Origin of the sequence: Sphaerospermopsis sp. LEGE 00249 (assembly GCF_014299995.1) — a bacterium.
Lineage (GTDB): Bacteria > Cyanobacteriota > Cyanobacteriia > Cyanobacteriales > Nostocaceae > Sphaerospermopsis > Sphaerospermopsis kisseleviana.
On record NZ_JACJUZ010000012.1, the window covers coordinates 1 to 57,671 of the forward strand.

A 57,671-nucleotide genomic window follows, 5' to 3' on the forward strand; every position below is an offset into this window, starting at 1 on the left:
GGACTGGGGACTGGGGACTGGGGACTGGGGACTAGGGACTAGGGACTGGGTAATCAATTTTATTTTTACCAATTACCAATTACCAATTACCAATTACCAATGTTAATGATTAATTAAATAGATGAAAATTTATGTATAATTTTGAGCCACCTTTAAATAAAATTATGCGTGTGGGTTTAGTTGGGACTGGGTATGCAGCAAAATTGAGGGCTGAGGCATTAAAGCAAGATCCTCGGACACAGTTAGTAGCGATCGCTGGCCATACTCTTGAAAAAACAGCAGCTTTGGCTCAGGAATATCAAACAGAAGTGATAAATTCTTGGCAAGAGTTAGTCAACAGGGAAGATTTAGATTTAGTTGTCATTTCCACGATTAATCAGGATCATGGTAAAATAACTCAAGCTGCCCTGACAAAAGGCAAACACGTAATTGTCGAGTATCCTCTGTCTCTCGATGTCAAGGAAGCAGAAGCACTGATCGCCTTAGCAAAAGCAAAAAATAAACTGCTGCACGTTGAACACATTGAACTTTTAGGCGGTTGGCATCAAGCTTTAAAACAACATTTAGAGCAGGTGGGTTCTTTGTTTTATGTTCGTCAAAGTACCGTTAAACCTGAAAACCCTGCACCCCGCAAGTGGACTTATAACCATGAACAATTTGGGTTTCCTTTAATGGGGGCGTTATCTCGCTTACATCGTCTAACTGACTTGTTTGGTGAGGTGTTCTCTGTTAACTGTCATCAGCGATATTGGGAAACAGAAACCAACTACTATCAAAGCTGTATCTGTGTAGCGCAGTTGTGCTTTAGTAATGGTTTGTTAGCGCAAGTGATTTATGGTAAAGGTGAAACCATCTGGCTGTCAGAACGCAAGTTTGAAATTCACGGTGAAAAAGGCGGTTTAATCCTCGATGGTAACACAGGAATTTTCGTACAGCCAGAAAAAACAACATTGATAGATATGGGTACTCGTCGGGGATTATTTGCTAAAGATACGACAATGGCATTAGACCATCTTTTTTATGGTAAGCCTTTGTATGTCACCCCAGAACAAAGTTTGTATACTTTAAAAGTGGCAGATGCTACTCGTAAAGCCGCCCAAACAGGTTTAACTATATTTCTAACAAAAGACTAGATAGATGAGAACTGAACAAATTGTTATTTTATCCCAAAGAGAAATAGAAAAAATGCGTCGGGCTGGACGTTTAGCTGCAAAACTGTTACAGCATCTAGAACCGATGGTTAAACCAGGGGTAAGTACCCAGCAACTCAATGATGAAGCAGAAAGATGGACACAAGCACAGGGAGCTAAAAGCGCACCTCTAGGTTATAAAGGTTTTCCTAAGTCAATTTGTACCAGTGTAAATGAAGTTATTTGTCATGGTATTCCCCATGCTAGACAAATTCTCAAAGAAGGGGACATTATTAATATTGATGTGACACCTATCGTTGATGGTTATCATGGCGATACATCTAAGACATTTATCGTTGGTAATACTAGACCCAAAGCGCAGAAATTGGTAGAAGTAACAGAAAAATGTCTTTATTTGGGTATTGCGGAAGTAAAACCAGGGGCGAAAATAGGTGATATTGGTGCGGCTATTCAAGAGTATGCTGAAGCTGAGGGTTTTTCTGTAGTGCGGGAGTTTGTGGGACATGGTATCAGTAATATTTTCCACACAGCACCGGATATTCCCCATTTTGGCACAAGGGGTAAAGGTAAACGGTTAAGACCGGGAATGGTGTTTACCATTGAACCGATGATCAATGAAGGTACTCAGGAAATGGAAATGTTAGCTGATGGTTGGACTGCGGTAACACGCGATCGCAAACTTTCGGCACAGTTTGAGCATACCATTGCTGTAACAGAAGATGGAGTAGAAATACTGACTCTACCAGAATAGGGAACAGGGAACAGAGTTAAAAATCTCGTAGTGTATGAATTTCACGAACAGTTTTGTATCTCATTCAACTGCATACCGTTATAATCATGGAAAAACCTCAGCATCAACCTGGAAAAACCTCCCGTCGTGGTTTTTTGGGCAAGGCATTAACAACAGCTGGTACAGTCATAGCTGCACCTGCAATACTCAACCAGACTAATGTAGCTAAAGAGACTACCCAAGCAAGCACAGGTGAAATGAATATCACACTCAAAATCAATGGAAAGGCAGAATCTTTAACCATTGAACCCCGTGTTACCCTCCTGGATGCTCTCCGGGAAAATATGGGATTGGTAGGTAGTAAAAAAGGCTGTGATCATGGACAGTGTGGAGCTTGTACAGTTCTTATAGATGGACAACGAGTTTATTCTTGTTTGTCTTTGGCAGTGATGCAGGAAGAAAAGGAAATAGTCACCATAGAAGGACTAGCAAAGGGTGATACTCTCCATCCCATGCAAACAGCTTTTATTGAAAATGACAGTTTTCAATGTGGTTACTGCACACCCGGACAAATTTGCGCCTCTGTGGCTCTTGTGGAAGAAGTAAAACGCGGTTGTGGAAGTGCTGTTACGGCTGATTTAAACAAACCACCGCAATTAGCAGAACTTTCAGAAGCGGAAATCAAAGAAAGATTAAGTGGTAATCTTTGTCGGTGTAGTGCTTATAACGGCATTGTCGCCGCAGTGCAACAGGTAACAGGACAAAAACCCCCCTCTCCCAACGCCTATATTATAATCAGTGAATCTCAGGAGGTGCAAGCATCATGAATAACTTTACCTATACTCGCGCTACCTCCCTAAAAGATGCTGTTCAACGAGCAACAAGTGATAAAAATTCCTTGTTTATTGGTGGGGGAACAAACGTAGTTGATCGACTTAAAGCCTTTCTAGATGAACCATCACAACTGATAGATATTTCTCGCTTGCAGATGCAAAGTATAGAAAGGATGACTAATGGTTGGCGGGTGGGAGCTTTGGTAACAAATACAGCATTAGCTGATCATCCAGAAATTCGCAGCAATTATCCTTTTTTATCCAGAGCAATTCTTTCTGGTGCATCACAACAAATCCGCAACGTGGCTACTGTGGGGGGTAATATTTTACAAAGAACTCGCTGTCCTTATTATTACGATACTGCTTTTGCTTGTAATAAACGTAAACCGGGAAGCGGTTGTCCAGCAGCAACGGGGATAAACCGGATGCACGCTATTCTCGGTGCAAGTGAAGAATGTGTAGCTGTGCATCCTTCAGATATGTGTGTAGCTTTGGCTGCTTTAGATGCGGTGGTGGAAGTTGAAGGACCCAAAGGTAAACGACAAATACCTTTTGTGAATTTTCACCGTTTACCAGAAAACACACCCCAAAAAGATAGTAATTTAGAAGCGGGGGAATTAATCACCGCCATTATTTTACCGCCTTTATCCTGGGCTAAATCAGGAGTTTATTTAAAACTGCGCGATCGCACTTCCTACTCTTTTGCTTTAATATCAGTGGCAGCAGCTTTAGAAGTTGCGGGTGACAAAATAAAAGATGTCCGTTTAGCAATGGGTGGAGTCGCACATAAACCTTGGCGTGCTAACGAAGCAGAAAAGTTTTTAATCGGTAAACCTGCGGATATTACCACATTTACCCAAGCTGCAAATATCGCCTTACAAGGAGCAAAACCTTTAGCTCACAACGGTTACAAAATAAACATGACAAAACGGGCAATTCGTCGCGCCCTCATGGTTTCGGCTCAAGGTGGAGGTATAGTATAGTTATGAATAAGGTTATAGGAACAGGCATTAACCGCAAAGATGGACTATCAAAGGTAACAGGTGCTGCAACCTACGCCGCAGAACATCAAATACCCAACTTAGTGCATGGTTATTTAGTCACTGCTAGTATTGCTAAAGGACGGATAAAAAATATTGATACCCAAGCAGCAGCAAAAGCAAAAGGTGTGATAGCGGTTTTTACCCATAAAAACGCCCCGCAAATTTCTCAACCTAGTAACAATTTTATCAACTCCAAAATTTACGAAGCTCGTCTACCTTTAGCAGATGAGCAAATTCATTACGCAGGACAGATCATAGGTTTGGTAGTAGCGGATACCTTTGAAAGAGCTAGAGACGCAGCCCATTTAGTCAAAGTTGAATATATCAAAGATACACCGAGTTTAGACCCGGAAAAAGTCTCCTTGAAAAATGCTCCTTCCATGTTTGGGGGAGAGATGAAATTGGAAAAAGGGAGCTTTGCTACTGGTAATTCTACAGACGCAATGACAGGTGCAGCAGCTAAAATTACAGCCACCTACAAAACTTCCACGGAACTGCACGCACCAATGGAACCTCATGCCATTATCGCCCAGTGGCAAAATTCCAGTTCACTGACTATTTATGAACCAACCCAGTGGGTAGGGGGTAGTCAACGCACCTATTCAGAACTGTTCGGACTAGCACCAGAGCAGGTAAGAATTATTACGCCTTTTTTGGGTGGTGGTTTTGGTTCTAAAGCTTTTCCCTGGCCGCATGGTATTGTTTGTGCAGCAGCAGCACGTAAATTACAACGTCCGCTAAAAGTGGTTCTTAGTCGAAGACAAATGACAGCAAATGCTGGACACCGTTCGCAAACCGAGCAAACAGTGAGTTTAGCTGCTAATGCTGATGGGAGTTTACAGAGCATTGAACATACAGCCAAATCCTATACTTCTGTGGTTGATGTTTTTACTGAACCTTGTACAAATATCACTCCTGTGATGTATGCTACTCCAAATTTGCGAACTCAGCAATTATTGGGAGTGTTAAATGTGGGGACACCGACTTTTATGCGTGCGCCCGGAGAAACCCCCGGTATGTATGCTTTAGAGTCGGCTATGGATGAGTTAGCTTGGGAATTGGGGATAGATCCAGTAGAATTACGGTTAAGGAATGAAACAAAGGAACATCAAAGTAAGAATTTACCTTTCTCTGCTAAACATTTTGCCCAATGTCTGCGGGTGGGTGCAGAAAAGTTTGGTTGGCAAAATAGACCTAAAAAGGTGCGATCGCTCAACCGTGATGGTAAATTGATAGGTTGGGGTATGGCTGCTGCAACTTTTCCGGGTTTACAAAGTACAGCAACGGTAAAAGTGCGGCTTTTAGCTGATGGTACTGCCCATGTTCTCACCAGTGGTAATGATATGGGTACTGGTGCATATACCATTGTGGCGGGTACGGCGGCTGAGTTTTTGGGGCTACCGGTGGAAAAAGTTAAGGTAGAATTAGGTGACTCGTTGTTTCCTAATGGTGGTATTGCTGGTGGTTCGCAAATGACGGCAAATTTGATACCGGCGGTGATGACTGCTTGTGAGGAAGTGCTGAAAACTGCCCAAGCTAAAAATGCTCAGGATGCGTTTGCAAGTTTGCGTCAGTCTCAACGGGCTGCTTTTGAAGCTACGGGTACTTCTGCTGGTAGTGAAGTGGCTAATAAATGGGCTTTTCAGTCTTGGGGCGCTCATTTTTGTGAGGTGAGTGTGGATGAGGAGATCGGGCGTTTACAGGTGACGCGCTGGGTGTCGGTGATGAATATCGGACAGGTGATGAATGCTAAAACTGCCGCTTCTCAGATCCGTGGGGGTGTGATTATGGGTATTGGTCATGCTTTGATGGAGGAGTGTTTGTTTGATCCGAATATCGGTTATCCGGTGGTTTATGATCTGGCTACTTATCATTATCCTACCCATGCAGATATTCCCAGAATTGATGTAACTTTTGTGGGTGAACCTGATTTGAATTTTAACCGGGCTGGGGTGCGTGGTGTGGGGGAAATTGGTATTACTGGTGTTTCTGCGGCTATTTGTAATGCTGTTTATCATGCTACGGGTAAGCGGTTACGGGAGTTACCAATTACACCGGATAAGTTGATTTAGTGCTGTTTGTGTGGGAAATATTTTTTCTCACGCAGAGGCGCAGAGTCGCAGAGGAGGAGGAAGGGAGTTTTTCATAAAGTTGTCGTTGAGTCTTGACAAGATTTTTATGGTGTTGTAGGATTATGTTATGAGTGGAAAAGAGTGCGCCCATATATAACGGGTTGGGAAAAACTCAAGTTTGATTTTTCAAGAGAATGAACCACGAAGAACACGAAGAACACGAAGGTAAGAGAGTTTGAGAGAGTTTTTCTGTGAGTCTGGGAATTTGGCGATCGCATCCTCTAGATCCTAAAATCCTGGACATCCTGATTCAAACTATAAGTTGCCCAGTAAGGCACAATGGGAGTATGCTTGTAGGGCGGGAACAACTACACCTTTTTATTTTGGTGCAAGTATTACCCCAGATTTGGTAAACTATAATGGTAACTACCGTTATGCCGATGCACCAGAAGGTTTAGATCCCCGACTTCTGTAGTAAATTTATGATTTGATGAGAAAATATTGGTAGAAGTCGGGGATCTGGAGATTCAGACAGAAAATGTTAAAATTACTGTATATTGCTTTAGGGTTCAGGTATGACAAACAAGACATTATTAACTATTCAACCTAACCTGTATGAAGAAGATTATTATTTGTGGATAGAAACCACTCTCAAACAAATACAAAATCAAGATATTGAAAATTTAGATTGGCAACATTTAGCAGAAGAGATAGAAGCATTGGGAATTGAACAAAGACGAAAAGTAGAAAGTTACCTGAAGCAGTTATTAATTCATCTTCTGCTGTATTGTTATTGGGAAAGTGAACGAGAATTTTGTCAGCGCGGTTGGAAAAATGAAATTGCTAATTTCCGAGATGAGTTAGAATTTTCTTGTCGTTCAAAAACACTATATAATTATTTTTTGGGTTGTTTAGATGCTGTTTATCTCAAAGCGAAAAGACAAGCAATTAATAAAACAGGTTTACCAAGTGCAACTTTTCCTGAACAATGTCCTTTTACTCCTGAAGAAATTTTAAATAGTGATTATTTTCCTGATGTGATTGTCTGAATCAGGATTTTCAGGATTTGAGGATTTTCAGGATGTGATTGATGAGTTATTTATGGGTGATGAAAGTCCCCCAGAAGCACCACCGATAATAATAACGTTTTGTTTGTGAGAATTATTCATTAGACCTCTCCAAAATAGAATTTAGTAATTTGTAATATGTTGTAGGGGCGAAGCATTTGGGTGATAATTTGACAGAAAAATCAGACATCTCTAGATATCCCAAATGCTTCGCCCTGCCCCCATAAATAAGTTCCATAATTTCTTTTCTGGAGAAGTCTATTGTATTTAATCTTCAGTAATTGGCACTAAACTGTTATACTAAATATTAAATTTATATTCATGATATTTGTTAACATCACAAGATTCTCCAACAATATGAAAGAGATAAATCCTATTATTACATCATTTGTAGACAATCAACATAATAAAGAAGAATTATTTCTGGCAACTGTTGTCAATGTTCAAGGTTCTACCTATCGTCAACCGGGTGCGCGAATGTTGATTACATCATCAGGTAAAATAGTGGGAACTATTAGCGGTGGTTGTTTAGAAAATGATGTCATTGAACATACCCGCTTAATGACGACAGATGAAAAAGCAAAGATCATTACTTATGATACCAATGCTGAGGAAGATATTATTTGGGGTTTTGGTTTAGGTTGTAATGGTGTGGTAGATATTTTAATTGAGCGTATTTATCACGATGATCCTTTGAATCCTTTGGGTTTTATTCATCAATGTTTATCCGATCAACAACCAGGTGTTATTGCTTCTGTTTTTAGTGTTTCTGGTAATATTAATGTTTCTTTGGGAGCGCGTTTAACACTTAATTCTGATGGTTTTGTAAATAGTAATATTTCTGAATTTGTGATCAATAATGCTTTAATCAAAGATGCAGAATTAGTATTAAAAAATCAATCCTCTAGTTTTCATAAATATCAACTTTCTTTAGGTGAGGTAAGTGTTTTTATTGAGTTGATTCAACCACCACCAAATTTAATGATTTTTGGTGCTGGCCGTGATGCGATTCCATTAGCAGAGTTTGCTAAAGCGTTAGGTTGGAAAGTGACAATTTTTGATTGTCGTGCTTTAGAATTAAGTAAAGAACGTTTTATTATGGCTGATGAAATTATTCTTACTCGTCGAGATATTTTACATCAACAATTATCTGTGAATGAAAATTCTCTGGCTGTGGTAATGACTCATAATTATTTTGATGATTTGGCAATTCTCAAACTTTTAATACCAGTTAATATTAAATATTTAGGTTGTTTGGGTTCAAAACAGAGAATTGCTAAATTACTGACAGATGTACAGGAAGCGATGGGAGAATTTAACACTGAAAAATTAGCTAAATTTTATGCTCCTGTAGGTTTAGATATTGGTGCAGATACACCAGAAACTATAGCTTTATCTATTATTGCGGAAATTCAAACTATACTTAAAAATCGCACTGGTGGTTTTTTGAAACATCGGACAAAACCAATAAATCAAAGAAATGAAATTAAGGAAATAGAGATTAATAATTAATTCAGATTTGAGAAAATATAGAAATTAGAAGTTATAAATAAATATGAGCAATTACCAATTACCAATTACCAATTACCAATTACCAAACGTTGGTATTATTATTTTAGCTGCTGGTGCATCAACTCGTATGGGTTCACCAAAACAATTGTTATCCTATCAAGGAGAAAGTTTAGTTAACAAAACTATAAAACAGGCGATCGCTTCTATTTGTCATCCTGTAATGTTAGTATTAGGAGCAAATTCAGAAAGTATACTTTCTCAACTGGAGCAAATTCAACAACCTAATCTTATAATAGTTGAAAATCCAGATTGGCAGTTAGGAATGAGTGCTTCTATTTGTTGGGGAATGACTGCACTTGTAGATAATTATCCTACCATAGAAGCAGTAGTAATTACTGTTTGTGATCAACCTTTTTTAAATGCGGAAATCATTAATAATTTAGTGGAATCATATCATTCTACAAATAAACAAATTATTGCTTGTGAATATGCAGATACATTAGGAGTACCTGTTTTATTTAGTAGAAAATACTTTTCAGAATTAACCAATTTAACGCAGGATATGGGCGCAAGAAAACTCATTAAAATCTATAAAAATGATGTTTTTAGTATTCGCTTTCCTTTAGGTGCAATTGATATTGATACACCACAAGATTATCAAAAACTTCTGGAAAATTGAATTGGGAAATGGTCAGCATTCAGCAGTCAGTAAGACATACTGAAATGCTTCACTCCGCTATCCTGGGTTCAGGATGACTCTGAACTTTCTTGGAAAAATTTCTTGAGGATAGTAATACTTTGTTCTCCATCAGTAGCAGTAGCTTTCATCAGATAATTAAATAATTTATCTGAAAATGGAACACGCAAATGGAAAGTACCATCAGAGTGGAGTTGAATTTTATGACCATCAATAGTCACAGTTGCACCTGGTTCTGTTGAACCATGAATAACTAATTCCGTATCTGCTACAAACCAAAAGTCTTTACCAGGACGACTGAAAATACGAATTTTACCAGAACGAGCTATACACAACCAATCATTATTATTGGTAACATAACCAATTTCAGTCATATAGTCACGATTGCTTGTGGGAATAGCTACATAACAATCACATATTACTTCCTCACATTCATACTGCTGGACCAGTTGAGGAAATTGATAACTGAGATCAATATCAGTCGCATCATAAAGTCGCACTGCCAAAATAGTACCGCCTATTTTTTGTGCTGCTTGTTTCTGAGTTTCCGCAACATACCAAGAAACATAAGCCCATTGGGGAGTGCGAGGTGTGAAAACAATGCTACTGTCTCCACTTATATCTGACCAACTAACAATTTCTGTGGTGTGAGTTTGCGCCTTTGAATCGGATAAGTAATCTTCAAGAATATTATCAGCACTAGCTATGTTTTCTGTATCTGCGTCTATTTCCCAGACTTGATGATTAATAGTTTCTGCGGCTAAATCAGCCTTGATTTCAGCTGGATTTTCAAAGGTATTAAATACTTCTTCTAACTCATTTGATAAATCAGATAGTGATTTTTTGATTTCATCTGTTATTGGACCTAAATCTGAACCTTCGGCTTCTGGTTTTAAGCCTAATAATTCTGATAGAGAAGTTAGAGAAGTTCTAGATTCTGGATCAGAATTTGTTGTCGAAACAGGCGACAATTCCCATAGGGAAGTGTGAGAATCAGCATCCTCTGAATTTGCGGTAACACCGAGTAATTCCCATAGGGAAGTGTGAGAATCAGCATCCTCTGAATTTGCGGTAATACCGAGTGCTTCTGTCAGAGAAACGCTGGCTTCTTTAGCAGATGATTCTGTGATATCATCTAATAATTCTGATAGGGAAATGGTGGAATTTTCCACAGGTGAATTTGCGGTAATACCGAGTGCTTCTGTCAGGGAAACGCTGGCTTCTTTAGCAGATGATTCTGTGATATCATCTAATAATTCTGATAGGGAAATAGTGGAATTTTCCACAGGTGAATTTGCGGTAATACCGAGTGCTTCTGTCAGGGAAACGCTGGCTTCTTTAGCAGATGATTCTGTGATATCATCTAATAATTCTGATAGGGAAATAGTGGAATTTTCCACAGGTGAATTTGCGGTAATACCGAGTGCTTCTGTCAGGGAAACGCTGGCTTCTTTAGCAGATGATTCTGTGATATCATCTAATAATTCTGATAGGGAAATAGTGGAATTTTCCACAGGTGAATTTGCGGTAACACCGAGTGCTTCTGTCAGGGAAACGCTGGCTTCTTTAGCAGATGATGCGGCTGGTTCTTCTAGTAATTCTAATAGAGAACTGCTTAACTCATCTGTTGAAAATTCTAAATTATTCAATGATACTGCTGGAATATTTGTAACTGCTCGATAGGGAGTATTCACAACAGCTACTGGTGCTTCTGTATCCCATACCACTTCGCCACAATCTAGAGCAATTGTTTTATCTGTAAAAGGGTTTGTTACCTTTGTTCTTGTGTTTGTGGATTTTGCCGTTACTATGTTTAAAGTACCAGTTAAGGTTTCTGATTCAGTGACAGTGGAATTGTTTTCTGAATTGGAGATGATTGAGTTTGTGTTTTGATGAGATTGTGATGTACCGTTAGTGAGCGTGTTGTGGTTAATAGGGGAAGTAGTGCTGTATTCGTCAGGTATTGTGAGTATGGTTTCGGTAATTGATGCACCACCATTTGATGTTTCTAATAAAGATATTTTTTTCTCTGCTGATTGTTGTTTTCTCTTTAACCACCAAGCAACAAAGCCTCCTAAACCAACAATGGGCAATAAAGAAAAGACAATCAAAAATTCTGCATTTCTATTTGCCAAAGGATTGACAAACTGCTGATTACCGGAATTATTTGTAGTAGGTAAAGATTCTGTTTGTAAAGAATTGACTACATTGGGATTTTCAAAGGATACAGTAGTATCTACAGTATCTACAGATTGAGCCACTGGTGTGGAATTGGTTGCAGTTTCTAAAGTAAAACTTTGTAATGCACTGGCAGCGATCGCAGATGCTTCTGCATCTCTAGCTGTTGCGATCGCTTTCTTTCCTACAGATGCGGTAGTAAAACCCAAAAAACTAGCTACTGTCGGGCTAGGATTTTGCTTGTAAACATAAACCAAAGGCTGGGAAAAGGGATATTGAGATTCATTCGCTGTAAATCCTTGGATTTTGAGAGTTCGCACATCTGGTAATTTTGATACCTGATTAGCTCTCGCATAACTAATACCATCAGTGCCTAATTCTTTGACAATCAGGGCAGTTTTATCCTCAGCTATTTGTGTAGCGTTAGCACCAGTCCCAAATTCAGCAGATTTAAAGACTGGATAATTGCGAAAAGAATTACGAATATCGCCATTTAGGGGGCGATCAATCAAGCGAATTTTACCAGGTGCGCCTCCAAGTTCTGACCAATCAGTAATTTCACCCCGAAAAATCTTGGCAAATTGTTCAATAGTCAAACCACCCTGGAAAGGATTGTTTGCACCAACAATAATGGCAATTTTTTCTCTGTATAAGCGAATTTGTTCTAAACCTTGAGCTTTTTCTGCTGGGGTTAGTCCACGAGCGATCGCTGCTATATCAATTTCACCATCTAGCAACGCTTTGAGTGCCGCATCAGTACCATTAACTCTAATTTCTACCTCTGTACCAGAAAACTGTTTCTCAAAACTATCTTTCAGGCTTTGGTTGATCATTACCAAACTCATTGAGCCATCAATCCGCACCCTGGTTCCATTTTCTACTGTTTGCGGTAATGGGAAAGTAGAAACATCAGTTGTTGATTCTGCTAGTACAGGCAATGATCCCAAAACATTTGCTGCCAGTGGGGTGGTAGCTAAGGCTAGTGATAAGGCAAGATGAAGGACTATACTATCGTTTTTCTCTTGTTTCCACATACACACTTTATCAAGGTAAAATAAATAATCAAGCAGTCCAGCTATCAAAATACTGTTTTTGTAGAGGAGACGGGCTAATTATACATCCTTATCCCCAGTAACTTCAGTTACCTAAAAAATTCTATACTGCTGTGTGACTGGGTTGATATAACAGTATTTTTTATTATTGTTGATTTTGGGAAATATTGCCCATCACAGCTTAAATCCAAAATCACTCAGGCTTTCATGGCAAGGGGTTTAGCATTGCTAAACCCCTACTATAGCTGTATACAGAGTAGTTAGGTTTTGCTGAATAAACATGAAAAGATTATAGGTAAAGGGTCTTAGCCTGCTGGAAGTTAAAAAAGTGCAAGCTTTTATGAGGTGGCAACTGAAAAACCTTGCACTTAATTCCTACTTAGGGTTTGCTGAAAAAGTCCCTTCGTTGAGGCAGGGAATAGGGAATAGGGAATAGTTTTAGCTATCTGTTATCCCCAGATTTTCTAATTTATGAGACCCAAAATGCACAGTTTTTAAGGTATACCCTTCAAAAATCTTGCACTTTCTTTCCTCCTGATCAGCCTCAAACCTTTGATTTACGAGTATTTTGGGTTTATTCAGCAAGCCCTACTTAAAGAAAAAATCGTTCCTATCCAACTCTTGAAACTGTTCCCTGTTCCGTGTCTCCACGACAAGACTTTTTCAGCAAACCCTAGTTAGGACATCTTAGGACATCTATTGTCAGCGCAGCAGGGTTTTACTCCAGCCTCTTGCCTTCGTTAACTTGCTACTATATGCTTTCCTAGATTTATTTTGTTTGCAGAAATTTGTCCATTTTCTTAGTTTCTTTTTTCTCCTCTGTTTTCTCAGAGGCAGATAATAAAGATGTGTCAATCAAAGGTAAGATAATTTTCACAGTTGTACCCTGGTGCAAACCCAAACTCTCAAGGGTAATTTTTCCCCCCATCAGTTCGATTAAGTTGCGGGAAATTGCTAATCCTAGTCCAGTACCTTCAAACTTGCGTGTAGTTGTTCCATCCACCATGACAAAGGGACGAAATAATTTATTTTGTTGGTCTGGATCAATACCTATACCTGTATCTTGAACCGCAACAATAACATGAGATTTACCACCTTGCTGCTGAATCTTGGTACTGATAATAATGCTACCTTTATCGGTGAATTTTGTCGCATTACCAATAATATTAATTAGCACTTGTTTGAGTTTAACCTCATCTGCCTTAACAGGAATGATTTCATTACCTATATCACATTTTAATTGCAGTCCCTTTTGTTGGATATTCACTGATTGTAAATTAATAAGTTCTAATAATAATTGACGCAATTCTAAAGGAGCAATTACTACCGATAGTTTGCCAGCTTCAATTTTAGAAATATCGAGTAAATCATTAATAATACCTAATAAATGAATAGCTGTATCATCGGCTCGCTTGAGAAATTCTAATTCTTCTTCTCGATCATCACATAAACCATCTCTCACTAAACGCACACAGTTAATAATAATATTCAATGGATTCCGCAATTCATGGGAAGTTGTGGCTAAAAACTGACTTTTAACAACATTAGCTGATTTGGCTTCTTTCCAAGCTATTTCTAATTCTTCTGCCCATGCTTTGAGTCGTTCTAACATTTGATCTAATGCTTGAGCAAGTTGATTAAATTCCTTGATTTTAAAGTTACGGGGTATGGGTTGTACGGCATGGTGACTATGAATATTTAAAGCGTAGTCTCTGAGTTCTTCCACAGGACCTGCTAAATAGGGTACTAAATAGAAAGATGCTAACAAACTCGCACCTATTAAACCAACTGTTAAGACAATAAGAATAAGTTTGATTTCATCTAAACCTAGCAGTGCATCTTGAACACTAACGACAGCTAAAATAATCCATTTTTGTTGTTGCTGTTGTGTAATGGGATTAGGAATTGCTGTATACCCTGCAACTGATTCATTACCGTCGCTAAAATTAAAATTTAGGGAATCATTATTTCCCTTAATGGCATTTTTAATTACACTTTGTATTTGTTGAGAATCTGAGTATTTTTTAATATTAGTTCCTATTGTTTCCGGTGATGGATGTGCCAAAATATTCCCATCTTCAGCAATGACTACCAAAGAACCGATTAAAGAACCTTGCTTATTTTCAATTTGTCGGTGCAATGTAGTTTTTATAATTAAGGCGTAAGCTAAATTTCCTCGTTGGTTATAAACTGGGGCTGATAAAAGCAATTGTAATTGATTTTCTGGCTCACGTTTGCCAGTTGTTCCTGGTTTTGGTGGGGCAATTAATGTAATTTGGATTTCATCATTTGTAAATGACAATGGCTGTTCAATAATGGTCTGATCACCACAGCTACTAGCAATAATTTGATTTTTGCGAGCGTTTTTTTGCAGATGTTTGAGTTGAATACAATCAATTTTATTCGGTAATTGCTGGGCTAATTTGGTGATGAATTTTTCAGCTTGAGTAGCTGAACCTGACTGAATTACTTTTGTCTGACTAGCACTGAGTAAATTTGTCTTTAATGTGGCGATCGCATCAGTTATTTTTTCACCTTTATTAATAGCACTGTCTGTTAAGTTTTGCCGTGCAGTGTTCAAAAGGCTGGAACGTGCCTTATTGAGTGCTGCCATTTCCCCAATTAATAAAACTGGGACAAATACCAGCAATATCCTGGTTACTAAAATTCTTCTAAAGGAGGATTGACGGTACTTAGCCATCGCTTGTCTCACTCCGTATCTGCAAACCACAAGAATAACAATATGTCATTAGATGGGATAAATGAGACATTTTTGAACGAAGATAGGAGGCATGGAACAGAAGGTAGAAGTCATGATCAGGCACACCAGGAAAAACAAATTGCCGTCTCTGATGCCATTTTATTTGGTGGGGGTACTCTTTGTGCCTACGATACAACACTTACTGTCTCGCATCCAACACTGCTGCAACAAAGAAAAACAGAAAATAAATCTCTCCAGCCCATTCATTTAGTGCTTTCAAGTTCTGGAAACCTGAATCCGGATATTAAATTCTTTCCACAACCAGTTCAACCCTGGTTACTGACAACTACCGCAGGGGCGAATTTTTAGCAAGGATTATAAGGACGATTAAGTAAGTTATACAAAATACATTTTATAGTTAGGAGAGGGAACAGGGAACTGGTGACTGGGGATTGGGGACTGGGGACTGGGGAAGAAAATTTTAGATTTTAGATTTTAGATTGGATTTAACAAAAACAATCCAAAATCCAAAATCCAAAATCCAAAATCCAAAATCCAAAATAAATAACTCCTGCTTCCTGCTGTAATCAAAATAGATATTCACAACCACACGATGGTAAAACCACTCAAATCTAACTATTCTGTAGTTTGGACCAATAAAATTGCCGAAGTTCCTCAAACAGCCTGGGATGCTTTGGCTATGCCACTAAAAACTCCGTTTTTAGAATGGGATTGGTTGAATAATATGGAAACCTCCCATAGTGCTACAGCTAACGCTGGTTGGTTGCCAAATCACCTGACTTTATGGCGAGATAGAACATTAATTGCTGCTGCTCCACTTTATCTTAAAGGGCATAGTCAAGGGGAATTTGTTTTTGATCATCAATGGGCTGATTTAGCTTATCGTATTGGTGTAGAGTATTACCCCAAAATGTTGGGAATGTCGCCATTTACCCCGGCTGAAGGCTATCGCTTTTTAATTTCTCCTGGTGAAAATGAAGCAGAAATTACGGCAATGATGGTACACGAAATTGATGCTTTTTGCATCCAAAATAATATTTCTGGCTGTCATTTTCTGTATGTTGATCCCCAATGGCGGCCTGTGTTGGAAAAACAAGGTTTCACGGCTTGGTTACACCATAGCTATATTTGGGAAAATGCTGATTTTCAAGGTTTTGATGATTATTTAAAAGTATTCAATGCTAACCAAAGGCGGAATATTAAAAGAGAACGCAAGGCGGTAGAAAAGGCTGGTTTACGACTGCAAGCTGTCACTGGTGAAGAAATTCCTAAGTCGCTGTTTCCGTTAATGTATGAATTTTATGCGGATACCTGTGATAAGTTTGGTTGGTGGGGTAGTAAGTATCTGACCAAGGGATTTTTTGAAAGTTTATATCATAATTATCGTCATCGGGTGGTATTTTTCGCTGCTTATAATGATGAAAACCAGCGTCAACCTGTGGGGATGTCATTTTGTTTATTTAAGGATGATAAACTATATGGTCGCTATTGGGGCAGTTTTCAAGAAATAGATTGCTTACATTTTGATGCTTGTTATTATGCACCGATTGAGTGGGCGATCGCTCACGGTATCCAAACTTTTGATCCCGGTGCAGGGGGAAGACATAAGAAACGGCGCGGTTTTCCAGCTAAACCTAATCACAGTCTACACCGATTTTATAATAATCGTTTAGGACAAATCTTACGTCCTTATATTCTAGAAGTGAATCAAATGGAAGAGGAGGAAATGAAGGCGATCAATGCAGAGTTACCTTTTAGTCAAAATAATCGTTAAAAAATCTGGTTAAAGAATTACACTGGAATTGTAATGTAAAAAACTCTGGAAATAATTTCTTTTTTTAGCATGACTATGGATTTAATACTTGATGATTTAACGGCAATTGATGATAAACTTTCCCAACGTCATATTGATCTTGATCCCAGTGGCTATTTCATTATTTACATTGACCGCAATGAACGGTTAATTTATGCCAAACATTTTACAAATATAATTGATGAACGTGGTTTGGCTGTAGATCCAGAAACTGGTAAGGTGATTCCGGCACGGGGTAAGGTAGAAAGAACTCACACAACCGTATTTAGCGGCCGCACTGCCAAAGAATTGTGTGTGAAAATTTTTGAAGAAACTCAACCCTGTCCTGTGACTTTCTTTGACCATGCTGCTTATTTGGGAAGGGAATTTGTTCGCGCTGAAGTTGCTTTAGTGACAGGTCAGGAATACGTGCAAGATTAAGGACAGTTATTAGTTATCAGTGATCAGTTATTCTGATCACTGATCAAAAAATTAAGCCCTCAGATGAACTAAACATCAAATTCTGCGTCAAGGAAAATATCAGTATTTGTAGAGGTAAAGTTATGTCATCACAACCGTTGCGGTATTTATTTTTCAGTGGTTTGAGTTTATCCTTATTGATCGGTAACTCCGTGGCTTTTGCTCAAACTGATAGTGTTGTTGTTCCCACTGTACCATCAGGCTCAACAACAACAGTACCATCAGGTTCATCCACCAATATACCCACTTCCACCCCCGTGGATACTAGCACCAGATTTAGCTGTCAATCTTACAATGGTAGATATACGGTAATGTATCAACCCCAAAGCCAACCCGGTCAATTTTTTGCTTGGGCAGCACCTCAAGCATTAGGAGGTGGTTGGAGTCCGCAAAATCGTTGTCAGGCGATCGCCCAACGCTTAGAATTATACCGTCCAGATGGACTGCAAGAACTGCAAATAGCCAGAGAAAATAACGAAAATATTATTTGTGTCACCACCGAAGCTAACCCCGGTTGTCGCATTGTTCTGACAGTACCACGAAATAAAGACCCCTACGCTATCCGCAGTAGTATCTTCAGCAACTTAACTACCGCAGACAACGGACAGCAAACTATAGCCGTTAACACCTACACTAATCGTCATCCAGGAGGAGTCAACGAACTGTACAATTTAGGACGTAGACTTTTAGGAGATAAAAATACTGTTAATTCTTCAAACAATGGCATTAATTTAAAACCTTTTTTAGCTCCTGAAGATGGTGGTACAGCTACACAATTACGAAATGGAGTATCAATTGGTAGTCCGTCTCAACCACAAAAACAGACCATCTTAAATCCTCGTTTATTCCGTTGATCAATATCATTATAGCATTTACCAAGCTAGTGAGGTACAGAGTTTTTGATCTTAGGGAATTGGGAATTGGGAATTGGGAATTGGGAACAGTAAATAAATTAGGGTGTACCTCATGAGACTGGGAAACGCTATATACATCTGTTGGTAATTCAATGTGCATTATTTGAAACCCGTTCTAGGGACAATTCATGAATTGTCCCTAAATTCATTTTCTCCAGAGGTTTATTAAGTGACACTTAAATATGCAAAAATCATAAAATTTTGCAAATTTAGACACCGAGAAACTTAAATTACTATACTTTAAAAGTATGCACTTTTTGAGCCTAAAAATGGTGATTATGACTTCAAATGTTACTGCTATTTTTTTTGATGGTGTGTATACAATAACGTTTAAAAAAATGGATTTTCGCTTCCTACCTTCCTTTGTAAAATAAACGTGAATATAATTTAGTTATATAAACAAAATATCTCAATTTATTATATATAGTCGTAGGCAGGATGATCACATCAATTTATGATACAAGTCTTAGTAAAATAGAGTTTTAGTCCTCAATTCTGCTATGGTAATCCTACCCCATTTTTGAGAAAATATGTAGTAAAAATCCTTGCTTTATAAGGATTTGAGGCTTTATTAACTCTCAATGTTCATATAGGATTGATTGCTATATATAACAATCATATTTGATTTGGCAGAATAAATCAGTATAGCTTGATTCTTTATTTTATTTTCCCTATTTGCCGTTAATAGTTCCTTAAAACCTGTAATTTTGTAACTTCTCACTATGATAATTGCTGTATAAATTGATAATTTGCAACTAATATAACAGTTTACAAGGATTTTTAATCAACATCAATAAATCCTTGTTTACATTATTGGCATCTATTATTTGGACTAGCTTAAAATTCAAAAAAACTATATAAAAAATGGATAAGAAAAATATGAAATTCTTGTAAAAGGTTCATTTTAGTTATTGTCCATAAAAAGTTTTTAGATTAAATGAAGGAACTAGAAACAGGAAAGCAATATTTGTCAAAAGCTCACAGTCAAAGGATTTAACCACAATGACAATGGGCTGGACAAATACTGCAATTTGAATTTGTTTCAATTTCACTTTACCATTTTATTAAGGTATAGACAATGTCAGATAAAATCTTTGGGGATGATGCCAATAATGTCCTATATGGTGGCGGTGGTAACGATACTATCTACGGACAAAGAGGCGATGATACTCTGTACGGACAAGAAGGTAATGACACTCTCATAGGTGGTACAGGTGCTGATATTCTCATCGGTGGAAATGGTAACGATACCTATGTTGTTGATAACTCAGGGGATCAAGTCATTGAAAATGCTAATGAAGGCACAGATACAGTCGTCTCATTTATCAGTTATACCCTGGGAAATAATTTAGAAAACCTTGCTTTAATAGGTAACGAAAATATCAACGCTACAGGTAACGAACTGAATAATGCATTCTTGGGTAATGATGCTAATAATGTCTTAGATGGTGGACTGGGTAACGATAGTCTGTACGGACAGGGAGGTAATGACACTCTCATAGGTGGTGAGGGTAATGACTACCTCGATGGTGGTATAGGTGTTGATAGTCTCATCGGTGGAAATGGTAACGATACTTATGTTGTTGATGGCTTAGGGGACGTAGTCATTGAAAATGCTAATGAAGGCATAGATGCAGTCATATCATCTATCAGTTATACCCTGGGAGATAATTTAGAAACCCTCATTTTAACAGGTCAGAACAATCTCAACGGAACAGGTAATAACCTAAATAATACACTCTTTGGGAATGATGTTAATAATGTCCTAGATGGTGGACTTGGTGATGATACTATCTATGGACAAGCAGGTAATGACACTCTCATAGGTGGTGAGGGTAATGACACTCTCATAGGTGGTACAGGTGCTGATAGTCTCATCGGTGGAGTTGGTAACGATATCTATGTTGTTGATGAATTAGGGGACGTAGTCATTGAAAATGCTAATGAAGGCATAGATACAGTCATATCATTTATCAGTTATCACCTGGGAGATCATTTAGAACGTCTGTCTTTGATAGGTGAGAACAATATCAACGGTGCAGGTAACGACCTGAATAATGCCATGTTGGGTAATGATGGTAATAATTTCCTAGATGGTGGCAGAGGTAACGATAATCTGTCTGGACAGGGAGGTAATGACACTCTCATAGGTGGTGAGGGTAATGACACTCTCACAGGTGGCGTTGGTATGGACGCTTTCCGTTTCACTAGTTTAGATGGAGGAATTGATACAATTACCGATTTTGAATCTGGAACAGATCAAATTCAAATAGATAGCAATGGTTTTACTGGTTTAGCAATTGGTCAATTAAGCGCCGAAGCTTTTACTTCTGGCGCAGGTGTGACTTCAGCTACTAGCAGCACCCATAGATTTATTTTCAACACTACCAATGGTGATTTATTCTTTGATGCCGATGGTGATGGTGCTGGAGCTAGTGTGAAGATCGCAACTCTGAGTAATTCTGCTAGTTTGAGTCACTCTGATATCTTTGTGAATATCAACGTTACAGGTAACGACCTGAATAATGTGCTGTTGGGTAATGATGATAATAATGTCTTAGATGGTGACAGTGGTAACGATAATCTGTCTGGACAAGGTGGTAATGACACTCTCATAGGTGGTGAGGGTAATGACACTCTCACAGGTGGCGTTGGTATGGACGCTTTCCGTTTCACTAGTTTAGATGGAGGAATTGATACAATTACCGATTTTGAATCTGCAACAGATAAAATTCAAATAGATAGTAGTGGTTTTACTGGTTTAGCAATCGGTCAATTAAGCGCAGAAGCTTTTACTTTTGGCGCAGGTGTGACTTCAGCTACTAGCAGCACCCATAGATTTATTTTCAACACTACCAATGGTGATTTATTCTTTGACGCTGATGGTGATGGTGCTGGAGCTAGTGTAAAGATCGCCACTCTGAGTAATTCTGCTAGTTTGAGTCACTCTGATATCTTTGTGATTTAGTAAAATCCCTAGTTATATCATGTCCGGTTCAATACTTAATATCTGTTGAGGTTGGTAATTGGTTAGGACTTACGCAAGATATGACTAAAAACCTTATTCTTGCGTAGGGGTAATTCATGAATTACCCCTACTTTCGTTTCCTTTTGCGTAAGTCCTGTTGGTTATTGGTAGTTGGAAACAACAATTAAAACAATTATTCACCAATCCGTTATATTCTAAGTAATTACCAGGACTTGATGCTATTCAGGGTATATTTTGATGATAGGTTAGGATCTTTCTCAAGATCACGGTTAAAAGTTCTGTTTTTGGATTATAGGTTTAATTAGGGTTGGCTGAGTAGATTTGTCTCGGCCAGCCCTAATTACTACAACTGTTCCTGAAACTGGGATTGACAATTTATTTTTTCCATAATCAGGTAAAATTTATAAGTTTTTTGACTTAAATGCCAGTTTGAGGTTGCAATTTCCCAAAATTGTGATAGCTTGGTACGATATCCTTAAATACTAATACCTCTATTAGTGAGCTATACAAAAGTGTATTAGTTTACTGTATTAGTCTACTGTAGGAGTATTTATTGGCTATATGTGCTATGAACCTATAGAAAAAGGACTGAAGTAGAAAAACCAGTGATAAAAAGAACATTGTTTTAAACCAGAGATCAACGGAACATAATCTAGTTTTAATGTAGTTGTAATAACAATTGAGACAGGTAGTAAATTTACTGGCAAGTGATATGAATCCAGTGCTGCAATTTGGCGATCGCATAATAACAGCCCCAGAAGTTCTACAACTACTGGGGAAACACCAATTAGTACCACCATTACTGAAAGAGGTAGTAATTGATCAAGCGATCGCAGAAATTGAATGTACACCACAGGAAGAAAAACAAGCCTGTGAACAGTTAGTGCAACAATATCAAGGAAAACAAGAACAGGGAATCAGTACCGAACAGTTGAATAGTATAGCTATTCGCCAACTGAAACTGGAAAAGTTCAAAGAAGCAAGTTGGGGACAAGATTTAGACTCCTACTTTTACCAGCGCAAACCCCAGTTAGATCGAGTCATATATTCCCTGATCACTACTTCTGATCTGGGAATAGCCCAAGAAATATACTTCCGCATCCAAGAAGGAGAACAATCTTTTGCTCAAGCAGCAAGAGAATATGCTCAAGGTCCAGAAGCCCAAACAGATGGTTTAGTAGGTCCTGTGGAATTACAATCTCTTCATCCGATGTTGGCGAGAGTCTTATCTGTAAGCCAACCACAGCAACTTTCACCACCTACTCAAATAGGAGAATGGATAGTAATTGTCAGGCTAGAAAAACTACTACCGGCTCAGTTGGATCGGCAAATTCGTCAAAGATTGCTGAATGAGCGGTTTCAGACTTGGCTGCAAGGGCAAGTAGCTCCACAAAACTGGCAAATTAAACTATCAGAAGATATGCAATGACAACAGGTAATAGGTGAAAGATTAAAACGTCCTTGATTATATCATTTGCATGATAAAGATACCTAATCATATAAGTCAGGGATGAGTAAAAAGCCAACTTACACATTTGGGAAGGCTTCCAGCACAAAAAAAATCCAAGGTGTAAAAATTCTAGAAAGAGTTTGTGCAGCTTTTTCTAATCCATGAATCCCGGATAAATAACAAACAGCAGATTATTAAATCGAATAAATATGAATTATAATAGCGAATCCTTTGATCAATTTCTCCAGAGTATTGCAGGATTTGATCAACTATCAGCCCAGGAAAGACGCAATTTACTATCACAACAACAAGCTCTACGCTATCGCATAGGACAAAAAATCATTGGTAAAGAAAAACTACCAGATAGAATAGCAATTCTGTACGAGGGAAAAGTGAGACTGTTGGGATATCACCCCCAAACCCAATTACCAATTACCCTGAAAATCCTAGAACCAGGAGCAATAATTGGGGAAATTAGTTTGATGCGGCAGATTGCTTGTGAAACAGCGATCGCATCCACAGAAGTGATTTGTTTAACCTTGAGTACAGCAGATTATTTAAGTCTATTACGCCAAAATCAGGGCTTTGCTAATGATCGTCAAAACTGTAGTGACATCTCAGAAGTATTTGATATTCTCAGCCCACTGTTAGCACAACAAGCTAATGCCAATTTAAATCTCAAAGACATCAGTCAAGAAATTTTATCAGAGGCAAAAATTCATTACCTACCACCAGGAAAATCCTCTTTTACACAACTAGAAAGTGATAAAATTTGGTTTGTTAGTGGTGGTACAGTAGCTAATTTTCCCCCTAATTCTCCGTTAGAATCTAGTCATACTAGAGGAATGATCGAAGTAACAGGGAGCAGTCCAGCACGGTTATTAGGTATCAATCCCCCAGATTTATCATTCCTCAATCCAGAACTAGTAGAGGCAGAACTAACATATAATCAACAACAAAACACAGATGAAATAGAAATTCCCTACGCCACAGTAGAAGAAGTTATCCCTTCCCAACGCCAAACACCATCAGAGAAAAAACACCACCAACAATACCCATTTTTTCGTGGACAGGGAGAAATAAATTCTACCTTGGCTTGTTTGCAAATGCTGGCCAAGCATTTACAAGTTCCCTTGCGTAAAGAAGTAGTACGTCGGATTTTAAATGACAACATTAAACGTCATGGTAATATATCCCTTCAACTTTGTGCTTATGTGGGAGAATTAATTGGACTGAGATCCCAATTAGTAGATATTCCCGCCACTGCAATTACACGCATTCCTACACCAGCACTAATTCAATATCAAGATAGCTATGCTGTGATCTATGCAGTAGATGAAAATACAGTAGTTTTAGCTGTGCCATCAAAAGGAATAATTAATTGCAAACCAAGCAAACTACTGGAAGAAATAGCAACTGATGAAACAACATTACAACCACAACTGCGGGTATTACTTCTCGGTGCTACCCAAGAAACACCGCAACAACGCTTTGGTTTAAGTTGGTTTTTACCTTATCTATCACGTCACCGTCGGGTATTAATAGAAGTCTTTATCGCTTCCTTTTTCGTCCAATTAGCTGCTTTAGCTAATCCTCTGGTGATTCAATTAATCATTGATAAAGTCATCGTTCAAAATAGTATTAATACCCTGAATATTTTAGGGGTGTTATTATTAGCAGTGGGTGTATTTGAAGCAATACTAACTACATTGCGGACATACTTATTTGTGGATACAACCAACCGCATTGACATGAGCTTAGGGTCACAAATTATTGACCATTTACTCAGATTACCTTTACGTTATTTTGAACGTAGACCTGTGGGTGAACTAGCAACTCGCATCAATGAATTAGAAAATATCCGTCAGTTTCTCACAGGGACAGCTTTAACAGTGGTATTAGATGCAGTATTCTCGGTGGTTTATATCATCGTGATGCTGTTTTATAGTTGGCAATTAACTTTAGTGGGTTTGGGAACAATTCCCCTATTTGTGGTGATTACATTAATTGCCGCCCCCACGGTGAGCCGACAATTACGTACCAAAGCAGAACGTAATGCAGCAACTCAATCTTATTTAGTGGAGGTAATGTCAGGTATTCAAACAGTAAAGGCGCAAAATATTGAATTGCGATCGCGTTTTTCCTGGCAAGAACGTTATGCTCGGTTTGTATCCGCAGGTTTTAAAACAGTCATCACTTCCACTTTAGCTAATTCTACCAGTCAATTTCTCAACAAAATCAGCAGCTTATTAGTTTTGTGGGTAGGAGCTTATTTAGTATTAAAAGGAGAATTAACATTAGGGGAATTAATCGCCTTTAGAATTATTTCCAGTTATGTGACTAGTCCTATTTTGCGGTTAGCACAACTTTGGCAAAACTTCCAAGAAACTGGTTTATCTTTAGAGCGATTAAGTGATATTGTGGACACACCCCAAGAAGCAGAAACAGACAAAGATAATATTCCCTTACCTGGGATCATGGGTGCTGTTAAATATGAAAATGTTTGCTTCCGCTTTGCTCCCAGTGGACCACTGCAACTAAACAATGTGAGTCTTGATTTTCCCTCTGGTACATTTGTCGGTATCGTCGGACAAAGTGGTTCAGGTAAAAGCACAATGATGAAATTACTGCTAAGACTTTATAACATCGAGTCTGGCAGAATTTTGATTGATGGTTATGACATCAGCAAAGTAGAACTTTATTCAGTACGCAGACAAATTGGGGTTGTACCGCAAGATCCGCTTTTGTTTGATGGTACTGTAGAAGAAAATATTGCATTGACTAATCCTGATGCAACTACAGAAGAAATTATCGAAGCGGCCAGGATAGCAGTTGCCCATGAATTTATCATGAATTTGCCCAATGGTTATAACACCAGAGTAGGGGAAAAAGGTTCTAACCTTTCAGGAGGACAAAGACAGAGGATAGCGATCGCTCGTTCCATTTTACAAAAACCTAAATTATTAGTTTTGGACGAAGCTACCAGCGCCTTAGATTATCCCACAGAAAGACAAATATGTCTGAATTTAGCTAGAGCTTTTCAAGGTAAAACAGTCTTCTTTATTACTCACCGTCTCAATACTGTTAGTAATGCAGATACAATCGTTGTTATGGATGGCGGTAGGGTGATAGAACAAGGTAATCATCAAGAATTAATGACTGCTAAAGGTCATTATTTCTACCTATATCAACAACAAGAAGTTAATTTGTAATTAGTTATTAGTTATTAGTTATCAGTTATCAGTGGGAATAGGGAATAGGGAATAGGGAATAGGGGAAGAAAATTTTAGATTTTAGGTTTTAGATTTGAGTTAAGAAAAACAATCCAAAATCCAAAATCCAAAATCCAAAATTAATAACTCCTGACGCTAAAATTCAAAATCTAAAATCCAAAATCTAAAATCCAAAATCTAAAATTGTTATGACTCAACATAATGGTAATCATATCAACGGTAACGGTAATGGCAACGGAAAAAAACAAAGTAGTGTACAGTTGCTGACATCTGCCAAAAAAGCAAGAACAGACTCTTTAAATTCTGTAGCTTATCAAGATAGTTTTGAACACTCTATAGTTTTACGTCAATCACCAGTTTGGTCACGTACCATAATGATCACTCTGATGGTTGTAGCTTGTTTTGGAGTGGGTTGGGCTTATTATGCCAAAATTGAACAAGTAGTTCCCGCGACCGGTCAGTTAAAACCAGAGGGAACAGTAAAAGAAGTACAAGCTCCTATTAGTGGTGTTGTCAAATCTGTTTATGTGAAAGATGGACAAGAAGTAAAGAAAGGAGACTTGCTCTTAACATTTGAATCCGTTGCCACCTTAGCTGAGTTAAATTCCTTAAACAAGATTCGTGCTGCTTTAATTAAAGAAAACGATATTTATCGTCGCTTGATGAGTGCAAGTAACGGTATCACCTCAGAATTGAATTTTTTAAGCAGTAACTTGCCACCAGAAACAGCTTTTCTCCTGAAAAGTCGAGCCTCATTAGTCGCTGACAATGATTTATTGCGTTCTCAATTAAGAAATTCTACACCAGGAATAAGTGGTGGAATTGATGAACAACAACGCCTCCTAGCTGCCAGAAAAGAATTAGAATCTCGGTCTAATGCAGCACAATTAGAAGTTGAAAAAATCAGAAAGCAACTATCGCAAACCAAAGTCAAGATCAAAGATACTCAAAATGGTTTAGCAATTCAACAACAAATTTTAGATAAAGTCAAAACCCTAGCAGAAGAAGGGGGAATTTCTCAATTACAATATCTGAATCAGCAACAACAAGTACAAACTCTGAAAGCAGAAATAGAACAATTGAGAGAAGAAGAAAAACGTCTAGAGTTTGATATTCAAAAATCACAGCAAGAAGTAACGAATACTGTAGCGGTGACTGATAAAAATGTTTTAGATCAGATAGCCAATAATAAAAAGCGAATTGCGGAAATTGACAGCCAATTCATGAGAATTATTTTGGAAAATGAGCAAAGATTGGCAGATGTTAATAGCAAGATATCCCAAACTCAGTTAAATGTTAAATATCAAGAACTTCGCGCTCCTGTAGCGGGGATAGTATTTGATCTACAAGCAAAAAATCCTGGTTTTGTCGCTAATTCCACTCAGACATTATTGCAGATTGTACCTAATGATAAATATGTAGCGGAGGTATTTATCACCAATCAAGATATTGGTTTTGTGCGGGAAGGAATGAATGTAGATGTGAGAGTTGATTCTTTTCCTTTTAGTGAGTTTGGAGATATTAAAGGTAAAGTGATTAATATCGGATCGGATGCTTTACCTCCTGATCAGACTTATCAATATTATAGATTTCCAGCGAAAGTTAGTTTAGATAGTCAGACGATAAATGCTCACGGTAGAAACATTCCTGTACAGTCGGGGATGTCTATTACTGCTAATATTAAGGTGCGTGAGGAACGGAGTGTGTTGAGTTTATTTACGGAGATGTTTACTAAGCAGGTTGAGAGTTTGAAAGAAGTTAGATAAATGGTGATGGGTGATGGGTGATGGGTGACTCCCTTGCTACCCATGCCACCCATACTTGCCATGCTTCATGTCTGTTAATAAAGAATTTGTAATTGAATTATGAAAATATGATTTAAATATCCTCAAAAAACGCCTCAGAACTTCCATATTAAAAAAACTCAAATAAAATATTTTTGAAATCATAATTATATGGCTAAAACAAGCATATTCAAATTGTATGAAAAATGCTACCGGAAATATGAAAAGCATTTTATTTTTACATCCCAACTTCCCCGGACAATTTCGCCACTTAGTTAAAACTTTAGGACAAGATCAGAATTATCAAGTGGTATTTGCCACAAATAATCAACAAGGACATATACCAGGTGTACAGAAAGTAATTTATCAGCCTTCCCGCACAGTAGCAAGTCAAACACATCATTATATTCGCAATTTAGAAAACGCAGTTCTTACCGGACAAGCAGTATATCGGATGGCAGAACGATTAAAAAATCAAGGTTTTATTCCAGATATCATTTATGGTCATTCTGGTTGGGGACTAACTTTATTTATAAAAGAAGTTTTTCCCCAAGCAGAATTATTATGTTTCTTTGAATGGTTTTATCATAGTCGCGGTTCAGATGCAGGTTTTGATCCTTGTGATCCATTAAGTGTAGATGATATATGTCGTATTAGGGTAAAAAATTCACCGATTTTACTGGATTTATACCATTGCGATCGCGGGCTTTCTCCTACTAACTGGCAGCGTCAACAATTTCCCCAAGAATATCATCATAAAATCACTGTTTTTCACGATGGCATTGATACTAATTACTTTATTCCTCAACCAGATACTAAATTATTTTTACCTAGCATCAATTTGGATCTTTCCCACGTCACAGAATTAGTTACCTATTCAGCAAGAGGTTTTGAACCTTATCGGGGTTTTCCTCAGTTTATGGAAGCAGTAGCATTAATTCAACAACAGCGCCCAAATTGTCATATTGTAGTTGATGGGGAAGATAAGGTATTTTATAGTAAACATCTTGCTGATGGGAAAACCTATAAACAGTTAATGTTAGAAAGTCTAGATTTAGATTTATCGAGATTACATTTTACTGGTAGACTACCTACCCATGAATATCTACAACTTTTACAAGCTTCCTCAGCCCATATTTACTTAACCCGTCCTTTTGTTTTATCCTGGTCAATGTTAGAAGCAATGTCTGTAGGATGTTTACTCATAGCTTCCAATACTGCCCCAGTTGTAGAGATCATTGAAGATGGTAAAAATGGACTTTTGGCAGATTTCTTTTCTCCTGTACAAATTGCTGAAAAGGTAAATCTAGCTTTGGATAATGCAGAAGATATGAAAGTTATTCGTGCAGCAGCAAGAAAAACAATAGTCAATAATTATAATTTAGCAGCATTATTACCAAAACAATTAGATTGGATATTTGGTAAGAGGTTGTTTGAAAAGTTTTAGATGGTGACTTTATACACTTGCAGATCCCCCCTAACCCCCCTTAATAAGGGGGGAACTAGAATCAAAGTCCCCCTTTTCAAGGGGGATTTAGGGGGATCTAAAATTTTTGATACATCATGAGGGACTTTTAAAACATCCTCTAATAGACATCTCCAGGAAAAAATTATGAAACCTATTTATGGGGGCAGGTCGAAGCATTTGGGATATCTAGATGTCTGATTTTTCCGTTAAATTATCGCCCAAATGCTTCGCCCCTACAACTTATGACAAATTAATACATTCTATTTTGGAGAGGTCTAATTGATATATAATTTATAGTAGGGAGGTATTTTTATATGATGACTCTACAAGAAGCGATATTTTAAAAAGATTATCAAGAAAAATCCACAATTAAAAAATAAGATTATTGATGTCTTAAAGCCATTAGCAGATGTCCCTTTACACCATCTTTAAAGTCTCATAAATTAGGAGGAGATTTAGCGGGTTTGTGGTCTTGTTCTGTGACTTATGATTGTAGAATTATTTTTAATTTATCTGAGGATGAGCAGTTGTTAGAAATGGTAATTTTATTAATTGATATTGTTAGCCACGATGAGGTTTATTAAATACTAATTAAATACTAATTAAATACTAATTAAATACTAATTAAATACTAATTAAATACTAATTAAATACTAATTTAAAATAAAATCTCAGTTTTTATCCTGAAAATCCTGAAATCCTGGACATCCTGATCATAAATGATACGTGAGAGTTGAATACGCCTCAAATCCCTATAAAATAAGGATTTTTATCTACGTATTTTCTCACCATTGGTGTGGAATTGCTATATAAAGTTTTGTAACACAATTCAGTAGGTAAACATGAGAGTGTTCCCATAATTAACAAAAATTAAGTATTTTAACTGATTGTACACCATGATACTAATAAGCAATAATAATTATGTGCTTTATGCTTTATGCTTGCATAAAGTAATATGACACTACTACCAATCAGTTATCGTGTTTTAGTGAAAATAATTAAGTCTTATTAACTAATAAGTTGACTCCTTTAAGTATCATGCAAACAATAAGAATCAAGGTGTGAATATACCATGGACACTTCAACAGCTTTAATAAATCCAATCTCAACAGGCTTGACACCTGTCGCAAATGATCCTTCTTCTACTTATGTTGGTCTCGGAACATTGGGTAATTATGATACTCTATCTACAGCCCGGAACATAGGAACATTAAGCGGTACACAAAGTTTCACAGACTGGGTAGGAAGTACGGACTTTCAGGATTTCTATAGTTTTAATATCGGTACTCAAAGTAACTTTAGTCTACTTCTCAACGGTTTAAGTGCAGATGCAGATGTTCAATTACTGAGTTCTACTGGTACAGTCATACAATCTTCAACTAATGGGGGTACAGCAGCAGACAGCATTACTCGTACTTTGAGTGCTGGTAATTACTTTGTTAGAGTCTATCGTTTCAGTGGCAACACCAACTATAACTTGTCCGTGAATGCTACTGCTGTTGTACCTGTTGATAATGCAGGAAACACCCTAGCTACAGCCCGGAACATAGGAACATTAAGCAGTACACAAAGTTTCACAGACTGGGTAGGAAGTACGGATAGTAACGATTTCTATAGTTTTAATATCGGTACTCAAAGTAACTTTAGTCTACTTCTCAACGGTTTAAGTGCAGATGCAGATGTTCAATTACTGAGTTCTACTGGTACAGTCATACAATCTTCAACTAATGGGGGTACAGCAGCAGACAGCATTACTCGTACTTTGAGTGCTGGTAATTACTTTGTTAGAGTCTATCCTTTCAGTGGCAACACCAACTATAACTTGTCCGTGAATGCTACTGCTGTTGCACCTGTTGTTGATAATGCAGGAAACACCCTAGCTACAGCCCGGAACATAGGAACATTAAGCAGTACACAAAGTTTCACAGACTGGGTAGGAAGTACGGATACTAACGATTTCTATCGTTTTGACCTCGGTACTCAAAGTAACTTCAGTCTACTTCTCAACGGTTTAAGTGCAGATGCAGATGTTCAATTACTGAGTTCTACTGGTACAGTCATACAATCTTCAACTAATGATGGTACAGTAGCAGACAGCATTACTCGTACTTTGAGTGCAGGAACTTACTATATCCGAGTCTATCCTTTCAGTGGCAACACCAACTATAACTTGTCCGTGAATGCTACTGCTGTTGCACCAACACCAACACCCACACCCACTGACTGGTACAGTGCAAATTTACGAGATACTCAAATTCAAAGTTTAACTCGTTCTTTAGCTGCTGACGGTAATTTAAGTCGTAACGACATGATTAGTATTTTCCGTGATGCTCAGGATGGCAGCGTCATTGATGCTAATGAACTAACAGATTTGCGAACCATCATTGCTAACTCCAGCCGTTTTACTATGGCTGATCATGTGAGAGTGCTTTCTGATAATATTGCAAATGGTAATCCAGCTAACCCTCGCTCCGGCTTTGGTAATCTCTTTGCCGGTAGTAGTGCTACCCAAATGGAAAATCTCATTGGTAAGTGGTTCTTAGGAAATGATAGACCTGACTTAACCAGTTCTAGCTATAGCTATAGATCTGTAAGTGGTTCTCTATTCCAAAATGGCATTGGTGCAGATGATATTGACCAAAATGCCCTGGGAGATTGTTACTATCTAGCTACCTTATCTTCCATTGCCCAAGAGCAACCTTCTTACATTCAAAATATGTTCATTGACAATGGTGATAACACTTTCACTGTTCGTTTCTTCAACAATGGTGTAGCTGATTATGTCACAGTAGATCGATTTTTACCAACTAATTCATCAGGTTTTGCCGTGTATGCTGGTTGGGGTGGAGGTGCTTCTACTTCCACTAACAATGAACTGTGGGTAGCCTTAGCTGAAAAAGCTTATGCCCAGTTAGCTGAATCTGGTTGGAGTCGTACTTACAGTGGTACTCAAAATAATTCCTACGCAGCTATAGAAGGTGGTTGGATGGATGTAGTAATTCGTCAAGTCACAGGGTTAAGTGCGACTTCCCAATCTGTCAATAATATGACTCAAAGTCAACTGATTAATTTGGTTAATTCTAATCAAATTTTAACAGCAGGTTTCGTTTATGGTGGTGGTTTTGGAGTTGTTGATAGGCATGCTTACACCATTACTGCCTATAATGCCACTAATGGAACTTTCTATTTACGCAACCCTTGGGGAAGCTCCCATGCTAATGTTACTTGGTCTCAATTGTTATCTTTGAGAGCCATTATTCAATGGTCTAATTAATGTCTCATAGACATCTCTCTCTAAGGTGCGTGATTTGATTTGAAACTTGTTCTAGGGACAATTCATGAATTGTCCCTACATTCATTTTCACCAAATGTCTAATGTGATGAAAATCACTGAGTACCGCTTTTACAGCAGTTGTCATGTCTTTAGACCACAGTAAGGGCGAAGCATTCGGATGATAGTCTTAGGTAAAAACCGATAATTAATTGTCCGAATGCTGATGCTTCCAGCACGCTTCGCGAACGCCCCTACATTGTTGACGCGAAACCTAAATCAAAATGTGGTTTATTTACCTGAAAATAGCTGTAAGTCCCCTAATCCGGGAACATCCTCCCTCAAATATCTTCTATAATCATGTTAATAATTGGAGTAGTAGGAGTAATATTAATGAAATCATTATTATTGCTGGTTAGTTTGCTAAGTTTTCATAGTCCGGTAAATTCTAGTTATTATTTACCTGCATATTTATCTTCTGTATCCTTGGCAAATTTATCTCAGACTTTTTATCATCAACCTTCACAGTTAAATTCAATCAGTTCAATCAATTCAAAAAAGGTGAATAAGAAAGTTATGATGAAGGCTTCTTTGTTATCTCAAGAAAATAAGTTATCACCTTTAGGTGTTCCTCCTGAACCTAACCGAGATATTGGTATTGCTACTGTTTTTCTAACTTTAGAAAATCGTCAACAAAAAAATCAAACCGTGATGATTGAAAAGATTGAAATTCGCAATATTGGTGATAGAAAATTACAACCTTTTGCATTTAAAAGCAGGAAAATCGAACTTAAACCACTAGAAAATGCCGTGGTTGATATTCGTTTAACTAATAAAACAGGTTACGTTGGCAATGATCAAGTTAAGGCAGTTATAACTTATAAAATTGACAATCAGGTTAATGTAATTGAGTCTAAACCTGTGGTAGTTCAAAAGTCTTAGGATTAGTGCGGATACTAAAGAAAGTAAATCTAGCTTTAGATAATTCCCAAGAGATGAAAGTTATTCATGCAAGAAAACTTCTCTTAATTCCTATGGTTTGAGAATTTAGGTTTTATAGAGGTAGAACCTCTGGGTTTCCATTCCCAGTAATAATTAATTATACTATATTGATAGTATCATAAATTATATTATGAAAATTACTGAGAAAATTTGCAAGATAAACTAACTTGTATATTATCTAATAGACATCTCCAGAAAAAAATTATAGAACCTATTTATGGGGGCAGGTCGAAGATTATGGGATTTTTAGATGTCTGATTTTTCCGTTAAATTATCGCCTAAATGCTTCGCTTCGCCCCTATAACTTATGACAAATTAATACATTTTATTTTGGAGAGGTCTAATTGATATATAATTTATAGTAGGGAGGTATTTTTATATGATGACTCTACAAGAAATTATCAACTCTATTGACAACTTACCAACAGAGGACCGAGAGTATTTATTTGAGTTTCTCCGTCAACAAAGAATTGAAAACCGTCGTTTAGAAATTTTAGCTAATGCAAAAGAAGTAACAGAAGCATTTAACAATGGTACTGCTAAAAGGGGAAGTGTAGATGATTTGATCGCTGACTTACTAGGAGATGATGATGGAAGTTGTCTGGAGTAGTGGATTCAAGCGATCTTTTAAAAAGATTATCAAGAAAAATCCACAATTAAAAAATAAGATTATTGATGTCTTACAGCTATTAGCAGATGATCCTTTCACACCATCTTTAAAGTCTCATAAATTAGAAGGAGATTTAGCGGGTTTTTGGTCTTGTTCTGTGACTTATGATTGTAGACTTATTTTTAATTTCTCTGAGGATGAGCAGTTGTTAGAAATGGTTATTTTATTAATTGATATTGGTAGCCACGATGAGGTTTATTAAATAGTAATTTAAGAGGTTGTTTGGAAAGTATTAGATGAAACCGATAATTTCCAAAAACCTAACCCCCCTTCCCCCCTTCCCTACAAGGGAATGGGGGTTTCAAAGCCTCTCCCCGCGTCGGGGAGAGGTTTGGAGAGGGGTTTATTTATACATTAAAAACTTTTCAAACAATTAAAAACTTTTCAAACATCCTCTAATACTAATTTAAAATAAAATCTCAGTTTTCATCCTGAAAATTCTTAAATCCTGTACTTCGACTTACTTCGACTGCGCCCTTCGACACCGCCCTTCGACACCGCCCTTCGACACCGCGCAGGACAGGCTCAGGACAGGCTCAGGACAGGCTCAGTACAAGTCGCTCAGTAACCAGACATCCTGATTCAGAAAAATATTTAGATCCCTAACTTATTGACTTATTCAAGAAGTCGGGGATCTAAATCACCTCATAATTATCTCTCAACTAACTTCCCATCACTGCATCTAATAACAAACCACCACCAAACCGCACCGGATCTGTACAAGGTAAACCGGTTTGATCTGTAACTTGGGCGATCGCATTTTTAGCAGCAACTTCATCTAAATCTCTAGTATTTAAAGCTATCCCCGCTACCGTAACTTTAGCAAACGCACCCGCACCACTAGCAACAATTTCATACATTTTAATTACTTCCGGTAAAGGAGGAATCGGAACATGAGGATTATTATGATTGTGAGTTTGTCCGGCTCGATGCACTAAAATTAAATGTGTAGGTTGAGAACCCCGAATTAAAGGTAAAGTTGCAGTTGAACCAGGATGTAATAAAGAACCTTGTCCTTCTATTTGCAGAATATCGTAATTTTTACCAAACCGCATCACCAACTGTTCCACCGCACCCGCAGCAAAGTCTACCCGCACTGCATCTAACGCTACTCCATCCCCTTCTAACATTAACCCAGTTTGACCAGTAGCTAAAAATTTCGACTTCCAACCTCGTAATTTTGCAGAACGATGTAATTCTAAACTGGTAGACATTTTACCAATGGCCATATCTGTTCCCACCGTCAACACCCGACGACAGGGAAGAGTCCGCGCTAACCCGGAAGCTATTTCTAAGTTAGCAGGTTCTTTTCGCACATCCCAAATTAAGCAACCTGGTTTTAAGAGAGCATTTAATTCTGGTATATTCCCTAAAGGTGTGTGTAGACCATTAACCAAAGACATTCCCCCTTTCAAAGCATCTTTGATATCCGGCCAATAATGATCAGGAATTATCCCACCTTTGGGAGCAATACCAATAACTAAAACTTCTGGTTGATATTGCAAAGCTGCACTCACTGAACCCACAACAGGAACATCACGTTTTATTCCTGTTAACTCTGATACAGATTTACCAACACATTCCCGATCTATCACTGCAACTATCGGTGATTCACCATAGCGTAAAATGGATAAACCGGTTTTTCCCTGAGTTCCACTCAGTCCTTCATGCAATAAAATTGCTATCTTTTTATTAAGTGGCAAACGCACTGTATTGTACTCCTAAACCTGGTAAATTATTAGGTAAAATTCGTCCTTTTTCCACAGATGCACCCACAAAAGGATCATCTATTAAATTTAAGTGACTATCTAAATCTAAATAATCAGCTAATGGTGCAAGTTGGGAAGCTGCTGTATTGGCTAATGAACTATCAGAATAACAGCCAAACATCACTTGTAAATTATGTGCTTTGGCTGTATTTACCATTCTCCAAGCTTCACTTAAACCCCCAGATTTCATGAGTTTAATATTAATTCCATCTACATAATCTGCTAAGGGGGGAATATCCACACTGGTAAAGCAACTTTCATCCACAAAGATGGGTAAAGGTGAATGTTCTTTCAGGGTGGCTAATTTATTTTCTTCACCTCTTGGTAATGGCTGTTCTATATATTTTATCCCTAAATCTGCTAACCACAGAGACATAGAAATTGCATCTGCTAAACTCCAACCTCCGTTAGCATCTACAAATAAATCTATTTCTGGTGCTGTTTCTTTCACTGCTAAGAGCATTTTTCTGTCTGCTTCTATTCCTTCTTTTGCTCCTAATTTCACTTTTAATAATTTCACATCCATATATTCTAACCAGTCTTTGGTTCTGGTTGCTGCACCTTCTGGGGAGTTAATACCTATGGTTACGGATGTGGGTACTATTTTATTGATATTTAGTCCCCACATTTTCCACAATGGTAAATTTACACTTTTCCCCATCCAATCATACAACGCCATATCTATAGCTGCTCTGGCAGCGGAAGGGATTTGATACTGTGTTAAAATTGTTTCAATTTCCTGTCTTTGCCAAGGATTGTATGATTCTAACACAGGGGTGATTTTTTGCAAGGCATCTGTGATCATTTCGGTGGTTTGACGGTGATTTCCCACACCAAAGGGTGATGCTTCTCCCCATCCTTCAATGTCGTTTTCGATGATTTTGATGCTGATATTTGTTGTTTGTGTTGTTGTTCCTCTACTTATTGTTAAGGGGAATCTTTTGTTAACTGTAAATTGATTGATTTGTGTTTTCATTTTAGCAATTTATACTTATCAAGTATTTACCAACCATAATACACTAAATAAACAAGATTATAATTTTAGGACTTACGCAAGATGTGACTGAAAACCTTATTCCTGCGTAGGGGTAATTCATGAATTACCCTTACGTTTGTTCCCTTTTGCATAAATCCTGAATTTATTAGCTTCTGCATTTTTTGAAGAAATCCGGTATCCAATACTTTTCGGTTAAGCCCAAAAAATAAAATTCTGTAGGTTGGGTTGAGGAACGAAACCCAACATTTATCAGCTTTTGTTGGGTTGCGCTATCGCTTAACCCAACCTACAAAAACTCTTAACCGAACAGTATTGATCCGGTATCTGAATATTATCTATATTTTATTTATCAAGAAATTTAAAGAATTTAAAGAATTTAAAGAATTTAAAGAATTTAAATAATAATAGAACCTGGAATTTCTGTTACGGGTGGTTCTCCCCAAGTTTCAATTTGGTTAAATGTATGTTTACTTAATGGATAAAATCTGATACTGTCTTCCAGGGAATTGATTTCTTTACTTAATCGTTGTTTTAATTCTGTATATTTCTGTGAATTGAGCAGACATTCAAAAACTGAATATTGAACTCTTTGACCATATCCTTCTAATAATTCTGAGATTTTTTGGCGACGTTTATCGTCAGGAATATCATAAACTATTACATAAAATAACATTTAAAAATTAACGAATTTGATAAGGTTGGTAAACTTGACTAGGTTGATAGACAAACTCTTTAAAAACTTTAATTTGTTGAGTCATTAAATCCCATCGGGGTTGATTTTCGCCTTTTTGATTTTGTACATCTTCCTCTAATTTCTGGAGAAAGTATTTTATATATTTTTCCCTACCATGATTATTGAGATAACAACCACCATCATGATAGACAAAATCTTGAGTATCATCCATAATTTTACTGTTGATTAACCACAACACCAAAGAATCAATAATTGGAGCGCGAAATTCTTCTATTAAATCAGAAGCTAATGCTGCATGACGTTCTGTTCCTTGATGCAAACAAGCATAATAGGGATCTAATCCTTGGATTTCTATTAATGTTAAAATATGATTCCACAGAATTTGATAACCAAAACTCAACATAGCATTAACGGGGTTTCCTGGGGGACGACGACTACGGGCTAAAAATATGAAATTAGGATGATTTAAGCATTCTCCAAAAGCGGAAAAATATTGAGCCGCACCAGCACCTTCTAATCCCATTAATCGTTCTGTTGTTTCTGCTTCCCGTGCTTTTTGAATTAATACAGCTAAACTTTTAATAGCCATTTCTGTAGTTGTTGAGGGATTGCGTCGTTGTTGACGTTGTAGAAAAGTCCGGCTATTTTTTAATTTACCTGCGACTATATTTTGAGCTACTATTAATTTATCGGTTGTTGTTAATTGTTGTTGATAACGGGAAAGTTGACGATATCCTCTAGCGATGGGCATTAATCGCCCATAACAATATCCCATTCTCGATAAATAAGCAATAGGAATATCTCGCCATAAACAGCTACGAATTGCTTCAGTAGTCATTTGTGATTTACCGAAAATTAATATTTGTTCTAATAGCGGTAATTGAATTTCTCCATGTATTGTTTCTCCTTGTTTGACTATTAAGGTTTCTGCTTTGAGAGAGATATAACAACCTTGACGGGAAATATATAATGTTCGCATAGTCGGTTAAGGGTAAGATTTTTGATTACAAAAATTGATCTTTAGTTTGAGTACAATTTTTTTTCTAATGTTGTTAAGAATGATTAATTATTTTTGATTGTTGAGAAATGATTTCTGCTATCATATTTTTGATGTGAGTTGGTTGTAAAAAAACCACAATTTTATCAGATGCTGTAGCATTTATAAAACTAGCCAAGGTAACTAATAATGTATTGACAATAACTGCTGCTAATCCTAATGGGGCAATTAATAGGATTATGAGTGTAATTGACCCATTAAATATAGCGACTCCTAAATTTCTGACTAAAGCCGCACGATGAGAAATGTACATATTTTTTGTGAGTTGATGACTTTTTTAAAATAGACCTAATTGCCAGGTAATGTAAGGGGGTTTCATGCGAATAAGGAATTTTTTTGTTAGTAATGGTTTTTTTGCGGCCGGGTAGGGGAGGGGGTGCAAATGTTGATTCTTTCGTTGACCCTGCCGATCCCTTGCTGGGTAAGGGTTTCAGGTGTTTTAACATCATGGTTTATGGTGCTGGTTGACTTTTTTTTTAGACCCGGCCGAAAATTGCCTCTAGACAGTAGGCAGGGTAAGGGTTTATAATGGTGGCACCGCTTCCTTAACAAGAAGTGGAATTAATGGAAACGGTTGCTCCACCCAGTTAGTTAGTTCTTTTATATGCCTGACCGCTTCCTTAACAAGAAGTGGAATTAATGGAAACCAATTGCCACTCTCTCCGCACTTGAACTCGACCTTGACACCGCTTCCTTAACAAGAAGTGGAATTAATGGAAACCAGAACGCCCTCTCCTTCTCTTCCTGCTCCTTCCGACCGCTTCCTTAACAAGAAGTGGAATTAATGGAAACAAGACATTCATCTTCTCACCTTCCTTGGTGATAAGAGTACCGCTTCCTTAACAAGAAGTGGAATTAATGGAAACAAACGATACGATCCTATTATGCTGTTCCCACCCCTCCCCCTACCGCTTCCTTAACAAGAAGTGGAATTAATGGAAACTAATTGCACTCCGCCTTCCTCAGTACCTTGCTAACAAAAACCGCTTCCTTAACAAGAAGTGGAATTAATGGAAACGATATTCTCTAGCTAAAGCTTTAGGTATGTGTTACCGCTTCCTTAACAAGAAGTGGAATTAATGGAAACATCAATGCGCGGATCTTCCCATGCAATAAGCAACTAAACCGCTTCCTTAACAAGAAGTGGAATTAATGGAAACTAGAGAAAATATTTAAAATTTACTATTTGAAGGCTGTTACCGCTTCCTTAACAAGAAGTGGAATTAATGGAAACGGTGGGGTATGAAGAGGAGGAGAGAGGAAAAACAGACCGAGACCGCTTCCTTAACAAGAAGTGGAATTAATGGAAACATCAACAGGTCTGGGTATAGAAGGCGCTTCACCACTTACCGCTTCCTTAACAAGAAGTGGAATTAATGGAAACTTTACACTGGTCAAAGAGAGACTATCTCCAATTACCTACCGCTTCCTTAACAAGAAGTGGAATTAATGGAAACTTGTGCAGTGCCACAGTCGGCAACCCAAGATTTGACAAACCGCTTCCTTAACAAGAAGTGGAATTAATGGAAACATTTAGCACGATAGATAGTGCTATGAGGGGTTTCAGTGATACCGCTTCCTTAACAAGAAGTGGAATTAATGGAAACAAGTCCCTACCTAGCTTTAATGCCGTAACTGTATTGACACCGCTTCCTTAACAAGAAGTGGAATTAATGGAAACAAAGAGCCTATTTCAGATATATCCTCTATTGCTGTTTCAGCAAACCGCTTCCTTAACAAGAAGTGGAATTAATGGAAACATCCTGCCGGGGGGTCATAGGATAATAGAGGTAGCACCGCTTCCTTAACAAGAAGTGGAATTAATGGAAACCTTTCAATAATGGCTGAAAGGAGTTTGGGGTGTCCAAACACCGCTTCCTTAACAAGAAGTGGAATTAATGGAAACACCCCTTGGAAAACAGTTATACGAGTTAAGAAGACAACCGCTTCCTTAACAAGAAGTGGAATTAATGGAAACTGGGGCGAGAAACCCTATTCTTCTGGCTTGCATCCATTTAAACCGCTTCCTTAACAAGAAGTGGAATTAATGGAAACAAAATTCACAAAATAGACTAAATACCCCTAAACAGCTAACCGCTTCCTTAACAAGAAGTGGAATTAATGGAAACTACTCAAACCATAATTGACGAGTTTACCCACCTACGCACCGCTTCCTTAACAAGAAGTGGAATTAATGGAAACTATACCCAAAAAACAATACAGGTGCTATAAAATGAAACCGCTTCCTTAACAAGAAGTGGAATTAATGGAAACCTAAATTTAAATCGGTACATAACTTTCAACCCTGTTAAGAAACCGCTTCCTTAACAAGAAGTGGAATTAATGGAAACATGATTTAAACAATCAAAGGACGTTACTAACACAAAAATACCGCTTCCTTAACAAGAAGTGGAATTAATGGAAACTTTAAGGTGCAGACAACCATCTTATTTAAAATATTTACCGCTTCCTTAACAAGAAGTGGAATTAATGGAAACTAGAAAACATCCTTTGGTTGCGATTTTGCTACCTGTAATGACCGCTTCCTTAACAAGAAGTGGAATTAATGGAAACAGGCTATTGCTGTATCTTTGCCCTCAAATGTTTTTAAACCGCTTCCTTAACAAGAAGTGGAATTAATGGAAACTTTATTTGATGGGGGTGGCGTTGATGGTGATACCGCTTCCTTAACAAGAAGTGGAATTAATGGAAACTCAACATTTGTAGGACGTTCCGCTTGTGAGAAGACCGCTTCCTTAACAAGAAGTGGAATTAATGGAAACTCATTATGACATTCAGGGTACAAGGACACCCAATTCTCACCGCTTCCTTAACAAGAAGTGGAATTAATGGAAACTACAAAAGAGTTCTTTTATGAACAGGAAGCGCGTGCTTTATTGAAACCGCTTCCTTAACAAGAAGTGGAATTAATGGAAACAACCACAGCTCTGGCACGACTGGAGTTCTCCCCTGCAAACCGCTTCCTTAACAAGAAGTGGAATTAATGGAAACAACGTAGGGTTCGGTTTATACGAGTACCTCCTAATAAGGACCGCTTCCTTAACAAGAAGTGGAATTAATGGAAACACGTAGACCCTTCTCATGTGAGGGAACGCCAGATAACCGCTTCCTTAACAAGAAGTGGAATTAATGGAAACCTCAAGTAGCTTTAGTTCCTCATCTTTCTTTTTAGCACCGCTTCCTTAACAAGAAGTGGAATTAATGGAAACAGGTTCAATATCATTAGATAATTGAATATTTTTAGCGTAACCGCTTCCTTAACAAGAAGTGGAATTAATGGAAACTTAATGATTTACGATAAGTCTCATAAGCCTCATTTACCGCTTCCTTAACAAGAAGTGGAATTAATGGAAACCAAAATATATAGGAACAAACGTGGTCTCCCAAATACCGCTTCCTTAACAAGAAGTGGAATTAATGGAAACATTTAACAACCGCCATTTTCGTATCAGCGTTCTCCCCTACCGCTTCCTTAACAAGAAGTGGAATTAATGGAAACATTAGTAGATCTAAACCTACTGGTATAAGCTCAAAGTAACCGCTTCCTTAACAAGAAGTGGAATTAATGGAAACACCAGGGGTGTGAGTTCCCCCGTGCGGACTGTTAAACCGCTTCCTTAACAAGAAGTGGAATTAATGGAAACATCCGTCTATCAAATGCAGAACCGCCGCAAAGACGACGGACCGCTTCCTTAACAAGAAGTGGAATTAATGGAAACTTTGCTCATCCTCCTCTTTAGCTTTTTTCAAACCGCTTCCTTAACAAGAAGTGGAATTAATGGAAACCGTATCAGATCGCGTTGTCGTCTCGTGACAGGCCGCTCACCGCTTCCTTAACAAGAAGTGGAATTAATGGAAACTTATCTCCTTGATTAATATTCAAACCATCAACAAACCACAGACCGCTTCCTTAACAAGAAGTGGAATTAATGGAAACTACTTTCTTCTCCTCTTTTTGGCAGTAATGATTAGCCGGGCGAACCGCTTCCTTAACAAGAAGTGGAATTAATGGAAACCCACTATCAGATCCCGGACTTCTTTGAGAAGTCCGGGATCTACTGCTTAAATGAAGATTTTCCTCATTCGCATGAGAAGCATTGAATCACGAGAAAATTGCGAGTATGTTGTTACAGGAGATGTAAACAAAACTACCGCCAGGGTGAAGGAATATCTGTTATGGGAGAAAATAATGACAATAAAAAACTGTTGCGTCAATCTTTAGATGCAATTAATGAACAAGAAGAACGGAAAAAAGCAGATAAAATTGTGCGGCTTTCTCGTTTAAATATAACCATTGCAGTTTTATTATCTTTATTGATTCCCCTTGCTGGATATTGTTACACACGACGTTGGAAAGCACTGTTGTGGCTGGGTTTGAGTCTTGGTGTAACAGGTGCAATAATTGGATTATCTTCCTCTACAGAAGAAGAAGCAATGGAAAGAGGTTTTGCTATTGGTTCTATTGCTAGTTTAATTGCGCCTATTGATAATAGTTTAGCTATTTCCCGTGCTAAAAAGCAGATCGAAGATATTAATAATTAGGATTTGCTAAAAAAGTATTCTCATGGGAATTGGGAATTGGGAATTGGGAATAGATGAAAAAGTTTAGCAGAGAAAAATGTCCTAATTAGGGTGTCTTGATAACTACATCAATAATCTAGATTAATACATGAATAATTTAGATTATTAATTTAGATTATTAATTTAGATTATTAATTTAGATTAATAATATTGATGTCTTCTTTTATTTATTGAGTTAGTCATGGAAATGTTTAATAAATTAATCCGTAAAATATCGGTTTTTGGTATTAACTTTTATCAAAAACATCTCTCACCTTACAAGGGTTATTGTTGCGCTCATCGAATTTTGCATGGTGGTGATTCTTGTTCTGAATATGTCAAAAAAGCTTTTTTAGAACAGGATTTAAATACAGCAATTCAACTTTCCCGTCAACGATTTACAGAGTGTGGACAAGCTGCGGAAAATTTAGCATCTCAAAAACCACGTCAACAGGAAAATTTAAATGTAAGATTAGGATCGGCAAATTTACAGCGCAGAAGTTCTCGTTTATTCAATCGTCGATCATTTTTGTATTTAATCATTCCTGCATTCTTTACTTTTGGTTTAGTAACTCCTGCATTAGCAAGTAAAGGAAAAGCTTATAGTCAATGTTTGAAAATGGCAACAAAATCAAGTGTAAGACAAGATCAAAAAGATGGTAAATGTGGTAATGAACCAGAGTTATATTATGGTTTATGTTGTTTGGGAATTGTGGGTTTAGGTATTGCTAATGACGATAAATAGGGTTTGCTGAAAAAGTTATCTGTGGGAATTAAGAATGTGCTGTAAATGCAAGGTTTTTGATTTCCCATATCATAAAAGCTTGCACTTTTTCAGTTTTTGATTATTTAAAATCTTTGTGGGGAAAATTCATAAATTTTCCTGACATTCATTCATTTTTACCTGATGTTTATTGATTGGCAATCTACTGAAAACTTTATTCTTGCATAGGGGTAATTCATGAATTACCCCTACTTTTGTTCCTTTTGGCGTAAGTCCTATGATTCTATTTAGGGTTTGCTGAATAAACCTAAAACCTTGATATATCAAAGGTTAGAGGCTGATAAACACAGAAATTAGTGCAAGGGTTTTGAAGGGTATACCGGAATGTGCATTTTTTGGGATTTCAAGAGATGGCAAAGAAATTTTGGCGTTGCTGAATCATGGGATGATTTCGCCCAATTTAGAAGTAATTTTCAACGGTTTCAAACGCCAATTCATCCCGCATTTATGCAGCGCGGAAATTTTCAAATCTCCTCCTGACTCCTGACTCCTTGATCTCCTGACTCCTGACTCCTGACTCCTGACTCCTATGCCCTCACGGAAAGACTTTCTCAGCAACTCCTATTTATAGATATTAACAATATCTTCGCCAATTTGTTTGATTTTATTGACTAATAATTCTGGTTTTACTACTTTTACCCCACCTTTAAAACCGAGAATCCAGCGTAGTAATTCTATATCATCTACACACCATTTAGGTAACATAACTTGAAAGCGATGGGGAAATTTAGGATCTCTTGTCTGTTTAAGACAAAAAATAGATTTCGGTAGATTCAATTTTTTAGCTGTAGTGGGTAATGACATTTTCATTTGTGAGGAAGGAAAACGTTTAGTTCCTTCAGCGACAAAGTTAAACATACTATCATTAAACCAAAGTTCAATGGTGATCAAAACCTGAGAACGTTCTTTTTTAGTTCCTTCTAAAAGTGTTTTTTGATCTTGATGATCATATCCTAAAAAAATGCTGGCACACATTTGAGAAAGTTTTTGTAATTTGTTTAATGCTGTTTTCTGTTCTGTTTGGGAACGGTTGATGATTTGATGTTTACCTATAAATAATCTATCTAGTCTTTCAAATCGTAATAAACCTTTTTTGTCTCCACTCATTAATTCATAACCTAAGTACCAAGCAGAATTAAAAAATACAATTTGTAAAGGAAATGCTAAAAAGAATCCTTCTTGATCATGGGCAAATTTACCACTTCCAGGAAAACGGTTTAATTCTAATAGTTTTCCTTGGGCGATCGCCTCTTCTAATTCTTGGATATTTCTGGCTAAAGATTCTTGGGGTAAATAATCTGCATCTATCATACTACGATTGGCGATCGCCCGCACGGGATAAACTTGATTTACACCTAATTTACTTTTTTCCATACGACTAGTAAACTTTTGGTAAATCTCTAAAGCAATAGGATCATTTAAACTTTTAGCTTGAGATTGTAACATATTAAAAATTTGTGTTAACTCTAAACTTGATAAAATTCCAGTTCCTGCAAAATAACCGTCACGCATAGAAAAATCCGGCAGAATTTTATAGGGTTTGAGGACTTTTTCAATATCTTTACGAACTGAATCTATACTATTACCAAAAATTCTTTCATATTTTGGCAATGCTAACAGCAAAGTTTTTAAACTACCTGATCCTGAAGAAAATAAAAATGGATGATGGAGAATTAACCGGATAATAGATAACAATCTTTGAAAAGCTGTTAAATCTGAATAAGGATGAGTTATTAAAACAGTGGCAGATTTAGGAACATAATCACCTACATCAATAGTACCGGGAAGAACTTGAGAAATACTATTGACACCAATGAAACTATTTTTCTGTAACCAAATTAAATCTTGAGCAATAGATTGTTTATCTGCATATACTTTACCATATAACCGACTTACAAAACCAGCTACTTCGTCCAAAGAATTAGCAAATTCAGGAAGATAACCAAAAACATTCAATAATAAATGAGGATGTGTAGATTGTAAATTACCAACTCCTGGATAATTAATAATTACAGAAATCAAATACATTAACCTTTCAAAATCTAAGAATCTACTATAAGCGTGAAAAGTTATGTGACTATTGCGATTACTACGATTAACAAGAGTTCTATCAAGTTGTTGAATCGTATTTACAACTTCTTGAAAATTGAACTTTGGCGAAATGACATCAACTTCCTTAATAATTACCAAACCTTCCCCAGAAACCGGGGGAAAATCTAACAAAGATTGATACATACTATCAATAACTATATCGGGAACTTGACGGTGACGCTGTTGATTCCATTGTTTACAAACTTCCAAAGGAGTTGTTAAATACCAACCGATCCACAACACCGGAAAATCAACCGCCACATTCAACTTTTCTAATAAATCTAATCTCCATATCCGCCTGGCGTTAGTAGCATCATAAATGACACCAACACCTTCAGTAATAGCATTAACTACAGCAGAAATCACCTTTGCTTCAATTTCCTCCCATACACCTTGAATAGAAGCATCACCATATAACTGATGACGAATAGCATCAGTAGAAACAACGCGATAATTACCCAACTTAGCGAGACTAGCAGCAAAGGTTGATTTTCCGCTACCAGGAACACCGATGAGAAAATGACAGATAGGAGTGGACATAATTATTCATATTCAAAACTTATCTTGCATTTTCCCCCCTACCTTGGGGTAAAAGTCTAGTGTTTTCAAGCGAATGAGGAATTTATTACCCTAGTTCCCCCAGTAAATTTCGTCATTCGCATGAGTAGCAGTTTACAACCAAAATTTTACCGCTAAGATAAAGCACAAGGGAGTCAATGTTCACAGATTGCAAAAAACAGCCAAATTTGTTGACACATCTTCATAGATATTGACAATACCTGTTTCATTTTCTTACCAATTATGAAAAACTCTTTTTTTTTCACACAGTATAACTTTTAGCGTGTATTGTGAAAACTAAGCAAACAAGGAGATACAGAACCCGTGACTAAATATACTGCTATCACCTTTGCACCCGTCCAAGGGTTCATAGAAAAATCCCGCAAACTGCGAGACTTATACGGTGGTTCATTAATTCTGTCCTACTTGAGTCAACAAATAGTTAACTCTGTTAATACGCACAATTTAACATTAATTTCTCCTGCACTTCCTAAAGTTCAAAAAGGAATGCCAAACCGCATTTTAATTAAAGGAGAAATGACCAGAGAACAAGCAGAACAAGTCATCCTTTCCCGATGGAAAGAGATGTTAAAAGTTTGCCGAGAATGGATAGAAAAACAATTACCAGAATTTGATTATCAATGGGAAAGAGAATGGAGTTTATGGGGTTCTCACACTTGGGAGATATTTCAAGGATGTGGTAATAGTATCATTGAGGCAATGAATGATTTAGAAACTAAAAAATTATCCCGTGATTGGACAGCGGTAAACTGGATTGGTGAAAGTTCTAGTTTAACAGGTACTGATGGAATTGCGTTTCCTGGGATGGGTGGAAAATCTCGTAATCCTCAAACCATGAACTATAAATTAGAAGATGAGAAAATCAAGGATTTTTATAGTAAATTAGCAGAAATTACCGAAGACCAAAAAGAAGGAAATCCAGAAAATCCAGAAAATCCAGAAAATCCAGAAGGTAAATTTATTGCCATTAACGAAAAATTGAGTATTCCCGAATTAGTAAAACGTCTCGTTACATGGAAGAAAATTCAACAACAAATAGGTATAGATCCACTGGATAAAGGTTTTACAGAAATTCAACGTAAACCACAACCAGCACAACCAGAAAAAAATCAAGAAAGTGTTCCTGGACAATGGACAGGATGGTTTATGGGAGATGGTGACGAAGTTGGCAAACATTTACAAGAATTAGCGAAAAAAGAAAATGGTGATGAACAAATAAAAAACTTTAGTGATGCTATGCGAACTTGGGGTAAACAATTTGATGAAAGATTTAATTTAAAACAAAAAATAGGTAGAATTGTTTACGCTGGTGGTGATGATTTTTTAGGAATTATTTATAGTAATAATCCTCAAAAACCCATTTCCCCATTAATAGCCTATGAATGGTTATTAACGTTAAATGAGACATGGCAAAAACACCAACAGAAAATAACTGTCAGTGTCGGTTTTGTCTGGGTTGCAGGTAGTGTACCTCAGCGAGATGTTTTACAACATTGTCGGGAAGCGGAAAAAGTAGCCAAATCTTTAGGAAGAGATAGAGTAACTATTCGGGTGGTTTTTAATAGTGGTCAATATATCCAGTGGACTTGTCCCTGGTGTTATTTGGGGATTTTAAAGAAGTATCAAGATAGGGATGGTAAAACATTTGAACAATGGGAAGCTAAAGGAAGAAATAAGGAAGATTTTCCTAACTGGAGTCATGTTTATAGTGATTTAGCTACGTTAAAATCTCGTCATGCAATAAATTTGAAAGAGAAAAATAAGGAAAGTGTGAATGAAATAATAGCATTAGAACTGTTTAACATTTACTTTGAAAAACAGAAAGAATACTTAGAAAATCATCAAGAAAAACTTGTTGGCAATTCAGATAATTTAGAACTAATGAAATGGATTGATAGTTTAATTAATGTAGGATGGTATTTATGTTCAACTATCTAATTTGTATCAGTCCGTTAGGATTTATGTATGGTAGTGCTGGTGCATTTTTATCACCAGAAAATTTGGTAGGCCGTTCCGGTGCTAAATTTCCTCCTGAAGCAGCAACATTATCAGGATTGTTTTTTAGTGTTAACCAAGTTCAGAAAATATGGAATCAAGAAAAATTAAGTCATGATTTATATATTGCCGGACCATTTTGGGGAAAAACAGATAATCCAGAATATTTTTATGTACCAATTCCCTGGACTAAAATTATAGCTGAAAACGAGTCTAGCGAATGGGAATTTAAAAATGATAAATGGCATTGTGACAACTCACAACTAACACCTGATTATCAATGGCAAAGAATCAATTCTTGGAACTATGCAGCAGAACACATCCGCGGTAATAGCTATGCTGAAAAAGTGCCGTGGAAGTTTATTCCTGTCTTACATCCTCATTTAAAAAATGATGAAAGATGTACTTTCAAGATCGATGATAATACTAAAGGTGGATTATTTCTAGAACATTCTGTACATCTAGACTCAGAATATTGCTTAGTTTATTTATCTACTAAAGCTTTACCTGATGGTTGGTATAAATTTGGTGGTGAAAATCATGTTGTAGAAATCAATAGTTTTAAACTACCTGATGATAGTCCCATTTTAGAGCTTTTACGCCAACCAATAGAAGATAAATTTGCATTAATAACACCGGGAGTCTGGGGTTCTAACCGAATCTCTCACCGTCAACCCCAAGCAGAGGATCATAGTTTTCCTGAAACTGTGCAGATGCTAACAGATAAACCTGTTCCCTATCGTTTCCGTTCCCAAGGAACATTAGGAAGAGGACGTTATGCTGTTCCTGCGGGTAGTGTTTACGTACTCAAAGAACCTATTAATAAACCTTGGTGGGAATGGGACGAGAAATGGTTTCCTAATGAAGGTTACAGTCTTAAAAAACTCGGTTGTGGTTTGTGTTTACCAGTAGAAATTGAAGGAGTTAACTAAAATGTATACCAAAACCTATGGAATTATCGAAACCTTAGCACCCCTCCATGTTGGTGCAACCGCAGGAGAAGAAAGCGGAAATTTAAACTTGATTTTCCGTGATCAATTTACCCAAACTGGTATCATTCCCGGTAGTTCAATTCGTGGTCGTTTACGTTCAGAAATGCGTAATGATCAAAGTGAAAATGAAGCCAATTATTGGTATGGTAACGGTGCAGACGATGACAAAAATAAGGAATCTATCGTTAAATTTGAATATGCTTCTATAGTTTGGATTCCCGTTTTTTGCCCAGGTCAACCTATTGTATGGGTAACTTGTCAGCGATTATTAAAACGTTATCAAAGAATAGCAGGTGATAGCATTGTTAAGGTAAATGGACAAGATCAACACCTCAAAGACATCAAAATTCCTGATGCTTATACAGGTTCAACCAACTTAGTCGCAAAACAAGCAACAGGAGGTAAAAGAACGATTTTCTTTAATTTAGGTTTCTTAGAAATTAACAAAACACAAGACTTATCACCTTGGTTTCCTGACCAGCAACAACAACCATCAGTCGTAGTTGCTGATAGTGATATTGGTATGATTCATGATATGGCATTATATCGCCAAAGTCGTGTCCGTCTCAAACCAGATCAAAAAGTAGTCGAAGGTGGGGGGTTTTTCAACACCGAAGCATTGCCAGAAGGAACTATTTTAGTATTTCCTATTGCTATTAGAGATGATAAATCAGGTAAAAAATGGCAACCTTTCACTATTGGCAAAACCGCAGATATTTATTTAGGTGGTTTAGAATCAATTGGTTTAGGTCATTGTGAATTAACTATCAAAGGAGAATAAAAAATGACTTGGCAATCTTATAACTTAGACCAAAAAGCACAAAAATTAGTCCTCATCTACCGGGATAAAAAAGGTGTCATCGGTCAATCTCATAAAATGAGAAGTACCGTAGCTTATGGTTTAGAAAGATTTTGGGGTGAACATTTACGACTCTTACCTAAAGAACCAGACAAAGGTAAATATTGGCGTGACACTTGGACAACTTTTGTGGGAATTATGAAACAAGCAGGAATTAAATTACCTGAAGATCAAGTTGATGGTAGTAATACCCGACAAGTACAAGATTATGCTTCTAGATTATGGAGTTTAGATATTGAAGATCAACGCATTTGTTTAGCAGTATTGACTCAATTTTGTGACAGTTTAGTTTGGTGGACTCAACGTTATAAAAAACCAGGTGATAGTGATGCCGAACAGTAATGAAGTACCCTTAATGTTTCAAGCACAAATTAGCGGTAGGGGACAAATTCACTATATTCAACAACCTGAACAGTCTGAAAGATGGGTTGATGAATGGCTAGAAGCTACCGCTATCAAGCCTCCTAATTTTAGTCATCATGTCAGAACAAAGGAATATAAAATTAGTTGGCGGTTGCTTTCTAATAGTGGTCAAGATGATGATTTTATCCGTCCTGTAATTGCGGCGAATGGGTTTCCCTATTATCCTGGTGCGAGTATGAAAGGTGCATTTTTAAGACATTGTACCCCTGCACAAGCTATTAGATATTGTGGTTATCAAAATAGTAGTGAAACTAAACCGGGAATATTACGTTTTCATGGTGCATTTCCCCAAGATGCAACTTGGAAAGAAGAACCTTTAATTGATGTAGTTCACCCCCAAGAAAATTGGCAAGTAAAAAACAGTGATTCCCATGCTGCATTTTTGCAAATTTCCCTTTATGCACCAACTTTAGTTTTTGGTATTTCTAGCACTATTGAATTAGAGGATAGTGAATGGGAAACTATTTGGAGGATTTGGGATCAAGCGATAGAAAGGGGTATTGGTTCTAGGGTAAGTGCGGGTTATGGTCAACCTATTAATCACCCAGAAACTAAGTTATTTACTGTGAATTTAAAAGGACAAGGTTTAGCCTCACAATTAATAGATAAAACTGGTGAATTTCGCCCCAATATGTTTAAAGCTGCTTTACGGGGTCATACTTTACGGTTATTTAGTGGGGTGACAGATGAGAATACAGCACAAGAATTAACTAAGGAACTGTGGGGAGGTTTTGCAGGTGCTAAAGGTGCAGTAGTGGGAGATTTAGGTATTGCTTTTCATGCTGAAAGTTTAGTCATGGGTGAGTTTACTTATAATAACAATAGGATATCTATGCCTACCTATGATTTAAAAAAAGGTACTTTAACTATTCTCTGTATGAAAAATCATGCAGATGAATATAGAAAGCAATTGAGAATTTTAGCTAAAGCAATTTTGCGATTTTCTCTATTAATAGGTGGTTTTGGTAAATCATCCCGCAGGGTAGATCATAGAATCTTTTTCCCTAAATATTTCGACTATGAAGATAAACCTATGATTGGTTGTCAATGGGGATTTACTCAAGAATCAGAAGCATATTATTTTCCTGTGAATAATATTAACCACATCAAAAATATTATTGAGAATGTTCGCAAAGCTGTCAATAATTGGTTGGTTTTTAAAGGTAAATCTCAAAATTATCAACGAAATGCTTGGCGGGAATGTTTTCATCCTGAAAATGTACAAATTTGGGGACGTTTAGCGGTAGATAAAGAAGATAGTTTAGCAGTGGGCTGGTTTCATGGAAATTATAGAGGTAGCCAATCAATTAAACGTTCTAAATTGACTGGGGAAATGGGAAAAATTGGCAGAATTTACCATCGAATGTATCCCCATTATAAAATCAGGGAAGATCAGATGGTTCGCCAACGAGGATATGTAGAGTTATTAACCATCTTTCCTGATAAAAGAGATGAAACTACTAAACAGTTTTTAGCTTTTTTACCAACAAGTGGGTTTGAAAAATTGTGGGGTGTGTAATCAAGATCCCGGACTTCTATGATTAATTCAAATAGAAGTCCGACATCTATCTGCAAATTTGATTAAATAAAAATTTGATTAAGTAAAAATTTGATTAAATAAATTTTCAGGAGTTGAAAAAATGAGTATTTGGATTGTAACTACTGGCAATAGTGATGTCAAATTAAATCCTAATTATAATGCTAGTAAATGGCAGAAATTTTATAGAATGGTTAGAAGTGAATTATCTAATCATTTGTTTGAACCATCTCGATTAAAAAACGCTCCTGCTAATGAACCTTATACTGTTCCTGCAAGGGTTATGGGTATGGTTTATAGTCCTCAATTAAATGACGAAAGTTTCAATATTTTTGATGATTTATACTTTCCATTGTTAGATACTTTCACTGATTTTTTGAATAAATTAGACAAAAAAGAAAAAACTAAGAAAGTAATAGTAATTACAACAAATCAGGAAAATGCTTTTGACGATCATGATAAGAAAAATAATAAATGTCCTTATTGGCAAGATACTTGTCAACTTATACCTCTCTTGAAGAAGTATTTTCAGCAAAAATTTCCTCAGTTACAAACAGATAAAGATATTCACTTTTTAGAATTAAAAGCTAATTCTAAAACAGAAGGTCTTGATAATTGGGATCAGTGTTTAATTTTAGTTAACAAGTTATTTCAAGAAAATATTACTAACTTGGGAATCAAAGAATATACAAAAATTTTTGTTAGTCATCAAGCAGGTACTCCAGCTATTTCTTCCGCAGTTCAGTTTACAAGTTTAGCCAATTTTGAAAAGCAAGTACAATTTTTAGTTAGCAATGAATATGACCAAGGAAATGCAATTCCTATTCCTAGTTCTAGTTACTTGCAAGGTATGAAATTACAAGAGGCTAAGGAATTATTAGATAGATATGATTACTCAGGAGTTGATAAAATTTTTACAGAGATTTGGAAAAATAAGAAAGAATTTTTAACCGAAAAGGAAAAGAAAATTAAAGATTTACTAGCAATGGCTATCCAGTGGAATAATGCTAATTTTGATGATTTTGCAAAATCCAGAAGTACCATAAATGAAGATGCTAAAAAACGCACTCAACAAAGATGGTGGACTAGTTATGAAGCTGCTTATTTAGCAGTTATAAGGTTTATACAAGGTAACTATGTGGAAGCATTATTTCATAGTTTCCGTGCTGTTGAAGGTTTGCTTAGAGATAAGTATAACAATAAAGATGCACACAAAGGTATTCCTGATTTAGTTGAAATAGTTGTACAGAATTGGCAATTAAGTGATGATATCAAAGTGTTTAAAAACTACACATCCATAGAAAGAAACAATTTATTTCATAATTTGCGGGGATTAGAAAAAGAAGAAGTATTTAAAGCATGGAATACTAAAGATTATAATGGATGGCAAAAAAGAGTTTTGGGCTGTCTTAATTTTATATCTGGGCAAAACTTTACTAAATTAAAAGATGCCAGTCTTATGTCCTCTGTACATGAGGAACTAAAAACAGCAATCAATAATTATCAATTGCCAGCAATAGTAATTATCAGTTAGGTCAAACAATATAAATACTGTAAGGTAAATAGACATCTGGTGGTAATTAATTGTCTAACCTGAAACTATTGTATGAAACTATTATAAGGACAATTTATGAATTGTCCCTAGATCATTTTCACCAGATATCTGTTATGTCAGTTTTCTCGGTTTTGTCATTAACACTCATAAAATACCTCTAGACACCACAGGGGAAAAGAGACTAAAATAGAGCGATCGCTTCCTCCATAGGGAATAAAAATAGAGTAGATTCCAGATCAATAAGATACAGAATCTAAATTGAAACCTCAACCGACTTAGGATTACCTTAGCAATGACAGACAGAGATCCATACATTTATAGAATCAAATCAGTTCAAAAAATCGTAGATGGCGACACTATTGATGCTGATATTGACCTTGGTTTTGATATCTCCCTGACTAAGCGCATTCGTCTTGATGGTATTGATACCCCAGAAACGAGAACAACGAATACTGATGAAAAAAAACTTGGTCTTGAAGCTAAAGAATGGCTAAAAAAACAACTAGACAATAAACATCAAATTCTGGTTAAAACAAAACTTCCAGACAGCACAGAAAAATATGGGAGAATACTGGGCAGGTTATACGTTGACGATGTATGTCTTAATGATCTGATGATTGCCGAAGGATATGCTTGGAAATATGATGGTGGCACAAAAAACAAAGACTTTGAACAACTCAAACAAATTCGTAGATTAAAAGGAAATTAACAAAGTAATCAATAACCCGATCCCCGACTTCTATTTTTAATTATCCCTTGCATGATAAAATTTATATCAGAAATCGGGGATATTTCTGCTATGATATCGCGGACTTTTACACCAGTTTCCGAAGATATCGAGTACCCATTTAGCAGGCAAGACTTGTACTGATCTTGTCGAAGTATGCCTGTTTTTTCATATCAGGAGTTTATCAAATGGATGAGTTTATGCAAGCTGCAATTAGCGAAGCCAAACAAGGCAGAAATGAGGGCGGAATCCCCATTGGGTCTGTTTTGGTCAAAGATGGGAAAATCCTTGGTAGAGGTCATAATAAACGGGTTCAAGATGGTGATCCTGTCACCCATGCGGAAATTGATTGTTTAAGAAATGCAGGGAGAATTGGTAATTATAAAGGTACAACTTTATATTCTACATTAATGCCATGTTATTTGTGTGCCGGTGCTGTGGTGCAGTTTGGGATTAAAAAAGTAATTGCAGGAGAGTCCAGAACTTTTCCTGGTGCAAAAGAATTTATGGTTTATCATGGTGTGGAAATTATAGATTTAAACCTGGATGAATGTGAACAAATGATGAGTCAATTTATAGCAGAAAAACCTGAATTATGGAATGAAGATATAGGAGTTTAAAGGAGTCAGGAGTCAGGAGTCAGGAGTCAAAATTTAATTTTGGATTTCCCTCGTTCCCAGTCTCTGACTGGGAATGCTATCATAGAGTCTCTGACTCTAATTTAACTAAAGGTAAAGCCTTTAATAATTCATTCCCATACTCTGTATGGGAACGAGTAAAACGAGTAAATTACGAATTACAAATTACGAATTACAAATTACGAATTTCTCCAAAGTAATTCTATCAGGTAAAGAACTCTGCGCCCCTAATTTTGTAGTTGCTAAAGCCCCTGCTGCTGCACCCCAAACTACTGCTTCTTTTAAAGGTTTTTCCTGAAAAAGTGCTGCTGCTAAACCACCATTAAAAGCATCACCAGCAGCAACGGTATCTACTGCATTAACTGAAAATGCAGGAATATAAAAACTCTCTTCTTTAGTTGCACAATAAACACCTTTTGCACCTAGTTTAATAATTGCACATTTCACGCCTTTTTGTAATAAAGTATCTGCTGCTTTTGCTGCTGTTTCTTGTTCATTAACTGCAAAACCTACTAATTGACTAGCTTCGGTTTCGTTGGGTGTAATAATATCAATTAATGGGTAAATTTCATCTGGTAAATTATTTGGTGCTGGTGCAGGATCGAGAATAACTTTTATATTTGCTTCTTTGGCTTTTTGGGCTGCTAAAATTACTATTTCTAAAGGAATTTCTAGTTGTAAAAGTAGGAATTTTGCATCTATGAATAAATTAGATAATCTATTGATATCATCTTGATTAACTTTACCATTTGCACCGGGAATAACTATGATATTATTTTCCCCTTGCTGATCTACAGTAATAACTGCAACCCCAGAACTGACGGTTTCATCAATTAAGATATTTTCAGTTTTAACACCACAATTTTGCAAATTTTTAATGAGTTCTGCACCAAAATTATCAGCACCTACACGCCCGATCATTTGCGTGGGTATTCCTAATTTTGCTAATGCAACTGCTTGGTTTGCACCTTTACCCCCAGGGGTGGTAAAAAAGCTTTCGCCTAGCAATGTTTCCCCAGGAATAGGTAAGCGGGGTGTGGTTGCTACTAGGTCTATATTTATGCTGCCAAAAACGATAATTTTCATATTCAGGAGTTATTAAATACAGCAGATTTAAGATTTTAAGGGCGGGCAGGATGCCCACCCCACAAGATTTAAAATGTTTGAATGTGTAATCTTTTCATGTGTAATTAATGATGACTAAAATATTAAGCACGCCATCGCAATAATACACTTTTTACAGGATTGATAAATTCTCGTTTTTCAGATGTAGCACGGGCAAATTCACGTTTTAATTGATAATACCATTGTGCTTGCATATCTGAATCTTTAATCAGTCGCAATACAGGATTGTATTTGAGTCCAATTTGCTGTTTTTCTACTACTGTGCGGTCTTGATCTAAAAATTTTCTGGCTAAGATATGAATTAAAGGTGTGAATATTCTTAACCAATTTGGTATACCATAAAGGACAAAATTTACTTCTGTTTCGGTTTCAGAAATTGGTGTGACTGCGGTTAAATTACAAACTCGATGTTTGCCAAATGTAATTTCTTCTATTCTCACTCCTGGTAAACGAAAAGAAATTTCTACTTCGGGTATTCCTCCACCGACTAACCAATATAATCGGCTCATATTTTCCATATTATCTGACAATTGATGTCGTCTGACTGTAAACCCATAATGTGAAGGATCAAATTGTTTGACTTCTTCATGTATTTCTCCACTTCTCCACCACCAAACTCTATGTACATAGGGAGAATGTGCAGGGTCCATTAAACCTGTCACCGCATGATCTACAAAGCAAGGAAACCGCATTACTTCTACTAAATGAGGTTGTTGTTCAGGAAAACCAGGAACTATGGGAACATCTTTTTGATCAGCGTTGACTTGAGATTTTTCGCTATCGGCCATGTAGATCCAAATGTTGCCTTGAGTCTCATAAATAGGATATGATTGCACATCAAAACGACTCAAATCTATGTTTTGTTCTGGTAATAATGATGGAATTTCTACACATTTTCCCCCAGGGTTGAAGCGCCAACCATGATAACAACATTCTACTTCTTGACCATTGAATCTACCACAACTTAAAGGTACTGCACGATGAGGACAAATATCACGCACTGCAAAAACTTGACCTTCTTTATTTCTCATCAGCAGTACAGGTTCTCCCAAAAAAATCCGGGATACCATCTTACCTGGTTTGAGAAGATGACTAGGTAGTGCGTAGTACCAAAGATTACGTAATAAGATGTGATTGTTATCTATCATGTATGGCTAA

The 57,671-nt window shown here is 36.9% G+C and carries 41 protein-coding genes, 1 pseudogene and 1 CRISPR repeat array; of the genes and pseudogenes, 32 read left to right on the forward strand and 10 right to left on the reverse strand.

Going from position 1 to position 57,671, the window contains the following annotated elements:
• Nucleotides 1-131: 131 nt before the first annotated feature.
• From H5968_RS06285 to H5968_RS06325, 9 genes and pseudogenes are all read left to right on the forward strand, one after another.
• The gene (locus tag H5968_RS06285; protein ID WP_187039235.1) at nt 132-1,133 is read left to right on the forward strand and encodes a Gfo/Idh/MocA family protein; all 1,002 of its coding nucleotides are present in this window, start codon (nt 132-134) and stop codon (nt 1,131-1,133) included.
• A 4-nt stretch (nt 1,134-1,137) separates the two neighbouring features.
• Nucleotides 1,138-1,902 (forward strand): type I methionyl aminopeptidase, encoded by a 765-nt coding sequence (gene map, locus H5968_RS06290; RefSeq protein ID WP_187039236.1) that lies wholly within the window; start codon nt 1,138-1,140, stop codon nt 1,900-1,902.
• Nucleotides 1,903-1,988: 86 nt separating this feature from the next.
• Nucleotides 1,989-2,708, forward strand: coding sequence for a 2Fe-2S iron-sulfur cluster-binding protein (locus H5968_RS06295; protein ID WP_187039237.1), 720 nt, complete (start codon nt 1,989-1,991; stop codon nt 2,706-2,708).
• Nucleotides 2,705-3,697: a xanthine dehydrogenase family protein subunit M gene (locus tag H5968_RS06300; RefSeq protein ID WP_187039238.1), complete on the forward strand. Its 993-nt coding sequence runs from the start codon at nt 2,705-2,707 to the stop codon at nt 3,695-3,697. The genes H5968_RS06295 and H5968_RS06300 overlap by 4 nt, the downstream gene beginning before the upstream one ends.
• 2 nt (nt 3,698-3,699) lie before the next feature.
• Complete coding sequence (locus H5968_RS06305; protein ID WP_187039239.1) at nt 3,700-5,829, forward strand: xanthine dehydrogenase family protein molybdopterin-binding subunit; 2,130 nt, start codon at nt 3,700-3,702, stop codon at nt 5,827-5,829.
• A 316-nt stretch (nt 5,830-6,145) separates the two neighbouring features.
• Nucleotides 6,146-6,283: pseudogene (locus H5968_RS06310) on the forward strand (formylglycine-generating enzyme family protein); the annotation flags it as partial.
• Nucleotides 6,284-6,404: 121 nt separating this feature from the next.
• On the forward strand, nt 6,405-6,878 hold the full coding sequence (locus H5968_RS06315) for a DUF29 domain-containing protein (protein WP_187039240.1): 474 nt from the start codon (nt 6,405-6,407) through the stop codon (nt 6,876-6,878).
• 375 nt (nt 6,879-7,253) lie between these two features.
• On the forward strand, nt 7,254-8,408 hold the full coding sequence (locus H5968_RS06320) for an XdhC family protein (protein ID WP_187039241.1): 1,155 nt from the start codon (nt 7,254-7,256) through the stop codon (nt 8,406-8,408).
• A 43-nt stretch (nt 8,409-8,451) separates the two neighbouring features.
• Nucleotides 8,452-9,087 (forward strand): NTP transferase domain-containing protein, encoded by a 636-nt coding sequence (locus H5968_RS06325; protein WP_187039242.1) that lies wholly within the window; start codon nt 8,452-8,454, stop codon nt 9,085-9,087.
• Between the two features lie 68 nt (nt 9,088-9,155).
• Here H5968_RS06325 and H5968_RS06330 read toward each other — a convergent pair whose 3' ends face one another.
• On the reverse strand, nt 9,156-12,317 hold the full coding sequence (locus tag H5968_RS06330; protein WP_255427063.1) for a substrate-binding domain-containing protein: 3,162 nt from the start codon (nt 12,315-12,317) through the stop codon (nt 9,156-9,158).
• A 787-nt stretch (nt 12,318-13,104) separates the two neighbouring features.
• Complete coding sequence (locus H5968_RS06335) at nt 13,105-15,036, reverse strand: ATP-binding protein (RefSeq protein ID WP_187039243.1); 1,932 nt, start codon at nt 15,034-15,036, stop codon at nt 13,105-13,107.
• Between the two features lie 42 nt (nt 15,037-15,078).
• Here H5968_RS06335 and H5968_RS06340 point away from each other — a divergent pair, with 42 nt between their 5' ends.
• From H5968_RS06340 to H5968_RS06405, 13 genes are all read left to right on the forward strand, one after another.
• On the forward strand, nt 15,079-15,405 hold the full coding sequence (locus H5968_RS06340) for a dihydrofolate reductase family protein (RefSeq protein WP_187039244.1): 327 nt from the start codon (nt 15,079-15,081) through the stop codon (nt 15,403-15,405).
• A 244-nt stretch (nt 15,406-15,649) separates the two neighbouring features.
• Nucleotides 15,650-16,831 carry a GNAT family N-acetyltransferase gene (locus H5968_RS06345; protein WP_187039245.1) on the forward strand — a complete coding sequence of 394 codons (1,182 nt, stop codon included), beginning with the start codon at nt 15,650-15,652 and terminating at the stop codon, nt 16,829-16,831.
• Between the two features lie 75 nt (nt 16,832-16,906).
• Entirely contained in the window at nt 16,907-17,290 is a 384-nt protein-coding gene (locus tag H5968_RS06350; protein ID WP_096569859.1) for a DUF4346 domain-containing protein, read from the forward strand.
• A 122-nt stretch (nt 17,291-17,412) separates the two neighbouring features.
• Complete coding sequence (locus tag H5968_RS06355; protein ID WP_187039246.1) at nt 17,413-18,183, forward strand: COP23 domain-containing protein; 771 nt, start codon at nt 17,413-17,415, stop codon at nt 18,181-18,183.
• A gap of 1,138 nt (nt 18,184-19,321) precedes the next feature.
• Nucleotides 19,322-21,211, forward strand: coding sequence for a calcium-binding protein (locus H5968_RS25945; protein WP_187039247.1), 1,890 nt, complete (start codon nt 19,322-19,324; stop codon nt 21,209-21,211).
• A 733-nt stretch (nt 21,212-21,944) separates the two neighbouring features.
• A complete protein-coding gene (locus H5968_RS06365; RefSeq protein WP_187039248.1) occupies nt 21,945-22,661 on the forward strand; it encodes a peptidylprolyl isomerase in 717 nt (238 codons plus the stop codon).
• Between the two features lie 230 nt (nt 22,662-22,891).
• Nucleotides 22,892-25,894, forward strand: a complete 3,003-nt coding sequence (locus H5968_RS06370; RefSeq protein WP_187039249.1) for a peptidase domain-containing ABC transporter — start codon at nt 22,892-22,894, stop codon at nt 25,892-25,894.
• A gap of 209 nt (nt 25,895-26,103) precedes the next feature.
• Nucleotides 26,104-27,681 (forward strand): HlyD family efflux transporter periplasmic adaptor subunit, encoded by a 1,578-nt coding sequence (locus H5968_RS06375; RefSeq protein WP_187039250.1) that lies wholly within the window; start codon nt 26,104-26,106, stop codon nt 27,679-27,681.
• A gap of 238 nt (nt 27,682-27,919) precedes the next feature.
• Entirely contained in the window at nt 27,920-29,146 is a 1,227-nt protein-coding gene (locus H5968_RS06380; protein ID WP_187039292.1) for a glycosyltransferase family 4 protein, read from the forward strand.
• 1,093 nt (nt 29,147-30,239) lie between these two features.
• Nucleotides 30,240-32,441: a pre-peptidase C-terminal domain-containing protein gene (locus H5968_RS06390; RefSeq protein WP_187039251.1), complete on the forward strand. Its 2,202-nt coding sequence runs from the start codon at nt 30,240-30,242 to the stop codon at nt 32,439-32,441.
• Nucleotides 32,442-32,831: 390 nt separating this feature from the next.
• On the forward strand, nt 32,832-33,380 hold the full coding sequence (locus H5968_RS06395; RefSeq protein ID WP_187039252.1) for a hypothetical protein: 549 nt from the start codon (nt 32,832-32,834) through the stop codon (nt 33,378-33,380).
• A 439-nt stretch (nt 33,381-33,819) separates the two neighbouring features.
• Entirely contained in the window at nt 33,820-34,050 is a 231-nt protein-coding gene (locus H5968_RS06400; RefSeq protein WP_137669282.1) for a hypothetical protein, read from the forward strand.
• Entirely contained in the window at nt 34,031-34,312 is a 282-nt protein-coding gene (locus H5968_RS06405; protein ID WP_187039293.1) for a type II toxin-antitoxin system YafQ family toxin, read from the forward strand. Before H5968_RS06400 ends, H5968_RS06405 begins: the two co-directional genes overlap by 20 nt.
• 460 nt (nt 34,313-34,772) lie before the next feature.
• Here the strand turns inward: H5968_RS06405 and H5968_RS06410 are convergent, their stop codons facing one another.
• The 5 genes from H5968_RS06410 to csx18 all read right to left on the reverse strand — a co-directional run bounded on the left by H5968_RS06410 (nt 34,773) and on the right by csx18 (nt 38,880).
• Entirely contained in the window at nt 34,773-35,819 is a 1,047-nt protein-coding gene (locus H5968_RS06410; protein WP_187039253.1) for a DUF1611 domain-containing protein, read from the reverse strand.
• A complete protein-coding gene (locus H5968_RS06415) occupies nt 35,803-36,855 on the reverse strand; it encodes a dipeptide epimerase (RefSeq protein ID WP_187039254.1) in 1,053 nt (350 codons plus the stop codon). The genes H5968_RS06410 and H5968_RS06415 overlap by 17 nt, the downstream gene beginning before the upstream one ends.
• Before the next feature lie 415 nt (nt 36,856-37,270).
• A complete protein-coding gene (cas2, locus tag H5968_RS06420) occupies nt 37,271-37,549 on the reverse strand; it encodes a CRISPR-associated endonuclease Cas2 (protein ID WP_187039255.1) in 279 nt (92 codons plus the stop codon).
• 7 nt (nt 37,550-37,556) lie between these two features.
• On the reverse strand, nt 37,557-38,549 hold the full coding sequence (cas1, locus tag H5968_RS06425) for a CRISPR-associated endonuclease Cas1 (protein WP_187039256.1): 993 nt from the start codon (nt 38,547-38,549) through the stop codon (nt 37,557-37,559).
• Between the two features lie 73 nt (nt 38,550-38,622).
• On the reverse strand, nt 38,623-38,880 hold the full coding sequence (gene csx18, locus H5968_RS06430) for a CRISPR-associated protein Csx18 (protein WP_096569836.1): 258 nt from the start codon (nt 38,878-38,880) through the stop codon (nt 38,623-38,625).
• 283 nt (nt 38,881-39,163) lie between these two features.
• Nucleotides 39,164-42,664: direct repeats of the CRISPR family, unit length 36 nt; unit sequence ACCGCTTCCTTAACAAGAAGTGGAATTAATGGAAAC.
• Between the two features lie 160 nt (nt 42,665-42,824).
• Between csx18 and H5968_RS06435 the strand changes: the two genes are divergently transcribed.
• Together H5968_RS06435 and yidD are read left to right on the forward strand one after the other, a co-directional pair.
• Complete coding sequence (locus H5968_RS06435; protein ID WP_187039257.1) at nt 42,825-43,190, forward strand: hypothetical protein; 366 nt, start codon at nt 42,825-42,827, stop codon at nt 43,188-43,190.
• A 226-nt stretch (nt 43,191-43,416) separates the two neighbouring features.
• The gene (yidD, locus tag H5968_RS06440; protein ID WP_199291168.1) at nt 43,417-43,953 is read left to right on the forward strand and encodes a membrane protein insertion efficiency factor YidD; all 537 of its coding nucleotides are present in this window, start codon (nt 43,417-43,419) and stop codon (nt 43,951-43,953) included.
• A 600-nt stretch (nt 43,954-44,553) separates the two neighbouring features.
• Here the strand turns inward: yidD and H5968_RS06445 are convergent.
• Nucleotides 44,554-46,623: a WYL domain-containing protein gene (locus H5968_RS06445; protein ID WP_187039258.1), complete on the reverse strand. Its 2,070-nt coding sequence runs from the start codon at nt 46,621-46,623 to the stop codon at nt 44,554-44,556.
• Nucleotides 46,624-46,965: 342 nt separating this feature from the next.
• Here H5968_RS06445 and H5968_RS06450 point away from each other — a divergent pair, with 342 nt between their 5' ends.
• From H5968_RS06450 to H5968_RS06485, 8 genes are all read left to right on the forward strand, one after another.
• A complete protein-coding gene (locus H5968_RS06450; RefSeq protein ID WP_187039259.1) occupies nt 46,966-48,600 on the forward strand; it encodes a type III-B CRISPR-associated protein Cas10/Cmr2 in 1,635 nt (544 codons plus the stop codon).
• Nucleotides 48,585-49,589: a CRISPR-associated protein gene (locus H5968_RS06455; protein ID WP_187039260.1), complete on the forward strand. Its 1,005-nt coding sequence runs from the start codon at nt 48,585-48,587 to the stop codon at nt 49,587-49,589. The genes H5968_RS06450 and H5968_RS06455 overlap by 16 nt, the downstream gene beginning before the upstream one ends.
• Nucleotide 49,590: 1 nt before the next feature.
• The gene (gene cmr4, locus H5968_RS06460) at nt 49,591-50,430 is read left to right on the forward strand and encodes a type III-B CRISPR module RAMP protein Cmr4 (RefSeq protein WP_187039261.1); all 840 of its coding nucleotides are present in this window, start codon (nt 49,591-49,593) and stop codon (nt 50,428-50,430) included.
• Nucleotides 50,431-50,433: 3 nt separating this feature from the next.
• Entirely contained in the window at nt 50,434-50,850 is a 417-nt protein-coding gene (locus H5968_RS06465; protein WP_096569820.1) for a hypothetical protein, read from the forward strand.
• A complete protein-coding gene (locus tag H5968_RS06470) occupies nt 50,837-52,450 on the forward strand; it encodes a hypothetical protein (protein ID WP_187039262.1) in 1,614 nt (537 codons plus the stop codon). Before H5968_RS06465 ends, H5968_RS06470 begins: the two co-directional genes overlap by 14 nt.
• Before the next feature lie 121 nt (nt 52,451-52,571).
• A complete protein-coding gene (locus tag H5968_RS06475) occupies nt 52,572-54,002 on the forward strand; it encodes a hypothetical protein (protein WP_096569816.1) in 1,431 nt (476 codons plus the stop codon).
• 313 nt (nt 54,003-54,315) lie between these two features.
• Nucleotides 54,316-54,732, forward strand: coding sequence for a thermonuclease family protein (locus tag H5968_RS06480; protein ID WP_187039263.1), 417 nt, complete (start codon nt 54,316-54,318; stop codon nt 54,730-54,732).
• Nucleotides 54,733-54,938: 206 nt separating this feature from the next.
• Complete coding sequence (locus H5968_RS06485; protein WP_187039264.1) at nt 54,939-55,370, forward strand: nucleoside deaminase; 432 nt, start codon at nt 54,939-54,941, stop codon at nt 55,368-55,370.
• Between the two features lie 183 nt (nt 55,371-55,553).
• Here H5968_RS06485 and rbsK read toward each other — a convergent pair whose 3' ends face one another.
• Nucleotides 55,554-56,474, reverse strand: a complete 921-nt coding sequence (rbsK, locus tag H5968_RS06490; protein WP_187039265.1) for a ribokinase — start codon at nt 56,472-56,474, stop codon at nt 55,554-55,556.
• A gap of 122 nt (nt 56,475-56,596) precedes the next feature.
• Entirely contained in the window at nt 56,597-57,661 is a 1,065-nt protein-coding gene (locus tag H5968_RS06495) for an aromatic ring-hydroxylating dioxygenase subunit alpha (RefSeq protein ID WP_096569808.1), read from the reverse strand.
• Nucleotides 57,662-57,671 lie beyond the last annotated feature (10 nt).

Bases quoted from the DNA above. Each gene is read 5' to 3' on its own strand.
- H5968_RS06285 (WP_187039235.1), top strand. From the start codon at position 132: ATGTATAATTTTGAGCCACCTTTAAATAAAATTATGCGTGTGGGTTTA.
- map (WP_187039236.1), top strand. From the start codon at position 1,138: ATGAGAACTGAACAAATTGTTATTTTATCCCAAAGAGAAATAGAAAAA.
- H5968_RS06295 (WP_187039237.1), top strand. From the start codon at position 1,989: ATGGAAAAACCTCAGCATCAACCTGGAAAAACCTCCCGTCGTGGTTTT.
- H5968_RS06300 (WP_187039238.1), top strand. From the start codon at position 2,705: ATGAATAACTTTACCTATACTCGCGCTACCTCCCTAAAAGATGCTGTT.
- H5968_RS06305 (WP_187039239.1), top strand. From the start codon at position 3,700: ATGAATAAGGTTATAGGAACAGGCATTAACCGCAAAGATGGACTATCA.
- H5968_RS06315 (WP_187039240.1), top strand. From the start codon at position 6,405: ATGACAAACAAGACATTATTAACTATTCAACCTAACCTGTATGAAGAA.
- H5968_RS06320 (WP_187039241.1), top strand. From the start codon at position 7,254: ATGAAAGAGATAAATCCTATTATTACATCATTTGTAGACAATCAACAT.
- H5968_RS06325 (WP_187039242.1), top strand. From the start codon at position 8,452: ATGAGCAATTACCAATTACCAATTACCAATTACCAATTACCAAACGTT.
- H5968_RS06330 (WP_255427063.1), bottom strand. From the start codon at position 12,317: ATGTGGAAACAAGAGAAAAACGATAGTATAGTCCTTCATCTTGCCTTA.
- H5968_RS06335 (WP_187039243.1), bottom strand. From the start codon at position 15,036: ATGGCTAAGTACCGTCAATCCTCCTTTAGAAGAATTTTAGTAACCAGG.
- H5968_RS06340 (WP_187039244.1), top strand. From the start codon at position 15,079: ATGTCATTAGATGGGATAAATGAGACATTTTTGAACGAAGATAGGAGG.
- H5968_RS06345 (WP_187039245.1), top strand. From the start codon at position 15,650: ATGGTAAAACCACTCAAATCTAACTATTCTGTAGTTTGGACCAATAAA.
- H5968_RS06350 (WP_096569859.1), top strand. From the start codon at position 16,907: ATGGATTTAATACTTGATGATTTAACGGCAATTGATGATAAACTTTCC.
- H5968_RS06355 (WP_187039246.1), top strand. From the start codon at position 17,413: ATGTCATCACAACCGTTGCGGTATTTATTTTTCAGTGGTTTGAGTTTA.
- H5968_RS25945 (WP_187039247.1), top strand. From the start codon at position 19,322: ATGTCAGATAAAATCTTTGGGGATGATGCCAATAATGTCCTATATGGT.
- H5968_RS06365 (WP_187039248.1), top strand. From the start codon at position 21,945: ATGAATCCAGTGCTGCAATTTGGCGATCGCATAATAACAGCCCCAGAA.
- H5968_RS06370 (WP_187039249.1), top strand. From the start codon at position 22,892: ATGAATTATAATAGCGAATCCTTTGATCAATTTCTCCAGAGTATTGCA.
- H5968_RS06375 (WP_187039250.1), top strand. From the start codon at position 26,104: ATGACTCAACATAATGGTAATCATATCAACGGTAACGGTAATGGCAAC.
- H5968_RS06380 (WP_187039292.1), top strand. From the start codon at position 27,920: ATGAAAAGCATTTTATTTTTACATCCCAACTTCCCCGGACAATTTCGC.
- H5968_RS06390 (WP_187039251.1), top strand. From the start codon at position 30,240: ATGGACACTTCAACAGCTTTAATAAATCCAATCTCAACAGGCTTGACA.
- H5968_RS06395 (WP_187039252.1), top strand. From the start codon at position 32,832: ATGAAATCATTATTATTGCTGGTTAGTTTGCTAAGTTTTCATAGTCCG.
- H5968_RS06400 (WP_137669282.1), top strand. From the start codon at position 33,820: ATGATGACTCTACAAGAAATTATCAACTCTATTGACAACTTACCAACA.
- H5968_RS06405 (WP_187039293.1), top strand. From the start codon at position 34,031: ATGGAAGTTGTCTGGAGTAGTGGATTCAAGCGATCTTTTAAAAAGATT.
- H5968_RS06415 (WP_187039254.1), bottom strand. From the start codon at position 36,855: ATGAAAACACAAATCAATCAATTTACAGTTAACAAAAGATTCCCCTTA.
- cas2 (WP_187039255.1), bottom strand. From the start codon at position 37,549: ATGTTATTTTATGTAATAGTTTATGATATTCCTGACGATAAACGTCGC.
- cas1 (WP_187039256.1), bottom strand. From the start codon at position 38,549: ATGCGAACATTATATATTTCCCGTCAAGGTTGTTATATCTCTCTCAAA.
- csx18 (WP_096569836.1), bottom strand. From the start codon at position 38,880: ATGTACATTTCTCATCGTGCGGCTTTAGTCAGAAATTTAGGAGTCGCT.
- H5968_RS06435 (WP_187039257.1), top strand. From the start codon at position 42,825: ATGGGAGAAAATAATGACAATAAAAAACTGTTGCGTCAATCTTTAGAT.
- yidD (WP_199291168.1), top strand. From the start codon at position 43,417: ATGTTTAATAAATTAATCCGTAAAATATCGGTTTTTGGTATTAACTTT.
- H5968_RS06445 (WP_187039258.1), bottom strand. From the start codon at position 46,623: ATGTCCACTCCTATCTGTCATTTTCTCATCGGTGTTCCTGGTAGCGGA.
- H5968_RS06455 (WP_187039260.1), top strand. From the start codon at position 48,585: ATGTTCAACTATCTAATTTGTATCAGTCCGTTAGGATTTATGTATGGT.
- cmr4 (WP_187039261.1), top strand. From the start codon at position 49,591: ATGTATACCAAAACCTATGGAATTATCGAAACCTTAGCACCCCTCCAT.
- H5968_RS06465 (WP_096569820.1), top strand. From the start codon at position 50,434: ATGACTTGGCAATCTTATAACTTAGACCAAAAAGCACAAAAATTAGTC.
- H5968_RS06470 (WP_187039262.1), top strand. From the start codon at position 50,837: ATGCCGAACAGTAATGAAGTACCCTTAATGTTTCAAGCACAAATTAGC.
- H5968_RS06475 (WP_096569816.1), top strand. From the start codon at position 52,572: ATGAGTATTTGGATTGTAACTACTGGCAATAGTGATGTCAAATTAAAT.
- H5968_RS06480 (WP_187039263.1), top strand. From the start codon at position 54,316: ATGACAGACAGAGATCCATACATTTATAGAATCAAATCAGTTCAAAAA.
- H5968_RS06485 (WP_187039264.1), top strand. From the start codon at position 54,939: ATGGATGAGTTTATGCAAGCTGCAATTAGCGAAGCCAAACAAGGCAGA.
- rbsK (WP_187039265.1), bottom strand. From the start codon at position 56,474: ATGAAAATTATCGTTTTTGGCAGCATAAATATAGACCTAGTAGCAACC.
- H5968_RS06495 (WP_096569808.1), bottom strand. From the start codon at position 57,661: ATGATAGATAACAATCACATCTTATTACGTAATCTTTGGTACTACGCA.